The sequence below is a fragment of the Flavobacterium psychrophilum DSM 3660 = ATCC 49418 genome, assembly GCF_002217405.1.
Taxonomy (GTDB): Bacteria; Bacteroidota; Bacteroidia; order Flavobacteriales; family Flavobacteriaceae; genus Flavobacterium; species Flavobacterium psychrophilum.
Window position 1 is genome coordinate 1 of record NZ_MUHE01000027.1, and the last position, 57671, is coordinate 57671.

The 57671-nt window shown below is 31.6% G+C and carries 47 protein-coding genes (1 of these 47 running past the window's edge); 27 read left to right on the plus strand and 20 right to left on the minus strand.

The annotated features are described in order from the left end of the window. Positions 1-35: 35 nt before the first annotated feature. Entirely contained in the window at positions 36-746 is a 711-nt protein-coding gene (locus B0A57_RS07485) for a YebC/PmpR family DNA-binding transcriptional regulator (protein ID WP_011962991.1), read from the minus strand. A gap of 137 nt (positions 747-883) precedes the next feature. Continuing rightward, positions 884-1966: a glycine cleavage system aminomethyltransferase GcvT gene (gcvT, locus tag B0A57_RS07490; protein ID WP_011962992.1), complete on the minus strand. Its 1083-nt coding sequence runs from the start codon at positions 1964-1966 to the stop codon at positions 884-886. A gap of 179 nt (positions 1967-2145) precedes the next feature. Between gcvT and B0A57_RS07495 the strand changes: the two genes are divergently transcribed. From B0A57_RS07495 to B0A57_RS07505, 3 genes are all read left to right on the plus strand, one after another. Then, positions 2146-2994: an NAD(P)H-hydrate dehydratase gene (locus B0A57_RS07495; RefSeq protein WP_034098064.1), complete on the plus strand. Its 849-nt coding sequence runs from the start codon at positions 2146-2148 to the stop codon at positions 2992-2994. 97 nt (positions 2995-3091) lie between these two features. Next, entirely contained in the window at positions 3092-4594 is a 1503-nt protein-coding gene (hutH, locus tag B0A57_RS07500) for a histidine ammonia-lyase (RefSeq protein WP_034098066.1), read from the plus strand. Next, entirely contained in the window at positions 4594-5070 is a 477-nt protein-coding gene (locus B0A57_RS07505) for a GyrI-like domain-containing protein (protein ID WP_034098068.1), read from the plus strand. The genes hutH and B0A57_RS07505 overlap by 1 nt, the downstream gene beginning before the upstream one ends. Here B0A57_RS07505 and B0A57_RS07510 read toward each other — a convergent pair. Beyond that, a complete protein-coding gene (locus B0A57_RS07510; protein ID WP_011962995.1) occupies positions 5062-5730 on the minus strand; it encodes a spermine/spermidine synthase domain-containing protein in 669 nt (222 codons plus the stop codon). The genes B0A57_RS07505 and B0A57_RS07510 overlap by 9 nt on opposite strands. Before the next feature lie 52 nt (positions 5731-5782). On the opposite strand from B0A57_RS07510, the gene B0A57_RS07515 reads away from it, so the two are divergent. After that, on the plus strand, positions 5783-6361 hold the full coding sequence (locus B0A57_RS07515; RefSeq protein ID WP_034098070.1) for a 1-acyl-sn-glycerol-3-phosphate acyltransferase: 579 nt from the start codon (positions 5783-5785) through the stop codon (positions 6359-6361). Positions 6362-6436: 75 nt separating this feature from the next. Here B0A57_RS07515 and B0A57_RS07520 read toward each other — a convergent pair whose 3' ends face one another. Continuing rightward, entirely contained in the window at positions 6437-6916 is a 480-nt protein-coding gene (locus tag B0A57_RS07520; protein WP_011962997.1) for a helix-turn-helix domain-containing protein, read from the minus strand. 303 nt (positions 6917-7219) lie between these two features. Between B0A57_RS07520 and B0A57_RS07525 the strand changes: the two genes are divergently transcribed. From B0A57_RS07525 to B0A57_RS07535, 3 genes are all read left to right on the plus strand, one after another. Further along, a complete protein-coding gene (locus tag B0A57_RS07525; protein ID WP_034098072.1) occupies positions 7220-8377 on the plus strand; it encodes a M14 family metallopeptidase in 1158 nt (385 codons plus the stop codon). A 61-nt stretch (positions 8378-8438) separates the two neighbouring features. Continuing rightward, positions 8439-8918 (plus strand): Lrp/AsnC family transcriptional regulator, encoded by a 480-nt coding sequence (locus tag B0A57_RS07530; RefSeq protein ID WP_011962999.1) that lies wholly within the window; start codon positions 8439-8441, stop codon positions 8916-8918. A gap of 123 nt (positions 8919-9041) precedes the next feature. Further along, positions 9042-9551 (plus strand): DinB family protein, encoded by a 510-nt coding sequence (locus B0A57_RS07535; protein ID WP_011963000.1) that lies wholly within the window; start codon positions 9042-9044, stop codon positions 9549-9551. An 83-nt stretch (positions 9552-9634) separates the two neighbouring features. Here the strand turns inward: B0A57_RS07535 and B0A57_RS07540 are convergent, their stop codons facing one another. The 3 genes from B0A57_RS07540 to B0A57_RS07550 all read right to left on the minus strand — a co-directional run bounded on the left by B0A57_RS07540 (position 9635) and on the right by B0A57_RS07550 (position 14143). Continuing rightward, entirely contained in the window at positions 9635-10363 is a 729-nt protein-coding gene (locus tag B0A57_RS07540) for an LOG family protein (protein WP_011963001.1), read from the minus strand. Between the two features lie 135 nt (positions 10364-10498). Then, a complete protein-coding gene (uvrA, locus tag B0A57_RS07545; RefSeq protein ID WP_038466390.1) occupies positions 10499-13330 on the minus strand; it encodes an excinuclease ABC subunit UvrA in 2832 nt (943 codons plus the stop codon). Between the two features lie 219 nt (positions 13331-13549). Continuing rightward, positions 13550-14143 (minus strand): acyl carrier protein phosphodiesterase, encoded by a 594-nt coding sequence (locus B0A57_RS07550; RefSeq protein ID WP_038466392.1) that lies wholly within the window; start codon positions 14141-14143, stop codon positions 13550-13552. Between the two features lie 132 nt (positions 14144-14275). Between B0A57_RS07550 and glmM the strand changes: the two genes are divergently transcribed. The 3 genes from glmM (at position 14276) to B0A57_RS07565 (ending at position 18504) form a co-directional block, all read left to right on the plus strand. After that, positions 14276-15664, plus strand: coding sequence for a phosphoglucosamine mutase (gene glmM / locus B0A57_RS07555; RefSeq protein WP_011963010.1), 1389 nt, complete (start codon positions 14276-14278; stop codon positions 15662-15664). An 82-nt stretch (positions 15665-15746) separates the two neighbouring features. Then, entirely contained in the window at positions 15747-16715 is a 969-nt protein-coding gene (locus B0A57_RS07560; protein ID WP_038466395.1) for an alpha/beta fold hydrolase, read from the plus strand. 301 nt (positions 16716-17016) lie between these two features. Further along, a complete protein-coding gene (locus tag B0A57_RS07565) occupies positions 17017-18504 on the plus strand; it encodes an aminotransferase class V-fold PLP-dependent enzyme (RefSeq protein ID WP_011963016.1) in 1488 nt (495 codons plus the stop codon). Here the strand turns inward: B0A57_RS07565 and B0A57_RS07570 are convergent. Then, a complete protein-coding gene (locus B0A57_RS07570; protein ID WP_034101703.1) occupies positions 18501-19376 on the minus strand; it encodes a lysophospholipid acyltransferase family protein in 876 nt (291 codons plus the stop codon). The genes B0A57_RS07565 and B0A57_RS07570 overlap by 4 nt on opposite strands. Before the next feature lie 170 nt (positions 19377-19546). Between B0A57_RS07570 and B0A57_RS07575 the strand changes: the two genes are divergently transcribed. The 3 genes from B0A57_RS07575 (at position 19547) to dnaK (ending at position 23477) form a co-directional block, all read left to right on the plus strand. After that, positions 19547-20188, plus strand: a complete 642-nt coding sequence (locus tag B0A57_RS07575; protein ID WP_011963018.1) for a rhomboid family intramembrane serine protease — start codon at positions 19547-19549, stop codon at positions 20186-20188. A 47-nt stretch (positions 20189-20235) separates the two neighbouring features. Then, positions 20236-20931 (plus strand): SIMPL domain-containing protein, encoded by a 696-nt coding sequence (locus B0A57_RS07580; RefSeq protein ID WP_011963019.1) that lies wholly within the window; start codon positions 20236-20238, stop codon positions 20929-20931. A gap of 665 nt (positions 20932-21596) precedes the next feature. Further along, positions 21597-23477 (plus strand): molecular chaperone DnaK, encoded by a 1881-nt coding sequence (gene dnaK / locus B0A57_RS07585; protein WP_011963020.1) that lies wholly within the window; start codon positions 21597-21599, stop codon positions 23475-23477. Positions 23478-23934: 457 nt separating this feature from the next. Here the strand turns inward: dnaK and B0A57_RS07590 are convergent, their stop codons facing one another. The 3 genes from B0A57_RS07590 to B0A57_RS07600 all read right to left on the minus strand — a co-directional run bounded on the left by B0A57_RS07590 (position 23935) and on the right by B0A57_RS07600 (position 28055). Continuing rightward, positions 23935-26238 (minus strand): aminotransferase class III-fold pyridoxal phosphate-dependent enzyme, encoded by a 2304-nt coding sequence (locus B0A57_RS07590; protein WP_038466399.1) that lies wholly within the window; start codon positions 26236-26238, stop codon positions 23935-23937. A 447-nt stretch (positions 26239-26685) separates the two neighbouring features. Continuing rightward, complete coding sequence (locus B0A57_RS07595; RefSeq protein ID WP_038466402.1) at positions 26686-27477, minus strand: hypothetical protein; 792 nt, start codon at positions 27475-27477, stop codon at positions 26686-26688. 56 nt (positions 27478-27533) lie between these two features. Next, complete coding sequence (locus B0A57_RS07600) at positions 27534-28055, minus strand: DUF7935 family protein (protein WP_038466405.1); 522 nt, start codon at positions 28053-28055, stop codon at positions 27534-27536. 162 nt (positions 28056-28217) lie between these two features. Here B0A57_RS07600 and B0A57_RS07605 point away from each other — a divergent pair, with 162 nt between their 5' ends. Next, the gene (locus B0A57_RS07605) at positions 28218-30551 is read left to right on the plus strand and encodes an ATP-dependent helicase (protein WP_011963024.1); all 2334 of its coding nucleotides are present in this window, start codon (positions 28218-28220) and stop codon (positions 30549-30551) included. A gap of 144 nt (positions 30552-30695) precedes the next feature. Here the strand turns inward: B0A57_RS07605 and B0A57_RS07610 are convergent, their stop codons facing one another. Genes B0A57_RS07610 through B0A57_RS07625 form a run of 4 tightly spaced genes read right to left on the minus strand, consistent with a single transcriptional unit; the run spans position 30696 to position 34755 of the window. Beyond that, complete coding sequence (locus B0A57_RS07610; RefSeq protein ID WP_052079095.1) at positions 30696-31565, minus strand: hypothetical protein; 870 nt, start codon at positions 31563-31565, stop codon at positions 30696-30698. A gap of 10 nt (positions 31566-31575) precedes the next feature. Further along, positions 31576-32205, minus strand: coding sequence for a hypothetical protein (locus B0A57_RS07615; protein ID WP_038466408.1), 630 nt, complete (start codon positions 32203-32205; stop codon positions 31576-31578). Beyond that, positions 32206-33390 carry a hypothetical protein gene (locus B0A57_RS07620; protein ID WP_038466411.1) on the minus strand — a complete coding sequence of 395 codons (1185 nt, stop codon included), beginning with the start codon at positions 33388-33390 and terminating at the stop codon, positions 32206-32208. A gap of 3 nt (positions 33391-33393) precedes the next feature. Continuing rightward, positions 33394-34755, minus strand: coding sequence for a phospholipase D-like domain-containing protein (locus B0A57_RS07625; RefSeq protein WP_038466414.1), 1362 nt, complete (start codon positions 34753-34755; stop codon positions 33394-33396). Between the two features lie 180 nt (positions 34756-34935). Between B0A57_RS07625 and B0A57_RS07630 the strand changes: the two genes are divergently transcribed. The 3 genes from B0A57_RS07630 to B0A57_RS07640 all read left to right on the plus strand — a co-directional run bounded on the left by B0A57_RS07630 (position 34936) and on the right by B0A57_RS07640 (position 38848). Continuing rightward, a complete protein-coding gene (locus B0A57_RS07630) occupies positions 34936-35556 on the plus strand; it encodes an L-threonylcarbamoyladenylate synthase (protein ID WP_011963025.1) in 621 nt (206 codons plus the stop codon). Between the two features lie 110 nt (positions 35557-35666). Next, positions 35667-37727, plus strand: a complete 2061-nt coding sequence (locus B0A57_RS07635; RefSeq protein WP_011963026.1) for a S9 family peptidase — start codon at positions 35667-35669, stop codon at positions 37725-37727. 80 nt (positions 37728-37807) lie between these two features. After that, entirely contained in the window at positions 37808-38848 is a 1041-nt protein-coding gene (locus tag B0A57_RS07640; RefSeq protein ID WP_034098105.1) for a PLP-dependent cysteine synthase family protein, read from the plus strand. 92 nt (positions 38849-38940) lie between these two features. Here B0A57_RS07640 and B0A57_RS07645 read toward each other — a convergent pair whose 3' ends face one another. Next, positions 38941-39735, minus strand: a complete 795-nt coding sequence (locus B0A57_RS07645) for an HNH endonuclease (RefSeq protein WP_011963028.1) — start codon at positions 39733-39735, stop codon at positions 38941-38943. Between the two features lie 39 nt (positions 39736-39774). Then, a protein-coding gene (prfB, locus tag B0A57_RS07650; protein ID WP_117386928.1) for a peptide chain release factor 2 occupies positions 39775-40870 on the minus strand; the annotation gives its coding sequence in 2 pieces (ribosomal slippage) (positions 39775-40806 and positions 40808-40870; 1095 coding nt in all). Between the two features lie 165 nt (positions 40871-41035). On the opposite strand from prfB, the gene B0A57_RS07655 reads away from it, so the two are divergent. After that, positions 41036-42061, plus strand: coding sequence for a threonine aldolase family protein (locus B0A57_RS07655; protein WP_034098087.1), 1026 nt, complete (start codon positions 41036-41038; stop codon positions 42059-42061). A 167-nt stretch (positions 42062-42228) separates the two neighbouring features. Here B0A57_RS07655 and B0A57_RS07660 read toward each other — a convergent pair whose 3' ends face one another. Further along, on the minus strand, positions 42229-42549 hold the full coding sequence (locus B0A57_RS07660) for a YbaB/EbfC family nucleoid-associated protein (RefSeq protein ID WP_011963031.1): 321 nt from the start codon (positions 42547-42549) through the stop codon (positions 42229-42231). A gap of 331 nt (positions 42550-42880) precedes the next feature. On the opposite strand from B0A57_RS07660, the gene recJ reads away from it, so the two are divergent. The 6 genes from recJ to B0A57_RS07690 all read left to right on the plus strand — a co-directional run bounded on the left by recJ (position 42881) and on the right by B0A57_RS07690 (position 51582). Further along, positions 42881-44569: a single-stranded-DNA-specific exonuclease RecJ gene (gene recJ / locus B0A57_RS07665; RefSeq protein ID WP_034098089.1), complete on the plus strand. Its 1689-nt coding sequence runs from the start codon at positions 42881-42883 to the stop codon at positions 44567-44569. Positions 44570-44732: 163 nt separating this feature from the next. Further along, complete coding sequence (locus tag B0A57_RS07670; protein WP_038466418.1) at positions 44733-44915, plus strand: hypothetical protein; 183 nt, start codon at positions 44733-44735, stop codon at positions 44913-44915. After that, entirely contained in the window at positions 44915-45472 is a 558-nt protein-coding gene (locus B0A57_RS07675; RefSeq protein ID WP_011963034.1) for a Smr/MutS family protein, read from the plus strand. The genes B0A57_RS07670 and B0A57_RS07675 overlap by 1 nt, the downstream gene beginning before the upstream one ends. A 42-nt stretch (positions 45473-45514) precedes the next feature. After that, complete coding sequence (locus B0A57_RS07680) at positions 45515-45907, plus strand: hypothetical protein (protein WP_011963035.1); 393 nt, start codon at positions 45515-45517, stop codon at positions 45905-45907. Between the two features lie 127 nt (positions 45908-46034). Then, complete coding sequence (locus B0A57_RS07685) at positions 46035-50378, plus strand: CusA/CzcA family heavy metal efflux RND transporter (RefSeq protein WP_034098091.1); 4344 nt, start codon at positions 46035-46037, stop codon at positions 50376-50378. Positions 50379-50451: 73 nt separating this feature from the next. Next, on the plus strand, positions 50452-51582 hold the full coding sequence (locus B0A57_RS07690) for an efflux RND transporter periplasmic adaptor subunit (RefSeq protein ID WP_034098110.1): 1131 nt from the start codon (positions 50452-50454) through the stop codon (positions 51580-51582). A 354-nt stretch (positions 51583-51936) separates the two neighbouring features. Here B0A57_RS07690 and B0A57_RS07695 read toward each other — a convergent pair whose 3' ends face one another. Continuing rightward, positions 51937-52518 carry a dual specificity protein phosphatase family protein gene (locus tag B0A57_RS07695; protein ID WP_011963038.1) on the minus strand — a complete coding sequence of 194 codons (582 nt, stop codon included), beginning with the start codon at positions 52516-52518 and terminating at the stop codon, positions 51937-51939. 226 nt (positions 52519-52744) lie between these two features. Further along, positions 52745-54673 (minus strand): LTA synthase family protein, encoded by a 1929-nt coding sequence (locus B0A57_RS07700; RefSeq protein WP_034098093.1) that lies wholly within the window; start codon positions 54671-54673, stop codon positions 52745-52747. Between the two features lie 303 nt (positions 54674-54976). Between B0A57_RS07700 and B0A57_RS07705 the strand changes: the two genes are divergently transcribed. The 3 genes from B0A57_RS07705 to B0A57_RS07715 all read left to right on the plus strand — a co-directional run. Next, positions 54977-56404 (plus strand): L-serine ammonia-lyase, encoded by a 1428-nt coding sequence (locus tag B0A57_RS07705; RefSeq protein ID WP_011963040.1) that lies wholly within the window; start codon positions 54977-54979, stop codon positions 56402-56404. A 299-nt stretch (positions 56405-56703) separates the two neighbouring features. After that, positions 56704-57522, plus strand: a complete 819-nt coding sequence (panB, locus tag B0A57_RS07710) for a 3-methyl-2-oxobutanoate hydroxymethyltransferase (RefSeq protein WP_011963041.1) — start codon at positions 56704-56706, stop codon at positions 57520-57522. A gap of 46 nt (positions 57523-57568) precedes the next feature. Next, positions 57569-57671: the start of a S41 family peptidase gene (locus tag B0A57_RS07715; protein WP_052079096.1), read on the plus strand. 1175 nt of this gene lie beyond the right edge of the window; 103 of the gene's 1278 nt are visible here — the first part of the coding sequence; its start codon is at positions 57569-57571; the stop codon falls past the right edge of the window.

Sequence of the window (57671 nt, forward strand, 5' to 3'; positions counted from 1 at the left end):
CTTTAAAACTTTATGACTTTGGACTTTAAAAAAAATTATTCTTGCATGGTATGATATACGTTCATTACGTCTTCATCTTCCTCAATTTTTTCGATTAGTTTTTCTACATCGGCAATTTGAGCTTCGGTAAGTTCTTTTGTAATTTGTGGAATACGCTCAAAACCAGAAGATAAAATTTCGATTCCTCTTGTTTCTAATTCTTTTTGAATGGTTCCAAAGCTTCCAAAAGGCGCATAAATTAAGATTCCATCTTCGTCTTCAAAAACTTCTTCGGCACCAAAATCGATTAATTCTAATTCTAATTCTTCAGGATCCATTCCGTTTGCAGGAATTCGGAAATTACAAGTATGATCGAACATGAATTCGACTGAACCTTGTGTTCCCATTGTACCGTTACATTTATTAAAATAGCTTCTAATATTGGCAACCGTTCTGTTATTATTGTCGGATGCGGTTTCTATCAAAATTGCGATTCCGTGTGGTGCATAACCTTCAAAAAGTATTTCTTTGTAGTTTGCTGTATCTTTGTCGGTTGCTTTTTTAATGGCACGTTCTACATTTTCTTTAGGCATATTTACTGCCTTCGAGTTTTGTATAACGGCTCTTAATCTTGAGTTTGCTTCAGGATTTGGTCCTCCTTCCTTTACAGCCATTACAATATCTTTACCAATTCTGGTAAATGCTTTGGCCATTGCCGACCAACGCTTCATTTTTCTTCCTTTTCTAAATTCGAATGCTCTTCCCATTTCTATTTTTCTATTTTAAACTTCTGAAATCGACATTCGTTAATCAACATTCGATATTCAAAAAAATTTATGCAAAAATAACTTTTTAAAACCAAATTCAAAAAACTTTGAACCTTTGTTACTTTGCAATTTTGAACCTATTTTTTATAAAATGGCAATTTTACCACTTTTGCTAAAACATCATTTTTTCTAATTCTGATAAAAATATCGCTATCTACTGTAGAAAACGAAGTTGGTACATAGCCCAAACCTATTCCTATATTCATACTTGGCGACATGGTTCCTGAAGTTACGATTCCTATAACATTTCCTGACGCATCAACAATTTCGTAATCGTGACGAGGAACTGCACGTTCTTGCATTTCAAAAGCAACTAATTTTCTAGCAACACCTTCTTCTTTTTGCTTTTTTAAATTAGCCGAATTTGTAAATTCTTTGTCAAATTTTGTAATCCAACCCAAACCTGCTTCTAGTGGTGATGTGGTATCGTTGATATCGTTTCCGTACAAACAAAATCCCATTTCTAAACGTAAAGTATCACGAGCAGCCAATCCAATTGGTTTGATTCCGAATGGTTTTCCAGCTTCAAAAATTTTATTCCAAATAGCTTCTGCATCTTCATTTTTAAAATAAATCTCAAATCCTCCAGAGCCAGTATAACCAGTTGCTGAAACAGTAACGTCCTTCAGACCTGCAAATTCTCCAATTTGGAAAGAATAATATGGCATGTTTACTAAATCGATAGATGTTAATGATTGCATTGCTTCGGCAGCCTTTGGTCCTTGAATAGCTAATAACGAATAACTATCAGAAAGATTTTGCATATCGACACCTAAATCATTGTGAGAGGATATCCAGTTCCAATCTTTTTCTATGTTAGAAGCATTTACCACTAACATATAATGATTGTCGGCAATTTTATAAATGATTAAATCATCTACAATTCCACCTTCATTATTTGGTAAACAAGAATATTGTGCTTTTCCGTCAACTAATTTTGAAGCATCGTTTGACGTTACTTTTTGTATTAATGCCAAAGCATTTTCGCCTTTTAAGAAAAATTCTCCCATGTGAGAAACATCAAAAACACCAACACCAGTACGAACAATCTCATGTTCTGCGTTTACTCCTTCATATTGCACAGGCATATTGTAGCCTGCAAATGGAACCATTTTTGCTCCTAAACTTTCGTGAATGTTTGTTAATGCTGTATTTTTCATTGTTTTTTGAATGTAAGTTATAAGGTGCTAAAGTATTCATTTTTTATGGAGTGACAAAAAGTGTAAGAATTAATTTTATTATTGTTAGCATATTATATTTGGTTCTCATTTTTCAATCCATTTTATGGCAATTTATATTTTTAAAGTTGTAAATTTATAATCTAAATTAAGTTTTAATTATGAGAAATTTTTGTCAAATTGATACACAAGAAATTATCAAAAGATATAAACCCATCGATAAATATACCCATAAAGGATTGCAAGGTCATGCTTTGATTATTGGAGGGAGTTATGGTAAAATGGGTTCGGTGGTTTTAGCTTCAAAAGCTTGTATAAGATCAGGAGCAGGACTTGTAACTGCTTATATTCCAAAATGTGGTTGCGATATTGTACAAATTTCAGTGCCAGAAGTTATGGTTATTACCGATGATTATTTGGAACACATTGCTTTGATTAATTTTGATTTGAATCTCAAATCAATTGGTATTGGAGTAGGAATGGGACAACATCCAGACACGCAACATGCCTTTTATAATTTTCTAAAGAGCAATAAGTTGCCATTGGTTATTGATGCTGATGCTTTGAATATTCTTTCCCAAAATATCGAATGGTTGTCATTATTACCCAAAAAAGCAATTCTGACACCACATCAAAAAGAATTGGAACGACTAATTGGCAAATGGAGTTCGGAAGAAGAAAAACTAGAAAAGGTTAAAAGACTTTGTTTAGAATATGATCTGATATTTGTTTTAAAAGGAGCACCAACAATGATTGTTAATAATAAATCTACGTACGAAAATACTACAGGAAATCAGGCATTAGCCACTGCGGGTAGTGGAGATGTACTAACAGGCATTATTACGAGTCTTTTAGCACAATCATACGAACCTATTAACGCAGCCATTATTGGCGTTTATTTACACGGATTAACAGCTGATATTGCTTATCCAAAAGTAGGTTATCAATCTTTTATTGCTTCAGATATTATCGAAACGCTAGGTGAAGCTTATTTGCATATTATCAAGTAATTTTTTAATTGGATATTCTCGCCTTAAAATAAATACTAATAAAAAATGTTGCTTTTTAATTATTGTTTGCGGAATTTTGGGGTCTTAAAAATTCAAAATGAACAATACCCATTATATCACCTCCGATGTTATTTCAATTGAAGAAGTAGCACAAATTATTTACGAAAGAAAACAAATTGCGCTTTCTGAAGAAGCCATATTAAATATCGAAAAATGCCGTGCTTATTTAGATACAAAAATGCTAAATAACGACAAACCAATTTATGGTATAAATACTGGTTTTGGTTCGCTTTGTAATGTGATTATTTCTGATGAAAACCTATCTAAACTACAAGAAAATCTTGTTAAATCTCATGCTTGCGGTACCGGAGATGAAGTACCACATGAAATTGTAAAACTCATGTTGTTGCTTAAAATACAATCCTTAAGTTACGGACATTCTGGCGTGCAATTGCAAACGGTTAATCGATTAATCGATTTTTATAATAATGATATTCTTCCTATCATATACACACAAGGTTCACTTGGCGCATCGGGCGATTTAGCACCTTTAGCACATTTATCTTTACCATTATTAGGAGAAGGCGAAGTATATTATGATGGTTTCAGACAACCAAGTCATAAAGTTTTAGAAAAAATGAACTGGAAGCCAATCGTTTTACAGTCTAAAGAAGGTTTAGCATTATTAAACGGTACTCAATTTATGAGTGCTTATGGCGTTTATTCCTTAATAAAAATATCGAAATTATCCTATTTAGCCGATGTTATTGCAGCCATTTCTTTAGAAGGTTTTGATGGAAGAATAGAACCTTTTAACGAATTAATACACATGGTTCGTCCGCACAAAGGACAAATAAATACAGCTCGTCGTTTCAATGATTTATTAGAAGGAAGCCAAATTATCGCCCAAGAGAAAAAGCATGTTCAAGACCCGTATTCTTTCCGTTGTATTCCTCAGGTTCATGGCGCAAGTAAAGATGCTTTTGATTATGCAAAAAAAACATTTAAAACCGAAATTAACTCAGTTACCGATAATCCTAATATTTTTATAGAAAGCGATATAATTATTTCTGGCGGAAATTTTCACGGACAACCATTAGCTTTAGCCTTAGATTTTCTAGGAATTGCTGTGGCAGAATTAGGTAGTATTTCCGAAAGAAGAACCTACCAATTAATATCTGGTTTACGAGATTTACCTCCATTCTTAGTGAGTAATCCAGGATTAAATTCAGGATTTATGATTCCGCAATATACAGCGGCAAGTATCGCCAGTCAGAACAAACAGTTAGCAACACCTGCAAGTATAGATAGTATTGTTTCTAGTAATGGGCAAGAAGATCATGTGAGTATGGGCGCAAATGCAGCTACAAAAACCTTAAAAATTGTCGAAAATTTAGAACGTATTTTAGCTATCGAATTAATGAATGCTTCACAAGCTATTGAGTTTAGAAGACCTTTGCAATCGAGCGATTTTTTAGAAATGTTCCTCAAATCATTTAGAGATGAAGTGCCGTTAGTTACCGAAGATAGAATCTTGCATTATGATATCGAAAAAGCTATTTTATTTTTAAATAGTTTTCAAATTGATGATGTAGCCTAATGCTAGAAAACCCGAAAATTGTTACGTTTCCCAAAAAAAAATTGATTGGAAATAAATTGGAAATGTCTTTTGCAAACGATAAGACTTTTCAGCTTTGGAGCAATTTTATGCCAAGACATGGCGCAATTATAAATAGAATAGGAACATATAAATTTTCGCTTCAAAATTATAGTGATAACTTTCAATCAAATCCTACAATTCCTTTCTATAAATGGGCACTAATAGAAGTTTCAGATTATAATCATATCCCAGAAGGAATGGAAACCTATAGCATAAATGAAGGTTTGTTTGCTGTTTTTAAATACAACGGACCTTCAAACAATGCGTTCCCAATTTTTGAATATATATTTAATACTTGGCTACCTAATTCGTTGTATGAATTAGATAATCGAGAACATTTTGAAATTTTAAATGAAAATTATAATCCTCAAGGCAATGCCGATGAAGAAATTTATATTCCCATAAGGTTAAAGTAAGTTATTTAAAATAAGTAACTCATTATTTCCTTCAAGGTTAGCAATTCGTTCTATTTTTATGTGTTTTAACGCGATTAATTTCACGAAATTTTCATTTCTAATTTCATCTGCATTATTATTTACAATTGTATTAAATACAACATACGAGTTTGCCTTTAAAATTTTTAGGATATTACTTATAAATTCATTTTCAAAAAGAAAAGCAGGCATAATATCATCTTCAAAAATATCGATGATAATTAAATGATAAGTTTCTTTAGTTCCTGTTATAAATTTTTTAGCATCAGTAATCGTAATCTGAAGGTTTTTAATTTTGTCTAACCCAAAATATTTATTAGCAAAAATTATTGTTTTAGGGTCTATTTCAATACCGGTAATTTCTCCTTCATATTGTATTTCATCAATCAAAGTTTTAATAACACTTCCGCCTGCAACACCTAAAACTAAAATGTTTTTGAAAGATTTAATCCTCTCGAAACCAACTTCTTTCAATCCAAAATGTAATACTTTTTGCAAACTTCCATAAGAAAAATTAGTGTTTTTAGAATCCAGCACAAGTTGTCCATTATTCCAAGTTATTTCCAGATTTTTATTAATGCTAGATTTTACTTCTTCTATTTTTATTGGTATTAAATAGCTTAAAAGTCGCTTGAAATTCATAATTTGCGTTTTCAAATAGTAAATATAGTACTATTTTTGATAAAAATTAGAAATGAAAAGAACAATATATAAGTTAATTTTCTTTAAACTCATGGGTTGGAAAATTAAAGGATTCATTGCGCCAGAAATAAAAAAATGTGTAATGATTACAGTTCCTCACACGAGTAACCATGATTTTTATTTGGGTATTTTTACAAGAGGAATTACAGGTTTAGAAATGAATTTTGTAGCCAAAAAAGAATTGTTTAAGTTTCCCTTTGGTACCTATTTTCGCTGGATGGGCGGGGAGCCTCTAGACAGAACTGGCGGACTAAATAAAGTAGATGCAATTGCAAATATTTTTGCCAAAAGAGAAATTTTTCGTCTTGCCATTGCACCCGAAGGAACTCGAAAAAAAGTAGCCGAATGGAAAACGGGTTTTTATTACATTGCCATGAAAGCCAATGTACCAATAATCCCAGTAGTTTTTAATTTTGGAGATAAAGAAGTAAAACTTTGTGAACCATTTTATCCAACAGGAAATATCGAATCAGATATTAAAATACTCGAACAAAATTATATTGGTGTTTTAGGGAAAATTCCAGAAAATAGTTTCGTACCCAATAGCGATTTTACCTATTCGAAATTTTAAAAAACGACTTAAATTTTAGATAAGTAAAAACAATAACATTCTATTTTTTATTGTTTTTTAATGCAATTGCAAAAATTATTCTGGCAAGTAATTTTTGAAACTTCCATTTTTGTAAAAAACAACAATTCTTTCAATTTCAGAATTGTGTTTTGCATTTGACGTATTTCCTGTGTTTGAAAAATTATTTTTTATATTTTCAAACACAGGATTTTTTACATTCTGATCTTCATCAGAAAACAAATTAGGAAAATCTTCGGGCATATTTTCTTCAATATTACTATTTAAAATAGGAGTAGTGTTTTGAATATTTGGCTCTGTTTTAATTTCTAGTTCTGGGAAATTTCCTTTTCCATTCAAAATCCAATACAAATCTACTTCGGGAAAATTCTCATTAATTTTAAGTATCAAATCTAAACTAGGCTTGTTTCTGCCAGAGAGTAGGTGAGACAAACTAGAGCGTTGCACGCCAACTTTATCAGCAAATCCGGAAGCAGACAAGCCGTAATAATCTAGTATAATTTCGAGTCTTTTTATAAAATCATCTATGTTTACCATTGTAAATTCGTATTAAATAAATAACAGATTACAAATGTAAACAATAGTATTTACATATCCTATTTTACATTTGTAAAACAGCATATATTGCTAATTAAAAACTTTAAATAAATATATATAAAAGATTAATAAACAGGTGTTTAACTTGTTTAAATTAAAAATAATATATAGTAATGATAATGCTTTCTTATTAATCTGTTTTAAGCTTAAATATTGTTTACAAAAAGCAATTAATCGATTTGTTTTATTGTTTACAATTGTAAAAAATAAGATGTTTACTTTTGTAAACTATAAATTAATGCTATGAATTTAATTAAAATATTCTCGGAAATAAAACAGCAAAAACTGTTTGGTAGGTACATTACTAATAAACACATCGAACCAATTTTAGAAACTTTTTCGAATGATTTTGAAGTTTCTACAATAGGTTATTCGGTAAATAAAAAGCCAATATATGCTGTTGAAATTGGAACAGGTTCTAGAAAAATATTCATGTGGTCGCAAATGCACGGAAACGAATCGACAACTACAAAAGCACTTTTTGATTTGTTTAGTTTCTTAAAACAAGATTCTGAACAAGCAAATAAGATAAAAAAAGAGTTTACCCTATTGTGTATTCCTATTTTAAATCCTGACGGTGCAGAAGTATATACACGTGAAAATGCAAATAAAATAGATCTAAATCGAGATTCGGTAAATTTATCTCAGCCCGAAAGTCAGTTATTGCGAGAAATGTTTAAATGTTTTAAACCTGATTACTGCTTCAATCTTCATGATCAACGTACTATTTTTGCGGTAAACAATACTCGAAATCCTGCAACAGTTTCTTTCTTAGCACCCGCTTATAATGAGGCTAGAGCCTATAACGACACGCGTGGTAAGGCTATAAATGTTATTGTGGCTATGAATGACGAGTTGCAAAAACACATTCCCAATCAGGTAGGGAGATTCGACGATTCGTTTAATATAAACTGTATTGGAGATATGTTTCAGTCGTTAAACGTGCCAACAATATTGTTTGAAGCAGGGCATTATCAAGGAGATTACGAGCGTGAAGAAACTAGAAAATATATTTTTGTGGCATTATTGTCTGGTTTACAATTTATTTACAATAACAATACAATAGACGATAAAACTATTAATTATCTAAATATTCCTCAAAATAAAGTGTCATTTGTCGATTTTATTTACAGAAATTTTAGTGTTAATTATAAATCCTTAAATATAATTACTACCTTTGCAGCCCAGTTTAAAGAAATTCTTATTAATGACAAAATCGTTTTCGAGGCTTATTTTACTGAGATTGAAGACGAAATGACCTTTTTTGGACACCAAGAATATGATGGAAAAAAAGGAGATTACAGTGATGATTCGAATAATTTTCCCGAAATTGGTAAAAAAGCAAATTTTCGTTTAAATAAAAGCATTAAATTTGTTAATGGTTTAATAAAAACACAATAATTGTCTTGTATTTACAAGATAAATACAAGAATACAAGAATATATAATATAAATAATTAGTTATGAGTAAGTTTCGTTTAGATGAAGTTGATCACCAAATTCTGGATATGTTAATTGACAATACAAGAATTCCATTTACAGATATCGCAAAAAAATTATTAATTTCTGCAGGAACAGTTCACGTTCGTGTAAAAAAATTAGAGGATGCAGGAATTATTCAAGGTTCTTCATTAACATTAGATTATGAGAAATTAGGATATTCTTTTATTGCTTATGTAGGGGTATTTCTTAACAATACTTCGCAAACAAAATTTGTGCTTGAACGAATTAGCGAAATTCCTTATGTTACCGTAGCACACGTTACGACAGGAAAATTTAATATTTTTTGCAAAATTAGAGCAAGAGATACAAAACACGCTAAAGATGTTATTTATATGATAGACGACATAGACGGGGTTTACAGAACTGAAACTATGATTTCTCTCGACGAAAGCATCAACGATAAGAAAAGGTTAATGCATACCATATTTAAAAATATGTAATATAAAGTTCGCTTCGGCGAACTTTTTTTTTATCTTTATTTTATAAAACAGGCACAAAAAACTAAATTAAGAGTCTATTTATACTATAGCACATATTTCAATAAAAAAAAAGATTATCTAGACATGAAAAACTTATTAGAAAAAGATTATCCAGCATATTACGGCACTTATATAAATCACGTAAAAAATGATGATTGTGTATTAGCGATGGAAGAAAATTTAAATGATTTTGTAACTTTTATCGAAAACATTTCGATAGAAAAACACAATTATAAATACCAAGATAATAAATGGAGTATCAAAGATATCGTTCGACATATTATTGATACCGAAAGGATTTTTGCATACAGAGCCTTGCGTTTTGCAAGATTTGACAGCACACCCATTGCTGGTTTCGAAGAAAATGATTATGCCGCAAACGTAAACACAACGACTATCGAAATGCCAGATTTGCTTCAGGAATTTATACTGGTTAGAAAATCGACCATAAAATTATTTGATAGTTTTACACAAGAAATGTTAGTTGCAAAAGGAACTGCATCAGGCAAAGAAATATCAGTTTTAGCAATCGGATTTATTATTTCCGGACATGCAATTCACCATCAAAATGTTATAGCAGAAAGGTATTTGTAGTAATTTTATGCTCTGTATATTTGTTTAATCGTTTAACCGAAATAAACTTTCAATGAAACGATTAAACAATTACATAATTTAGCCTAAAAATTTGGGCTCAAATCGTATTTTTTATAAAATCTATCCAAAGCATCAACCACCTCATCTTCGGTATCTACAATCTGAATAAGTTTCATATCATCTTGCGAAACTGTTTTTTCACGTTCTATCATCACTTGTTGCACCCAATCCATCAATCCAGACCAGAAAGTAGTACCAACTAAAATAATAGGAAATTTTCCAATTTTTTTGGTCTGGATCAAAGTAATAGCTTCAAATAATTCGTCAAGAGTTCCAAAACCACCAGGCATAACCACAAATCCTTGCGAATACTTCACAAACATCACTTTACGAACAAAAAAGTAATCAAAATTAAGGTTTTTATCCTTGTCTATATAAGGATTATAATGCTGCTCGAAAGGCAACACGATATTCAATCCAACCGAAGTACCTTCGCCACGATGCGCCCCTTTGTTTCCAGCTTCCATAATTCCTGGGCCTCCACCAGTAATTACCCCATAACCTGCTTTACTTATTTTATAAGCAATATTTTCTGCTAATATGTAATATTTATCATCTGGTTTTGTTCTGGCCGAACCAAAAATAGACACACAAGGTCCAATTCTCGCCATACTTTCGTAACCATTTACAAACTCCGACATAATCTTAAAAATTGCCCATGAATCGTTAGTACGAATCTCATTCCACGTTTTTTGTTTCAGTTTGTCTTGTATTACCTTGTCTTCGTCGTGGTCAAAATCTTTTAATTTCATTTTATTATTTTTTTAGGAGCTATTTCCTGCTTTTCGCTATATCTTTTCCTTGCTAAAGGAGCAAGAAAAAGGATATCGCTACAATCAGGGCTAGGGCACCCGTGTTCAATTTATATTTTTGTAAAAAACAGCAAGCTAAAGTAATTCTTTTTTAAGAAACCTTGCCGTATAACTTTTTTTATTTTTTGCCACTTCTTCTGGCGTTCCTTTAGCCACCACATTTCCACCAGCTTTTCCGCCTTCAGGACCAATATCTACAATATAATCGGCGAGTTTTATCACATCCATATTGTGTTCGATAATCAAGATGGTATTTCCTTTATCGACTAATTTATTAATCACATCCATTAGCACTCTAATATCTTCAAAATGCAAACCTGTTGTGGGTTCATCTAGAATATAAAAGGTATTTCCCGTATCTTTTTTGCTTAATTCGCCAGCCAGTTTTATACGTTGGGCTTCGCCTCCAGAAAGTGTTGTACTTTGTTGTCCTAGAGTAATATAACCCAAACCAACATCTTGCAAGGTTTTTACTTTTCGGTGTATTTTGGGAATCATTTCAAAAAACGGAACCGCTTCGTCAATGGTCATATTTAAGACATCAGAAATAGATTTTCCTTTAAACCGTATTTCGAGTGTTTCCCTGTTAAAACGCTTCCCTTGACAGTTTTCGCATTCTACATATACATCGGGCAGAAAACTCATTTCTATGGTTCTAACGCCAGAACCTTCACAGGTTTCGCAGCGTCCGCCTTTTACATTAAAACTAAAACGTCCTGCTTTATAACCACGAATCATACTTTCGGAAGTCATGGTAAACAGGTTTCTAATTTCGGTAAAAACTTCGGTATAAGTGGCAGGATTAGAACGTGGTGTTCGTCCAATCGGGCTTTGATCTATATCAATAACTTTATCAATATGTTCTAAACCTTCAATTTTTTTGTAGGGTTTTGGTTTTTTTACACCATTAAAATAAAAGGCATTCAGAATAGGGTAGAGCGTCTCGTTTATTAATGTCGATTTTCCCGAACCTGAAACTCCAGTTATGCAAATCAATTTTCCCAAAGGCAAATCTATCGAAACATTTTTTAAATTATTTCCAGTTGCACCGGTTAATTTTAGAAATTTTCCGTTGCCTTCACGACGTTTTTTCGGAATGTCAAATTTCATTGTTCCGTTCAAATATTGAGCAGTAATGGTATTTCCTTTTAGTATTTCTTTAGGTGTTCCTTTACTTATAATTTCGCCTCCATATTTTCCTGCTTTTGGACCAATATCAATCACATAATCGGCACGTTCTATCATGTCTTTATCATGTTCTACTACAATAACAGAGTTTCCAATATCTCGTAATTGTTCTAACGAATGTATTAGTTTTTCGTTGTCACGTTGGTGCAAACCAATGCTCGGTTCATCTAAAATATATAAAACACCTACCAATTGCGACCCAATTTGAGTTGCCAAACGAATGCGTTGTGCTTCGCCACCAGAAAGGGATTTCGAACTTCGGCTAATGGCTAGATATTCTAAACCCACATTCATCAAAAAGTTTAATCTGTCTTTTATTTCTTTAATAACTTCGGTAGCAATTCGTTTTTGTTTGTCTGACAAATGATTGTCTAAATCGTGAAACCAAGCTGTTAAGTCCGAAATGTCCATATTAGATAAATGGGCAATATTTTGTTCGTTTATTTTAAAATATAATGATTCTTTTTTTAGTCTAGAACCTTGGCAGGTAGGGCAATTTACTTCGTCCATAAATGCTGCTGCCCAACGTTTTAAGGTCGATGAACCTGAATCGTCGTGTTGTGATTTTATAAATGCCGAAATTCCTTCAAATTCTATTTTATATTCTTTGGTAACGCCAGCCGTTTTTGATGTTACTGAGAATTTTTCTTTGCCTCCATTTAGCATCATTTGCATGGCTTCGTCGGAAATGGTTTCGATAGCATCAGTTAATTTAAAATCGAATTTTTCAGCAATAAATTCTAATTGTTTAAAAATCCAAGAACTTTTATATTCGCCAAGTGGCTCAAATCCACCAGCTTTAATAGATAATTTAGGGTTTGGAATTATTTTTTTAATATTTATTTCATTAATTGTTCCCAAACCATTACAATTAGGACAAGCTCCTTTTGGCGAATTGAACGAAAATAAGTTTGGTTCAGGATTCTGGTATGATATTCCAGTGGTTGGGCACATTAAATTTCTAGAAAAAAATCGAACTTGGTTGCTATCTTGGTCTAAAACCATTAATACATTTTCTCCGTAATGCATGGCTGTATTAATGCTTTCTGATATTCTTTTTTGCACATCATCAGTAGTATCTACTACAATCCTGTCGATAACGGTTTCTATATCGTGGGTTTTGTATCGGTCAAGTTTCATACCTGTGGTAATGTCTTTTACTTCGCCATTAATACGAACTTTCAAGAAACCTTGTTTGGCAATTTGTTGAAACAATTCGGCATAATGTCCTTTTCTTGCACGAATAATAGGTGCGAGGATATTGATTCTTTTTCCAGAGAAATCTTTGATGATTAAATCTTTAATTTGCTCATCAGAATAGGAAACCATTTTCTCGTCTGTATTGTAACTGTACGCCTCACCAGCACGAGCAAAAAGCAAACGTAGGAAATCATAAATCTCTGTAATTGTTCCTACCGTAGAACGTGGCGATTTAGAAGTTGTTTTTTGTTCGATGGCAATTACGGGCGATAACCCATCAATTTTATCTACATCAGGACGTTCTAATCCGCCCAGAAATTGTCTGGCATAAGCCGAAAAAGTTTCTATATAACGGCGTTGTCCTTCGGCATAAATGGTATCGAAAGCCAAAGATGATTTTCCTGAACCTGAAAGTCCAGTAATAACCACCAGTTTTTCACGAGGAATAGAAATGTCTATATTTTTGAGATTATGAACGCGAGCGCCAATAACTTCGATGGTATTATCGTTTTCTAACATAGTTGAAGTAAAAAACAAAGGTACAATTTTGATTGATTATTTTGATGAGGGTAGAAGTATATTTAATTTAACCCTTTGGGTGTAATTCGTTTTTTTTATTTTTTAACCACATAGAAACATACCTTTTGTTAATTTAATTAAAGCTGTTTCACTTTATTACAGCAAAACATAGCTTTGTGAACCAAGAATTGGTCTATCTAACGCTTGTTTCTATGTGGTTTATTTTCGTGTTTTATTTTTTATTTTTTCTAAACAAAAAGCGCTCAATTCTTCAAAAAACAAAGTAAATTCTTCTTCAAATTCAACATAAAATTCTTGTAATTCGACAACCGCTTCTTGCATATTGGCTCTGTGTTTTGTACGATAATCCATTTGAAACAAAATCATTTCTATTCCTGCAATGGTTGCATAATTTACTAACCAATTCCTTTGGGTCATATATGGCAAAAGATGTTGTGTTTTCTCTGTTAGAATGTTATAATTATCTTCTAGCGATTTATAAAAATTTGCTGCATAATCTTCTAACTTTTCATCACAATAATGACTCCAATTTTTGGCTAAAAAATGATCGTACAAAATATCCATAATTACGCCAGCATAATGTCCGTATTTTTCATGCAAACGGTGTTTGCTTTTTCGGTACATGGGGTGCGCATCGGTAAAAGTATCAATATGACGATGCAAAATAATGCCGTTTTTTACTTCTTCTGGAAAATTTAAATAATCATTGCCACGAATCCCGTCGGCCATAAAATTGCCAATTTTTAGTAAATCATTATTTCCCGAAAGGAATAAGTGTGCGAGATAGTTCATTTTAAGACGTATTAAAGTTCTAATGATTTGATTTGTAAAGGTTTTGTAAATATATAAAAAAAACACAGCGCCTTTGTATCTTTGTACCTTAGAACCTTTTTATATTTGTATTTAAAACGCAAAAAACAAACAATGACTTTAATAAAATCGATATCAGGAATTCGTGGCACAATAGGCGGAAAAGTTGGAGATAATTTGACCCCAGTTGATGCAGTAAAATTTGCTTCGGCTTACGGAACTTTCTTAAAACAAAGTAGCAATAAAGACAAACTAAAAGTCATTATAGGTCGTGATGCAAGAATTTCAGGACCAATGATTCATAATTTAGTAATGAATACTTTGTTAGGTTTAGGGATAGATGTTATCGATCTAGGTTTATCAACAACACCAACAGTTGAAATTGCAGTTCCTTTAGAAAATGCCGATGGCGGAATTATTCTTACCGCTTCTCACAATCCAAAACAATGGAACGCATTAAAACTATTAAATGCCAAAGGGGAGTTTTTAAGTAGCGATGACGGTGCAAAAATTCTAGAAATTGCAGATGCCGAAGCTTTCGATTTTTCTGATGTAGATACTTTAGGAGAAATAACCGTTAACGATTCTTATATGGATATTCATATAGATGAAGTACTAAATTTGCCTTTGGTAGATGTTGAAGCGGTTGCCAAAAGAAAATATAAAGTAGTGGTTGATGCCGTAAATTCTTCGGGCGGAATCATTATCCCTAATTTGTTAGAACAAATGGGTGTAGAAGTCGTAAAATTATACTGTACCCCAAACGGAGATTTTCCGCACAATCCTGAACCATTAAAAGAACATTTGGGCGATATTTGTAAATTAGTATTAGAAGAAAAAGCTCATTTCGGAATTGTGGTAGATCCTGATGTAGATCGTCTGGCTTTTATATCTAACGATGGCGAAATGTTTGGCGAAGAATATACACTTGTAGCATGTGCCGATTATGTTTTAAGTAAAACACCAGGAAATACAGTCTCAAATATGAGTTCGTCTAGAGCTTTGCGTGACATTACAAACAAACACAACGGAAGCTACCAAGCCAGTGCAGTAGGAGAGGTGAATGTGGTAGAATTAATGAAAAAAACGAATGCTATTATTGGCGGTGAAGGTAACGGCGGAATTATATATCCAGAGTTGCACTATGGTCGTGATAGTTTGGTGGGTGTAGCTTTGTTCTTAACGTATTTAGCCAATCAGGAGAAAACGGTTGCTCAATTGCGTGCCAGTTACCCACAATATTACATGAGCAAGAATAAAATTGAATTGACACCACAAATAAATGTCGATGCCATTCTAACTGCTATGACCGAAAAATATAAGAATGAAAATATTACAACCATAGATGGGGTGAAAATAGATTTTGCAGAAAACTGGGTACATTTGCGAAAATCGAATACAGAACCTATTATTCGTATTTATACCGAAGCAGCAACACAAGAAGAAGCTGATAAATTAGCTTTACGAATTATAGATGAGATTAAAGTAATAGCGGGAATTTAAAAGATAAAATACCTGACTGGTTTCTCAAATCTGTCAGTTGTGCGTCATTTTAGAACGACAGAAAACCGAAAGAAAATTTGAAATGAAAAAAACAAGCTTTTTACTGATTTTGCTTTTAACATCTTTTGTTTGTCAAAGTCAAAAATTTGAAAATATTAATATTCTCAAAATCGACACTACCGAAATTGTTCAAATCGGTGGAATTAAACAATTTATTAGCATAAAAGGAAATAACAAAGAAAATCCAATTCTTTTATTTTTACACGGTGGACCTGGAACTTCTTTAGTAGAAAGTTCAGAAAAATTCACTGAAAAACTAAAAAATGAATTTGTAGTTGTAAATTGGGATCAAAGAGAAACTGGAGAAACAGGAAAAATAAATTCAGTAAATGAAAATTTAACTCCTGAACTTTTTAAAAATGACGCTTATGAATTGATTAAGTACGTTTTAGAAAAATTCAAACATAAAAAATTATACTTAGTTTCGCATTCTTGGGGTTCAGTTCTTGGCTTTGACATTGCAGAAAAACATTCCGAATTATTATATGCTTACATTCCAATAAGTCCAATTGTAGACCAAAATAAAGCATCAAAATTAACTATGGAAATGTTGAACAATTGGGCAATAAAAACTAAAGATAGTAATGCAATAACCGAACTTAACTTGGTAAAAATTCCATTTGAAAATCAAAATGATTTGTTTTATTCTCAAAAATGGTTGTTTATTCATAATGGAGTAGAATTTGCAAGAAAAGAGGATTTCAAAACCAACTATTATAAATGGTTGGCAACTTGGTTTCCAATTTGGAAAAAATCGACAGAAAACAATCTTTTTGAAACTTTACGGAAAATTAATTGCCCAATATATTTTATCGAAGGAAATGGAGATAAACTTAAATCTCATTATATTGTAAAAGATTACTTTGAATTTATAAAAGCACCAAAAAAGAAGATGTTTTGGATGAAAAAATCTGGACACACAGTTTATAATTCAGAACCAGAAAAATTACAGAAAATAATAATCGAAAAGATTAAACCAGAAACATTGTGAAAAAAAACGACCGCACAACAGCTAGTAAGCAATAGTCGGGAATAAGGCTTAACGGGAATATTTTTTTGTATTTGTAATATTGTGATTAATTGAAATATTAAGGATCATTAACCCCGACCATCGCCTACTAGCAAAACGGTATTTTTTTATTCAAGAAGTTCATCAAAATTTACCAAATTTATCTTTAAATATTCCAAAATAAACAGCCCAAAATGTTTTAGTCATTGTTGCAAAACTTTATGAGTTGTCACTTTTCTGAAATATTTAAAAAAATGTATCTTTGAAACTAAATTAAAACATCATGATTGCTACCCAAACCTCGACTGAATTAGAACAATATTTTCAGCAATTTCGTAATAATATTATTGGTATTAACCAAGAATTTGAGTCGCCTTTTGGTACACAAAAAATAATTTACACAGATTGGACCGCCAGTGGTCGTTTGTATCGTCCTATTGAAGAAAAATTAATGAACGAATTTGGTCCTTTTGTAGCCAATACTCATACCGAAACTACTGTTTCAGGTACAGCTATGACTATGGCATATCATGAAGCAAGGCATATCATAAAACGCCATGTAAACGCAAATGGCGATGATGTTTTAATAAATGATGGCACAGGAATGACTGGTGTTATTAATAAATTTCAACGTATTTTAGGGCTTAAAATGCCCGAAAATCTAAAAGAATTTGCAAATATCCCCAACGAAATAAAGCCTGTTGTTTTTATTTCGCACATGGAACACCATTCTAACCAAACCTCTTGGTTAGAAACTATTGCCGATGTGGTTGTAATTCCTTCCTGCGAGCAAGGTTTATTTTGTGTAGATAATTTAAAAAAATTACTAGAACAATATAAAGACAGAAGTTTCAAAATTGCTTCGATTACTTCCTGTTCTAACGTGACGGGAATAAGAACACCTTACCATGAAGTGGCAAAGTTAATGCATCAGAATAAAGGTGTTTGCTTTGTAGATTTTGCTTGCTCAGGACCTTATGTAACTATAGACATGCACCCAACGGATTCAGAAAGTTATCTTGATGCTATTTTCTTTTCTCCACACAAATTTTTGGGAGGACCAGGTACTTCTGGCGTACTCATTTTTAATAAAAATTTATACAAAAATAATATACCAGATTGTCCAGGTGGAGGAACAGTTTCTTGGACAAATCCTTGGGGCGAACACAAGTATATAGACAATATCGAAGATAGAGAAGACGGAGGAACACCAGGTTTTCTTCAGGTTATAAAAACAGCTTTAGCCATTCAGCTAAAAGAGCAAATGGGCGTAGCTACTATTTTGAAGCGAGAGCACGAAATAGTTTCGTTTGTTTTTGAAAGCCTTGGAAATATCGAAAATATAAATATTCTTGCCAGTCAGCATAAGGATAGATTGGGTGTAATCTCTTTTTATATTACCGATTTGCATTTTAATTTAGGCGTAAAAATATTAAATGACAAATTCGGGATTCAAACCCGTGGTGGTTGCAGTTGCGCAGGAACTTACGGGCATCATTTGCTTCATGTAGACCAAAAAATGTCGCACGATTTAGTTTGCCAAATAGACTTAGGCGATTTATTGCAAAAACCAGGTTGGATCAGAATGTCTATACACCCAACAACAACAACTTCAGAGATAGAGTTTGTTTGTAATAGTATAAAATCTTTAGCCGAAAACCACAAACAATGGTCTAGCGATTATCATTACAATGCAAAAAGTAATGAATATGTGCACAAAAAAGCTTTAAATAAGGAGTTAGAAATGGTAAAAAGTTGGTTTAAAATTTAAACCTTTTTTTTGTGTTTCCAACGTTTGTGTGTCCAAAGATAATATTCAGGTTGTTCGTATATTTGTTGTTCTACACGACTCATAAAGTCTTCTGAAATTTTATAATTAGGAACCGATTTTACATCTTCCGTTAGGACTTCGAAACTTGCTTCATAGTAGCCTCGTTTTATTTTCTTAGTTTTTAAGAAGATAACATTCATATCATATTTTTTGGCAAGAATTTCGGCACCAATATGAATAGGCGTCTCGATTCCCATAAAATGATACCAGTATAAGTTATCAGACCATCTTGGTGTTTGGTCACTTGCAAAACCAAAAACACCTAATTTTCCACTAATCGCGTTTTCTTGAATCGTTTTAGAGGTTTCTTTGGTTGTTATTAAGACCGCTTTAAATTTAGACCGAATGTCTTTTACCAACTTGTCAAAGTATTCATTCGAAATTTTTTTATAAATGCCATATCCTGTAAAATTGATATGATAATTCATAGATACAACCCATTCGTAACTCGCATAATGGGCACATAGTATGGCAATACTTTTTTGTTTTTTTTCTAACTCTAAATAAACCTCTAGATTATTAAATTTGAATCTTTTTTCTATTTCAGACTGAGAAATTGTAATTGTTTTTATCATTTCTAAAAACATATCACACATATGGCTGTAAAACTTTTTTTCTATAATAAGCCTCTCTTTTTCAGATAAATGAGGTAAGGCTATTTTTAAATTATTTCGAACTGTTTTTTTTCGATAGCCAATAATATAATATACTAGAAGATAAACAACATCAGAAAAAAAATATAAAACCCTAAACGGAAGTATAGAAATAAGCCAAAGAATTGGGTAAAAGAATAAGTATATAAGTAATTGCATGCTGTTATAAATTTAAGCAAATATACTTCTAAAAGTCACAATGTCATAATATCGAAAGTTATAAAATCGTCTTAAAAGTATTAAAGTATTAAAACGCAAACAAGCTTTGGGTTTTAATACTTTAATACTATAATACTTTTTTAGTACATTTACTTTTTAAATTTATAGATATGAATATTTTTTTGATACTTATAATAGCATCTAATTTAATTTTTAGCTACAAAGGTTTTACCGATATTTCTTTTTTTAGAAAAAACGAATTCCATATTGGTAGTATTCGTGCAGGAGAACAAAGCAGAATGTTTTCATCGGCATTTCTTCACGCAGATTGGGGGCATTTATTTTTTAATATGTTTACCTTATTTATGTTTGCCCCCATTGTCATAAATAATTTAGGAAACATTTTTTTCTTAGTAATTTATTTAAGTAGTTTATTTGCAGGAAGTTTACTTACTTTATATTTTCATAAAAATGATTATGGTTACAGAGCCATTGGAGCATCGGGAGCGGTTACAGGAATTTTATATTCTGCCATCTTGTTACAACCAGAGATGAGTTTGTATCTATATTTTATTCCAATACCAATTCCTGCCTATATCTTTGGAATAGGTTATTTGTTATATTCTATTTACGGAATGAAAGCTAAAAATGATAATATTGGCCACACAGCACATTTTGGTGGAGCAATAGCAGGTTATTTAATCACCATTTGCAAAGAACCTATAATGCTAACAGAAAACACAAATATGGTCATTTTGCTAGCTTTGCCTATAATTTTATTATTTGTCCTAACAAAAATGGGGAAATTATAGTTTGGCACGTCATTTGTTTACTTAATATTAATTAAAAAAAAATAAATATGAAAAATTTAGTAGTAACATTAATAACATTTTTTACCGTGATGACATACGCACAAGATCAAAAAATGAATCAAATTCCTCAAATAACAGTTTCTGGAGAAGGAAAAATTAAAGCAATCCCAGACCAAGGAATTATATCTCTTGGTGTCGAAAATTCAGGTAAAGAAGCTGTTGAGGTAAAAAAAGCAAATGATATTATTATAAATAAAATCCTGAAATTCATAAAAAGCAACAATATCCCTTCTACCGATTTTCAGACCACAAATGTAAGCTTGAATAAGAATTATGATTACGAAAAAAAGAAATACAATTTTCTAGCTAGCCAAACCGTTACCGTTACATTAAAGGATTTAACAAAATATAATGAGTTTATGATGGGAATTACCGAAACTGGCGTAACAAATATACACGGTGTCGAGTTTAAATCATCAAAAATAGAAATATATGAAGCCGAAGCTAGAAAAAAAGCTATCTTAAATGCAAAACAAAAAGCATTAGATTATGTTTCGGTTTTAAACCAAAAAATAGGAAAAGCATTAATAATTTCAGACAACTCACAAGTATTTTATCCGCAACCAATGTATAAAGATGTAAAGAGAGCAATGTTCGAGGACGTATCTGTACCAAGAGAAACATTAGCCATTGGAGAAATAGAAATATCTGCAAATGTACAGGTTACTTTTGTTTTAGATTAAAAACTAAACCGTTTTAAAAGGCACTAAAAAAGTCTTTTTTTAGATAAATATATTAAAAAAGGAGTAGAAATCTTAGGTTTTTCTACTCCTTTTTTAATATATTTAACAGTAATCATAATAGGTTTTAGGTCGATAAATTCAAATTCAAAATAAAAAACCATGCAATTTGAACCTATAGTGGCTCATTTACAGCTTTATTAGACAGAAAATATTTAAACATTTATTTTTTCCGCTTTTAATGATTCAAGATGCTTTTTTTAGATTAAAATTTTCAGCGACTCCACTTTCAATTCCTTCTTTAATTTCGTTCCTGAAAAATAACAGCTAAAACACACATTTGGGACACGAGCGAATAGAAACTAGAAAACGCAGTGTCATTAATAATTTTCAACATATTGAAAATAAAAAAACAACAAAAAATAAACACTCTATATGATAAGATTAGAAAATTAGGAAATTTTAATAAAACACACAACTATAAAAAAAGCAGCTAAGAAATATCCTAGTGGCTTTTTTTAGATGCTTAATGTCATCTTGTCATATCGTTTTGCGCCAATTATTTATAAAACTGACAATTATATAGACACTATTTTATTGGCACAAAACTTGACTATATCAATTCAAGTTATAAAAAACGAATTACACAATAATTAAATATAATAAAAATGGGAAAGATTATCGGAATCGATTTAGGTACAACCAACTCTTGTGTATCTGTAATGGAAGGACAAGAAGCAGTAGTAATTCCTAATGCTGAAGGTAAAAGAACAACACCATCTATCATTGCGTTTGTAGAAGGTGGAGAAATTAAAGTAGGAGATCCTGCTAAAAGACAAGCGGTTACAAACCCAACTAAAACGGTTGCTTCTATTAAACGTTTTATGGGGCATTCTTTTTCTGAAACTACAGACGAAGCAAAAAGAGTTCCATATTCAGTAGTAAAAGGAGATAACAATACACCACGTGTGGATATTGATGGTCGTTTATATACTGCACAAGAATTGTCAGCTATGACACTTCAAAAAATGAAAAAAACAGCTGAAGACTATTTAGGTCAAACAGTTACAGAAGCAGTTATTACTGTTCCTGCTTACTTTAACGATGCACAACGTCAAGCTACAAAAGAAGCTGGAGAAATTGCAGGTCTTAAAGTAATGAGAATTATAAATGAGCCTACTGCTGCGGCATTAGCTTACGGATTAGACAAAAAAGGTATCGATCAAAAAATCGCAGTTTACGATTTAGGTGGAGGTACTTTCGATATTTCTATCCTAGAATTAGGAGATGGTGTGTTTGAAGTATTGTCTACAAATGGAGATACACACTTAGGTGGAGATGATTTTGACCAAACAATCATAGACTGGTTGGCAGATGAGTTTAAAGCTGAAGAAGGAATTGACTTGCGTCTTGACCCAATGTCATTACAAAGAATTAAAGAAGCTGCTGAAAAAGCTAAAATCGAGTTGTCATCTTCTGCTGAAACAGAAATTAACTTGCCTTACGTTACCGCTACTGCTTCTGGACCAAAACACTTAGTTAAAAAATTAACAAGAGCTAAATTTGAGCAATTGTCTGATACTTTAGTAAAACGTTCTATGGAACCAGTTGCTAAAGCATTAAAAGATGCAGGTTTAACTGTAAAAGATATCGACGAAGTTATCCTTGTGGGTGGTTCTACAAGAATGCCAAGAATTGCTGACGAAGTGGAGAAATTCTTTGGTAAAAAAGCCTCTAAAGGAGTTAACCCTGATGAAGTTGTTGCTATTGGAGCAGCTATTCAAGGTGGCGTTCTTTCTGGAGATGTAAAAGATGTATTGTTATTAGACGTTACACCTTTATCTTTAGGTATCGAAACTATGGGTGGAGTGATGACAATCTTAATTGAATCTAACACAACTATTCCAACTAAAAAATCACAAATTTTCTCTACTGCTGCAGATTCTCAACCAACTGTTGAACTTCACGTTCTTCAAGGTGCAAGAGCTATGGCTGTTGATAATAAAACGATTGGTCGTTTCAACCTAGATGGTATTCCACCAGCACCAAGAGGTGTTCCGCAAATTGAAGTAGCTTTTGATATTGATGCCAATGGTATCATCAAAGTTTCTGCAACAGACAAAGGAACTGGTAAATCTCACGATATTCGTATCGAAGCTTCTTCTGGATTAACTTCTGAAGAAATCGAAAGAATGAAAAAAGACGCTGAAGCAAATGCTGGAGCCGACAAAATCGCTAGAGAAAGAGTAGAAAAAATCAATGAAGCAGACAGTTTAATTTTCCAAACTGAAACGCAATTGAAAGAATTAGGAGATAAAATCACTGACGAGCACAAAACTGCAATCGAATATGCCTTGACAGAATTGAGAATGGCACACCAATCTCAAGATTTAGAAGCAATTCAAAAAGGTTTAGACAATGTAAATGCAGCTTGGAAAACAGCTACAGAAGCAATGTACGCTCAAGGAGAACAAGGTCAAGCAGCACAGCCACAAGCTGAAACGCAAGGAGATGATGTTCAAGATGTAGAATTTGAAGAAGTAAAATAATTCTTTTTTCGAATAAATTAATAAACAAAAGGAGTAGAAAGCTTAGGTTTTCTACTCCTTTTTTGATATATTTAGTTGTAATTATATTGGCTTTTATATATTAGTAGAACCGAAATAAATACAATTTAGCAAATATTCTTCGTTATATGATTTAGATATTTCAGAAAATAACGTTTTGATAAAAATTAATGATTTGATAGATTTTATTCCTTTATTTATGATAAATTATTTAAATAAATACTGAACCAATAATACACGTATGGCAGAAAGTCTATTCGTATGTTGAAACATTCTTCTAAAAGAATGTGTAACGTTCGTATTATGAACCGATAAGACAACTCTATGAGATTTTGACTTTTGATAATTTCCTTTCGATGCCGTTTTTATTAACTTTAAATTTATGAAATTAAATACCGACCTCAAAATAAACATTTCAAGTAAACCCTAAAGTTATTAGCTAAATTTTCAACTCACTTAATATAACATCTAATAACTGCACCATTTCGGTTGCATTTTGTTTGCTAAAAGGCATAGGGGGTTTTATTTTTAATACGTTATGTAGAGGTCCATCTGTACTTAAGAGATAGCCTTTTTCTTTCATTTTTTCTACAACAATGTCAATTTCAGTAATTGCAGGCTCCATTGTTGTCCTGTCTTTTACCATTTCGGCACCAATAAATAAGCCATGTCCTCGAACATCACTTATAATAGTGTGTTTTTGCATTAATGTATTTAAGCCATCTATTAAGTAATTTCCTACTTCTTTTGCATGCGCTTGCATTTCTTCCTCTTGAATAACATTTAATACTGCTAAACCAGCGGCCATAGATACTGGATTACCTCCAAAGGTGTTAAAATATTCCAATCCATTATTAAAAGCATCAGCAATTTCGTTAGTTACAATTACTGCTGCTAATGGGTGTCCGTTACCAATTGGTTTTCCTAATACTACAATATCTGGAATAACATCTTGAAGTTCGAAACCCCAAAAAGCATCGCCAACTCTTCCGAAACCTACTTGTACTTCATCGGCTATACAAACACCGCCTGCTTTTCGTACCTGATTATAAACAGTCTTTAAATAATTTTTAGGTAATGGCATTTGACCGCCAACCCCCAATAGTGTTTCGCAAATAAAAACTGCGGGAGCTTTATTTTCTTTATCTAGATTTTCTATAATTCGTTGCACATCGGCGGCATATTTTTGGCCTGCATTTTCATCTCCATATTTAAACTCTCCTCTGTAAAGATCTGGGTTCGTTGCCTTGTGTATCCAAGGCATTTTTCCAGAACCGCCTTTGCTGTCAAATTTATAGGGACTCATTTCCATGGCTACTGTCGAGGTTCCGTGGTAGGCATGGTCTAGTACAATAATATCTTTTTGTTTGGTAAAATGGCGGCTCATGCGTATTGCCAAATCATTTGCTTCACTTCCTGAGTTTACAAAATAGCAAACGCACAATTGGGGAGGTAATGTAGCGGTTAGTTTTTCGGCATATTCTAAAATAGTGTTATTTAAGTATCTTGTGTTCGTGTTAAGGGTTGCAATTTGTTTTTGCATGCTACGCACAACCACCGGATGGCAATGCCCTACATGTGATGGATTGTTAACACAATCTATGTATGTTTTTCCTTTGTCATCATATAAATACTGAAGTGCTCCTTTTACAATTTTTAGGTTTTCTTTGTATCCAATACTTAGATTTTTGCCTAAGTATTTATGACGTTTTTCTAATAAATCGGAATAATTATCATTGCTAATAACGCCTTCAAATCCACAGGTTTTTCTAAAATTATCTTGGGCTTTAATTGGGTTAATTTTAATGAGTTTGTATAATAAATCCCAAGCTGGTTTTTCGGTAATAAAATGATGATCGTTATTTGTATCTAACGACCCGTTAAATGCCGATTGTGTTACGCTGATGCAAAGTCTTCCAGCAATTAAATAATACAAGACATCTAATTCTTGAGTAGTAAGGGCATAAGATTCATGATATCCTTTAACTATTAATGTAGCTGCAGAGAGCGGATCCTCATGCGATAGCATAGCATAGGTGCAGGCTATGGCAAGGTTATTAATTAGGGCGGTGTACACCATATCTCCAAAATCAATTAATCCTGTAACCGTATTATCATCAACCAATACATTGTAATCATTGGCATCGTTGTGAATGTATGCATGACGTAAGGTATGTATTTTAGGAAGAACTTCGGTATCAAATTGCAAGAGAAAATAACTTGCTATTCTTCTTTTTTCATGATTTTTTATATATTTTAATCTATCATTGGCATCACTCGCTCTGCTAATGTCCCACGTATATTGACGATGCATTGCTGTATGAGAAAAATCTTGTAGCGATTTATCCATAGTTCCCAAAAAGTGACCCAATTGTGAGTATAAGATATTTGATTTTTCTAATTTATCTACCCAAAAGTCACCTTCTAAAAAACTAAGAATACGCAAATAATACTTTTTACCTTCATTTTCGACGGCAGTCAACTCATCTCCTTGATTATTGATGCAAAATTGTTGAAAATTATTCGATATACTACTGTTCGATAAATGTTTAATTATTTTTACTTGAGCATCTAAAAAAAGAAAAGGCTGATTTTCGTCGGATACTTTGAGGATAAATTGTTTGTTATTTATATCTGTTAAAAGATAATTTAACTCATCATAACCATTTAACATTTTCGCTGAAACGAATAATCCGTAATGATCTTTGGCTAGCAGTTCTATGTGGGCTTCAGAAAATTTCATTTTTTTATTAGTATTATATATGTTTTAATCGTTTAATTGTATAACAAATAGCCTTTTTAAATTTAAGATTTTATTTTATTTCCAATTATAAGGAATTGGCTAGTTGTAAGTATTGGTCTAGTTATTTTGTTATTAGAAGCTTCTGTTGTGTTTTAAAATAGGGTTGCCTTGTTTTTTGTTAAAATTATTTCAAAAATACAAATTTTAATCTAAATATTGATTGTTTTTTTATAAAATACCTTTATTTTTTCGTAAATAATTAATGTTTCTGTTTGTTAATAGAGAATTCTAATTCACTTATTTTTCTGATAACGTTTGGCAGCTTCTCGTCAGGTGGGGTTAAGTATGCCTTAACTTTCGGGTTATTACTAATGTTTGCAAATACAAAACAAACATTAAATTATGCCTTTTACCCCACTTGCGAGAAACTGCGGTTGGCGGTAGTTTTTATTCATCACCAATTGTTTTTTTTCTCACTTTACACTTAAAATATAAGGAACCTGCCAGATTTAGAGTGTCCATATACTTTCCCCTATTATCATCTTCTTCTGCCCCAATTCTTCCGTAATTTTTTTCTCTGTAATAGTTTTTTGTTTTAAATGTTAAATAACCCAAAATGTTATCATCAATTAAAAAAGTTGGTTGTTTATCTAAAATAAGAGATTGCTCTTGATTTTCTACAAGTATGTTATCTACTAAACTGCTGTTTCTTAAGTCGCCTTTATAAATTGGTTGCTCATGAGTATCTTCCCAATAAGTACTCTTAAATTTATTTTTGGTTAAATCGATTGAAAATGAAAAGCCACCAAAAACCCAAATTCCCATTTTAACTCTTATGGTATCGCCACTCAAATAACAACTGCATTCTGTTGTTAAAGTATCAACTCCCTCTAAATACTTATTGTCTTTTTTATCGTTGATGAATAAATTCATATCATATCTACTTCTATTGTCTTTATATCTTTGATCTTTGATATTTTCATATTCAATAGATTCTTGTTTGTCTTTTTCTGAAATGCCTTTTATAAAAGCTGTTCCGTCTAACATACTTTGTAAACTTCTATTATGTGCCTTAAGTTTTAGTGTGTCAATACGAATTTCATTTTGTGTCATCTTTTCAAACTTGCCAATATTAGGAATAACTCCAATGTTATACTTGTTTTGTCCGTTACAACTTGTAAAACATAAAAAAAAGCTAACTATGACATAGGTGCTTTTAATTCTAAAAATATTTTCCATTCAGTTTTGTCTAATGTTGTTAATCTGTTTACGGTAGCTCAGAAAATTACCGCCAACTAAATAATTTGTCCTACTTCATCTTTCAAAAAAGACAAAGCAATTGTACTTGGAGATTGGCTGTCTAGTAAATCACTTAAAATAGATTCACGCAATTTGTTAGCAGAATCTACTTTGTCGCTCATATTAGTTTTGCGAATGTTTTGTATTGTTGTATTTTTTGCTGTTTGTATGATAGTCCAACATTCGTCAGTTAAATAAATTTGTTGGGTAATATTATGCTCATATTCTTGGTTAATATGTTCGATAATTAAGTTTTCATATTGGTATTTATCCGAAGAAAAAGGCGTAATTCTTATTAATAAATTAGACGGATTAATACGTTCTAAAAATAAGGCCATACGCTCGTAAGCTTGCAAACGCAAAGGCAATGAATCTTTTTGGTTTTCTTTTTGTAGCAACCAGCGGCGTGTGTTTTGCTGGTCTTTAAAATGAGCATTAAACAAATAATAAGCTACTGCTCCTGTAATTAATGAAGGTAATGTGTAAGCAAGTATTTCGAAAATTTTTGAGTTATCCATTTTTATTGATATTGTTATTTATTTTTAATAAGTAAAATTGATATTCTTTTGCAAATAAACTTAAAAAAATAATTGTAATACAACTTTTCTAAGCGTATTTTTGTTCTTCTTGAGAAAATCTTAGAAACTAAGTAACTTACAACCTTCGCCATTTTAAATATTATGCAAAAATACATCAGCCAACTTAACGAAGCACAACAAGCCCCTGTTTTACAAAAAGACGGACCAATGATTGTTATTGCTGGAGCAGGCTCAGGAAAAACACGTGTACTTACAGTAAGAATAGCTAATTTAATGAGTCAAAATGTTGATGCTTTTAATATTCTTGCACTCACATTTACCAATAAAGCAGCACGTGAAATGAAAAAACGTATTGCAGATATTGTAGGAAATGCCGAAGCTAAAAACCTCTGGATGGGAACTTTTCACTCCGTTTTTGCTCGAATTCTTCGTTCGGAGGCAGATAAATTGGGTTACCCTTCAAATTTTACCATTTATGATGCACAAGATTCCGTACGATTGCTAGGAGCGATCATCAAAGAAATGCAATTAGACAAAGATATTTACAAGCCAAAACAAGTCTTTAGTAAAATATCATCTTACAAAAATAGTTTAGTCACGGTAAAAGCCTATTTTAATAATCCAGAATTGCAAGAATCTGATGCGATGGCAAAAAAACCCCGCTTGGGCGAAATTTATCAGCAATATGTAGAAAGGTGTTTTAAAGCAGGTGCCATGGATTTTGATGATTTGTTGCTAAAAACCAACGAATTACTCACACGATTCCCTGAAGTTCTCCTGAAATATCAGGATCGTTTCCGATACATTTTAGTCGATGAGTACCAAGATACAAACCACTCACAGTATTTAATTGTTCGTGCCTTGTCCGATAGATTTCAAAATATTTGTGTCGTGGGCGACGATGCCCAAAGTATTTATGGTTTTCGTGGAGCCAACATTAACAATATTTTAAATTTTCAAAAAGATTACGAAAACGTAAAAATGTTTCGATTGGAACAAAATTATCGTTCGTCAAAAAATATTGTCGAAGCAGCGAATTCTGTTATCGATAAAAATAAAACAAAACTCGACAAAGTCGTCTGGACAGCCAACGATTTTGGTCAAAAAATAAAAGTAAACCGAAGCGTAACCGACAATGATGAAGGTCGTTTTGTAGCAGGAGAAATCTGGACACAAAAAATGACCAACCAAATGACAAACGGTCAGTTTGCTATCTTGTATCGTACCAATGCACAATCTCGTGCTATGGAAGACGCTTTAAGAAAACGTGACATTCCTTACAGAATTTATGGCGGATTATCCTTCTATCAGAGAAAAGAAATAAAAGATGTTTTGTGTTATTTGCGGTTGGTTATTAATCCAAAAGACGAAGAAGCACTCATTCGTGTTATTAATTATCCAGCACGAGGAATAGGAGATACGACCATCGAAAAACTAACCATTGCAGCCAATCATTACAAGCGTTCAATTTTTGAGGTAATGCAAGTTATTGATAAAATAGATTTAAAATTAAATTCTGGAACCAAAGCAAAATTACAAGATTTTGTAACAATGATAAAAAGTTTTCAGGCTATTAATGAAACTCAAGATGCTTTTTACCTTGCCGATCATGTAGCCAAAAAAACAGGATATATTCAAGAACTCAAAAAAGATGGCACGCCAGAGGGTATTGCCCGAATTGAAAATATAGAAGAATTACTAAACGGAATTAAGGATTTTACCGATGGCCAAGTAGAAGTAGATGGTGCTCGTGGTGCATTATCCGAATTTTTAGAAGATGTGGCACTAGCTACCGATCTAGACAAAGACACCTCCGATGATGATCGTGTTGCTCTAATGACCATTCACCTTGCAAAAGGTTTAGAATTTCCCACGGTTTTTGTTGTAGGTATGGAAGAAGATTTGTTTCCAAGCGCCATGAGTATGAGCACCAGAAGCGAACTCGAAGAAGAACGCCGATTGTTTTATGTAGCCTTAACCCGAGCAGAACACCAAGCGTATTTAACCTACGCACAATCTCGTTACCGCTGGGGAAAACTTACAGATAGCGAACCATCACGATTTATCGAAGAAATAAATGGCGAATATTTAGAGTATATCACACCGCCCGAAACAAATTATAGGTACAAACCACAAATAGATCATGATATTTTTGGTGACGTAGATAAATCGAAATTACGATTAGCAAAACCTATAACAGGTACGCCACCCAAATATATTGCAAACAACGAACCCAAATTAGATACAAATATTCGCAAGCTAAAACCTCTTTCGAATAACGCAGGATCTAGCAGCCCTAATTTATTTGACAACAAACTCGTTGCAGGAAATATAGTCATGCACGAACGTTTCGGAAAAGGAGAAATCTTAAACCTAGAAGGCGTTGGTGCCGACAAAAAAGCCGAAATTAAATTTGAAGTAGGCGGAATTAAAAAATTATTGTTGCGTTTTGCAAAGTTAGATGTAATGGGGTAAAAAAAGTTATTAGATAATAGAAAAAAGACTTTTGAAGTTTAAAGTGCATTTCTCTTTTTTGTATTTATTCTAGATTGCAAATCCGTTATATCGTTCACGAGAAGTTTAGCAAATATCCAAGCGAAGTGGATGCATTCAAAAAAATTAACTTAAAAACCTTAATTTATATGTAATATTATAAGATTTACAATTTGAACAAAATACATTTTTATTTTGTTCAAATTTCCCACCACAATCACAAGTTGCAGGTTTAGTATTTCTTTGAAAACTATGAAACTTACCACAAGATTGACATTGAAATCCATTGCTAAATCTTGAATTGGATAAAACTACTTCTGAATGTTTGCAATCTAAACAATTGAGTTCTCCAGTTCCAGCCATTTTAGAAAAAGTTAAATTATTATCCAATTCATTTTTTTCTTCAACCCATGTATTTATTTCTAAAGTGATTGGTGTCCAATTTAACTCTTCTTCAATTAATTTTCTGAAATTTGTTTGTATTTGAATTGGTGTTCTTCGAATATATTCTTCTGCTAAAACGCTTGTATTTTCTTTTAATTCTTTTAAATATTCAATTCTATTATCAGGTTGAATATTTCTAATAATTTCGCCTTTTTCATTTTTAATTTTCCAATTTTCTCCAAGATTTGTCCATATTACGGCAGTCATTCCATAATTCTCAATCCAATCTAAAATGGCTTGTTTGTGTTTAAAATCTTCGGGGAAAAAAGTGTTAGTTTCTTTTATATAAAATCCAATATTTTCAGAACCTTCTCTTTCAGATAAATTCTTTATCGCTTCATTTGTCTCTATATTATTAGACATTGCAAAATAAGTTTTTACATAAGTTCCCTTTTCTGTAATGACTAATGTTAGTCTACCATCTTTAGAAATTCTTGCAAATTCTATTGGTAAAATAGGACCGTCTTCCAGCCAACCAATTTCTGTAACATAGTTTAAATTTCTTGGATCCCATAATAATGAACCCCAACCAAGGATTGCTGTTGTTTGCATGATTTTATATTTATGACACTTTACAAATATGATTGAATTTTGCAATAAAATTTTCTCTTAATTCTACAGATGTAATTTTATCATTTTTTAGTATTAAATTCTTGTAGTTTTCAATTACAGTTTCAATATCCTTTTGAAAAATATCTCTATAAATTATTTTAGAATCTATTGATTTATCAACTCCGTATGCTCTAATTTTCCAACCATTTTTTGTTTGTGTTTCGTGTAAAAGTCCACATCTAACATATTTAAAAAACTCATCACCTCTAATATTTAATTCTATAAAAGGGTTTCTTTTATCAAAAAATGATTTAAAAATTTCTTGATTATTGAGTGCTTTATCATTTTTACCTAAAGCAATTTCATTTTTAAACCAACCATATGGATTAGTACTAAATATCCAACCATTAATAAAACTTTCAATAGTTTCAATAAGTGAACACTGCAAATTGACAACTGCGAAACCCTCACCAGTTTTCAAATCCATATTCAAAATAGCATTAATCGGATTAAGATAACGAGTTCTAATTCTTTCTTCAAAAAAATGAAAGGCTAAACCCCAATTTTCATCTTCTTCATTTTTTAATCTGACTGCTAATTCTTTCCAATCCTTTATTGTTAATTTACCTGCTATATCCATTTATGATTTATTTTCATTGTTTATAATATTTTCAAGAACTTCATTAATTAAAGCATCATCTATAAATGGTTTTAATACATCCCAAAACATAGTATATTCACAAAATTCAATTTTTTCAGAATATTTATGAAGTAGTTTAATTGACCATGGCATGCTAGGATTTCTAGCTAAATAATTAATATTCCATTTGTCTTCATATTTTTTAAATAGTTCAATTGACCAAGGTAGATTTTTATTCAAACTTAAATCATCCCAACTCCATTTATTTATAAATTTTTCTAATAATTTATCTGACCAAGAAAGCAAATTTTTGGAATCATGACTTAATACATACCAATTCAAAAATTCTTCATATTTCTTTAATAATTCATCAGTCCAGTTGATTTTTTCATTTTGACTGAATAAATCCCAATTCAAAAAATTTTTATATTTTTCAATCAAATCAAATGACCAATTTAAATGGATATTATTACTTAAAAACCTAAATAAATCTATTTTATTTCTAAAAATGTATTCAAGATATTCCTCTGTACATGGAAAAAATTTGTTCCTAAATAAATTATTAGCATTCCAAAGATCTCTATAACTTTGAAAAAAGGAAGGTGTAAAAGGTAAACTTTCATTAGAGCTCAAAGTATCCCAATCCCATTTATTCAAGTATCTATCAATAAGTACTTTTGACCAAGGTATTTTTATATTTTTACTTAATTCTTTCCAATCCCATAAATCATAAAACTTGTCAATAAGCTCCATAGACCAAGGCAATGATTCGTTATTGCTTAAGATTTTCCAAACTAATTTTTCTTTAAATTTTTCCAAAATCTCAAAATCCCATTTTATTATAGAATTTCGTTCTAAAATAAAAAACCAATTTTCAGTATCAAAACCATTTTTACCCCATTTTAAGTATTTTTCATATTTTGATATAAAATCAATCGTGAGTGGATTATTAAAACTAATCCAATACCAATCTAATTTATCAATATTTAAATCTACTAATTCATCATTTAAATTATAATTGGCAGAAACTAAATCAACAAATAATTTTGGATTCCTCTCAAAAATCTCCATCACCAATTGCCTATTGTTTTCTGCAATTAGTTTATTAGTTATAGAAATACTTGTGTTTACTTTTTGTACTAAATTATTTTGGTTAATAGGTATTAATTTGTTTTGGTCTTCCATAATTTAGCTTACAAGTTCGAGTGTTAAATTTTGTAATTCTTGCTCCAATTGGGTTTTGGTTTCTTTAAAATAAATATCCCAATTGGTTATATTATTTATCGTTGCAAAGGTTTCGCTTTCTTTTAGTGTGATGATGTCTTTTTCTAATTGTTTTAATTTTTGCTTTAGTTTGTGTAATGCAAAAATCAATTTTTCTTTTTCATTTATGCTATCCGTTTGTGAGACAAAAGATTTTCCTGTTTGTAAATCATTAAGAATTTGGTTTACTTTTTCAATATCATGTTCGTCATACGCTTTTTTAAGTGCAATAAAAATCAATTCGGCTTCGGCTTTTTGCTCTTCGCTTACTTTATCTGGGTGACAAAGTGTAGTGGCTTTTCTAAAATTCTTTTTTAATTCTAGTTTTTCTTCTTCATTTAGTTCAAACTGATGCTTCTCTTTTTCAGTCTCAAATTGGTCACTATAATTGTTATAATCTTCCTCAGCTTCGGCTTCTTTTTTATGATTTTTGTATTTAATTTTACGAAGTTTCAAAACTTCTAAAATTAAACTTCCCAATTCTAAAGTATGTTGGTGCTGAAAATCAGACAAAACTTTTTCTAATTCTATCTTCTCATTATCAAAAGCATTGATTTGGCTTTCTAATAATTTGATTTCTAATCTAATTCCTGCAATTTCTGGATCATTCCAAATAGCAAGTTGCTGATAAGTAAGAATGAATTTTTGAATTATAGAAATTGCAGTTGCAAATTCTTTTCTATTAATGGCTTCTATAATATCATTAATATCATTATTAAATTTATATTCAATAAGTTTTTGAGTTGTTTTTTTTACATCGTCAATATCTTCAAGTAGGATAAAATTCTTAATGATTTCAAGACGTTTTATTATTTTATCTAATGGAAAATCGATCTCAGTATCGGTTTCATTAGGATAATATTTTCTTTTAATTTGATTAAACTCTTTAACAAATTGTTCTGCTAGAGAAGTATCATTTGAGTTAATAACGATGTTTTCAAAATTACTTTCAGCTTTATAACTCCAATTATATGAGCCTGTGATAACTGTATTGTAATCTATTACACAAAACTTGTTGTGCATTAATTCAGTATCGCCATTTCCGATTTTATATACTTTGCCATTTGATTTTTCTAACAATTCAAAATCGATAGAGGAGTTTTCATTTATTTTATCATTTGAAATAATGATTTGAATAGTACATCCATTTTTAGATTTTATCAGAAGTTGTTCAAAGATGGATTTATTTGTAAACCAAGCTACAGCAATATAAATTGATTTGTTTGCTTTACAAATTTCCTCTATAATTCTACTAGCAATATCATCAAAAATAGCTTCTGTTTGCATAAAATATTTTAATTATTTTGAATTACGAATGTAATTATTAAATTCTCAAAAGATAGCGTTCCTCTTAGAATGTTTTAAAAAAAATAAGATGTTCATACTTCATAATTTTTTTAAATAGAATTTTAAAATAAAGTATCTTTGCTAATGGTTTAATTTTACTGTAATAAACTAAAAAAAAATATGAGTCAATTCATCAAAATATATCCAGACAATCCCAACGAAGCGGCTATCAAAAAAGTAGTGGATGTACTAAAAAATGGTGGTCTCATTATTTATCCAACCGATACCGTGTATGGTTTGGGTTGCGATATTACCAATACCAAAGCTTTAGAGCGCATTGCAAAAATAAAAGGCATTAAACTAGAAAAAGCCAATTTCTCCTTTGTTTGTCATGATTTGAGCAATATTTCCGATTACGTAAAACAAATAGATACGGCTACGTTTAAAATCTTAAAACGAGCTTTGCCCGGACCTTATACTTTTATTTTACCTGGAAATAATAATTTACCTAAAGAATTTAAAAAGAAAACGACAGTAGGAATTCGTGTTCCAGACAACAATATTGCATTAGAAATCGTAAAAATGTTAGGAAATCCTATCGTTTCTACTTCCATTCATGATGATGATGAGGTGATAGAATATACCACCGATCCTGAACTTATTTTCGAAAAATGGCAAAACCTTGTCGATTTGGTTATAGATGGTGGTTATGGCGATAATGTTGGTTCTACTATTATCGATTTATCTGGTCATGAACCAGAAGTTATTCGTGAAGGAAAAGGAAGTTTAGATATTTTGTAAAAATAATTCATCAATACAAATAGCTTCGAAATTTAAAATATATAAATTCGCAAATTTGTGGTAAAAAAAAAGTATTTCTACCTTATTTTTGTAATCAAACTCAATTTAAAATGTCTGAAAAAATAATAGCGCCTTTAGCAACTATAAAACCACATACTTTAGAAAAACACAAAGATATTCGCATAGACAATTATTATTGGCTTAACGATCGTGAAAACCCAGAAGTTATTGATTATTTGAACAAAGAAAACGAATATTATAACGAAATGACAGCCCATACAAAGGCATTTCAAACGGAATTATTCGAAGAAATGAAATCTAGAATTAAAGAAGATGACCAATCAGTTCCTTACTTATACAACGGTTATTACTATATTACTCGTTTCGAAAAAGGACAAAATTATCCAATATATTCTCGTAAAAAAGGAAATTTAGAAGCTAAAGAAGAAATATTGTTCGATTGTAACGAAATGGCCAAAGGGCAAACTTATTTTCAATTGGGCGGATTAAGCGTGAGTCCAGATAACAAATGGGCAATTTTTAGTTCAGATCTTGTAGGACGACGCATTTATACTATTGAGATAAAAAACTTAGAAACAAACAAAATTTTATCCGATAAGATAGAAAACACATCAGGATCGGCAGTTTGGGCAAATGACAATTTTACTATTTTTTATTCAACACAAGACTCTGTTACCTTACGTTCTGACAAAATTTTTAAACACAAATTAGGTTCAAATTCCTCTGAAGATGTTTTGGTATATTTCGAAAAAGACGAAACTTATAATGTAGATATTGCCAAATCTAAATCTAAAAAATACCTAGCAATAGAGTCTGGAAGTACGCTAACAACAGAATATCAGATTCTAGAAGCCGATAATCCTGACGGAAAATTTAGAATGTTTCAAAAACGAGTTCGTGGTTTAGAATACAGCATCAATCATTACGGGGATAGTTTTTATATTATGACCAATAAAGACGAAGCTGATAATTTTAAATTGATGAAAACCTTAGAAACAGCAACATCGAAAGAAAATTGGACCGAAGTAATAGCCCATAGAGATGCCGTTTTGTTAGAAGATATCGAAATCTTTAAAGACTATTTAGTTGTCGAAGAACGAGAAAATGGTTTGCACAAAATACGAATTATGCCCTGGAGCGGAAAAGGAGAATATTATTTACCTTTCGATAGCGAAACCTATTCGGCAGCAACAGGTGCTAATGTCGATTTTGATACCGAAATTCTTCGTTATGGGTATCAATCATTAACCACGCCATCGTCGGTTATCGATTTTAATATGAGAACCAAAACCAAAGATATTAAAAAAGAGCAAGAAGTTTTAGGAGGCAAATTCGATAAAAAAAATTATATTGAAAAAAGAGTTTGGGCTACAGCCAATGACGGAACAAAAATTCCTATTTCGATAATTCATCAAGTAGGAGTGAAGCTCGAGGGCAACAATCCGCTATTGCAATATGCTTACGGATCTTACGGATATTCGATGGATTGCACCTTTTCGACCACCAGATTATCACTTCTTGACCGTGGGTTTATTTTTGCCATTGCGCACATTCGTGGCGGAGAAGATTTGGGAAGACCTTGGTATGAAGACGGAAAATTATTAAAAAAGAAAAATACATTTACTGATTTTATAGATTGCTCAAAATATTTAATTTCAGAAAAATATACATCAGCCAAGCATTTATATGCCGAAGGGGGTTCTGCAGGAGGATTATTAATGGGCGCAGTAATAAATATGGCACCACTATTGTATAACGGTATCATAGCACAAGTTCCTTTTGTAGATGTAATTACCACAATGCTAGACGATTCTATCCCGTTAACAACAGGAGAATATGACGAATGGGGAAATCCGAACAAGAAAAAATATTACGATTATATGAAATCTTATTCGCCTTACGACAATATTGTAGCACAAAAATATCCAAATATGTTAGTAACCACAGGACTTCACGACTCGCAAGTACAATATTGGGAACCAGCAAAATGGGTAGCAAAATTAAGAACACTAAAAACAGACAATAATTTGCTTTACCTTGACACAAATATGGATGCAGGTCACGGTGGCGCATCGGGACGCTTCGAATCTCTTAAGGAAGTCGCAAAAGAATTTAGTTTTTTGTTAGATTTGGAAGGAATAAAAAGGTAAATTAAATATTTTTTATATAAATTTGCAAAGTATGCAGTTGTATAGATGTAAAAATGTATGATGCCTCGATTTATAATTATATGAAAGAAGATATAAAAGCTTATAATAACGTTTTAGAATTAATAGGAAATACACCACTTATTAAAATAGATAAAATTACCGAAGGCTTAAAAGGTAATTTTTACGCAAAAGTGGAAGCATTTAATCCAGGACATTCTACGAAAGACAGGATAGCGTTATATATTATCGAAGAAGCCGAAAAACAAGGAATATTAAAACCTGGAGATACTATTATCGAAACTACATCTGGTAATACAGGTTTTAGTTTAGCAATGGTTAGTATTATAAAAGGATATGATTGTATTTTCGCAATAAGTTCTAAATCCTCTGCAGACAAGATAGATATGTTGCGTAGCATGGGAGCAAAAGTATATGTTTGTCCAGCCCATGTGTCTGCTGATGATGAGCGTTCTTATTATAGTGTAGCCAAACGTTTACATGAAGAAATAAAAGGATCAGTATATATTAATCAGTATTTTAATCATTTAAATATTGAAGCACACTATAAATCTACAGGGCCTGAAATTTGGGAGCAAACAAACGGAAAAATTACACACCTAATTGCTTGCACAGGAACAGGAGGCACAATTTCAGGTATTGCAAAATTTTTAAAAGAAAAAAATCCAAACATTAGAATTTTAGGTGTAGATGCTTATGGTTCTGTTATAAAAAAATACCACGAAACCAAAGAGTTTGATAAAGATGAAATTTATCCTTATAGAATAGAAGGTTTGGGTAAAAACTTAATTCCGTCGGCTCTTGATTTTGATTTGATAGACAAGTTTGTTAAAGTTACCGATGAAGAAAGTGCACACATGACAAGAAACATTGCAAAAGTAGAGGGTCTTTTCGTAGGTTACACTTCGGGTGCGGTAGTGCAAGCAATAAAGCAATATGCCGAAGAAGGTGAGTTTGATGAAAAAAGTAATATAATTGCTATTTTTCCAGACCATGGTTCTCGTTATATGAGTAAAGTTTTTAATGAAGAATGGATGGAAGCTCAAGGTTTTTTTGACAGCGTAAATGAAGAAGAAATTCAGCAAATAGAATATATAAAATAATTTTATTGATGCTTTTGCAAAAGCAGATTTTAATATTTTTAGCACAATAGTATATAACAAAAAAGGTCTGAATTTTCAGACCTTTTTTGTTATTATAGCGCAGCAGGAACTTTACCCCAATTGATGCCTCTTTTTATTCTTAAAAGTTGTGTTTCTGTAACTTTAGTGCGTTTTGCTAATTCCCTTAGTGGTATGCCTTCGTTTATACGTTTTTTAAGAATCATAACTTGTTTTTCATCAAGTTTAGTATTGCCTCTATGTCCGCCATTAATTAAAACTTTTTCCTTGGCTTTTATGACAAATGGGCTGCTTCTTTGATGCAAACTACTTTCTTCTCTGGTCATCCATTTTAAATTAGAGTGATGGTTGTTTAGTTTGTCATAATCTATGTGGGCAACGAGATTTTTATCTTCAGGGGCAGGTTCTAAAAAATAAATAGCAACCAATCTGTGTATTAAAGCTGAAAAATTTCGTTTTCTTTTTTGTTCTCTTTTTTTGTAATTTTTTATATAATTAGTATTAATTGTTTTGAGCAATTCTTGGGTTTCTATAATTTTTTGGGCAAGGGTAGTATCTGGTTTTTCGGCTAAATTTATTGCTTCTGTCATAGATGCTATATCTAGTTTTAGGAACTTCATGCTGTTTCTAATAATTGTAAAATAAGCCTGATCTTTTTCTTGAATTGGTAAGATTGTTGTAAAATGAACTGATGGATAGCCTTGTGTTAATGTTTGGGTAATATTATAGTTAGTTCCTTTAAGGATATTAATTTTTTTGATGTTTCCGTGATTTGAAACATGCAATTCGTATTTTTCTGCAAAAGGTGATTTTAGTTCGACTTGTTTCCAGATTTCTTGGTCATAAAATCTTTTTATGTAATTTGTCATATAAAATTTTTTAGTTGACTTTTTTATTTTGCTAAATGATTAGGCTTCTTTTTGGCCCATTTTCATTAAATAGGCTTTTAGGAAGGCATCTATATTTCCGTTCATCACACTATCTACATCGCTAGTTTCGTGACCTGTTCGTACATCTTTTACTAATTTGTATGGTTGCATGACATAGTTTCGGATTTGCGAACCCCATTCTATTTTCATTTTTCCAGCTTCGATATCGTTGCGTTGCTCTTGTTGTTTTTTGAGCTCTATTTCATATAATTGGGAACGCAACATTTGCATTGCTCTATTTCTGTTGTCGTGTTGCGAACGTGTTTCTGAGCACTGAATTTGAATTCCTGTAGGCTTGTGTGTGAGCTGAACTTTTGTTTCTACTTTGTTTACGTTCTGACCACCTGCGCCACTGGAGCGGGCGGTTATAATCTCGATATCGGCAGGATTTATTTCTATTTCTATTGTGTCGTCTACTAGCGGATATACATAAACTGAGGCGAAGGAGGTGTGTCGTTTTGCGTTGCTATCGAACGGTGAGATTCGCACCAATCTGTGTACCCCGTTTTCTCCTTTTAGGTATCCGAAGGAATAATCGCCTTCAATTTCTAATGTTACGGTTTTAATTCCTGCGGCATCTCCTTTTTGAAAATTGAGTTCTTTTATTTTGTAGCCTTGATTTTGGGCCCACATTATATACATACGCATGAGCATTTCTGCCCAGTCGCAACTTTCTGTTCCGCCTGCGCCTGCTGTAATTTGTAAAACGGCACTCAAGGCATCGCCTTCGTCCGAGAGCATGTTTTTTAATTCGATTCCTTCAATATGGGTATTTGTTGCTTCGTATTGCTGGTCTAATTCTTGTTCGGAAAGTTCTCCTTCTTTATAGAAATCGTAGGCTAATTGCAATTCGTCGGTCATTTTGACTGCGGTGTTGTAATCTTCTACCCATTTTTTTTTTGATCGTAGGTTTTTTACAATGATTTGGGCTTCTTTTGCATTGTTCCAAAAGTTGGGGGCAAAGGTTTTTTCTTCTTCGTTTGTAATTTCTATTAGTTTTGCATCAACGTCAAAGATACCTCCTTAACGCACCAAGGCGCTCCACAATACCTTTTATTTGTTCGGTATTTGTCATAAATTTGTTTAATTTTGTATTAATAATAATGCTTCTTTTCTAGCCCCGATAGTAGTGAAAATCCTTTTTCTGGCTCCTTTAGCCAGGAAAAGATTGTAACGGATAGCGGGAATAGCTCCTAAAGAGGATTGATTGATTTGTAAAAATAAGAATTTTATCCGAAATATGGAAATAAATTTAGTTAGCGATACTGTTACCAAGCCTACGCAAGAGATGTTAGGTGTTATGTTTGGTGCTAAAGTGGGTGATGATGTGTATAAGCAAGACCCAACGGTTGTTGCTTTAGAGTGGAAAATTGCCAAGATGTTTGGTATGCAGGCGGCTTTGTTTTTTCCTTCGGGTACTATGGCTAATCAGACTGCTATAAAGTTGCATACTAATCCGGGTGATCAGATTATTTGCGATAAGTGGTCGCATATTTATCATTATGAGGGTGGTGGGGCTTCTTTTAATAGTGGGGTTTCTTGTAGTCTTGTAGATGGAAATCGTGGTATGATTACGGCCAATTTGGTTAAAAATGCCATAAATGATCCTGATTTTTATCATGCGCCACTTACTAGTTTGGTGAGTATTGAGAATACGACTAATAAGGGGGGGGGGGCTTGTTATGATTTAGAGCCGCTTCGGGAAATAAAGCAAGTTTGTGCCGATCATAATTTGAAATATCATCTGGATGGTGCGAGATTATGGAATGCTTTGGTTGCAAAGAGGCAATCGCCAAGTCAGTTTGGCGATTTGTTTGATACTATTTCGGTTTGCTTGTCTAAGGGGTTGGGTGCACCAATTGGTTCTGTTTTGGTTTCTGATGCGAAAACTATTGCTAGAGCACTTAGAATTCGTAAAATTTTTGGTGGTGGTATGCGACAAGCAGGATATTTAGCTGCTGCGGGAATTTATGCTTTAGATAATCATATAGAGCGTTTGGCAGATGACCATCGTAGGGCAAGAGAAATTGCACAGGTTTTGCAAAGTTTACCTTGGATAGCGCATATAGAACCTGTGGAGACTAATATTATAATATTTTCTATTCAAACTTATCTAGATGAGAAAGTGATTATCGAAAAACTAAGGGAAAAAGGAATTTCTATTAGCTCTATGGGCTACGGAAAAATGCGTATTGTGACTCATTTAGATTACCGTGAGGTCATGCACGGTTATGTATTGGAGACTTTTTTTAGATTGAAAGTATAAATATATAATTGCTAATGATAAAAGTGTAACTTGTACTCAGTTGTTTTATTACACGATTTTTTTTAGACTCGAAAAAAACGGGAATTTGTGGTTGCCTTTTTGGGTTTTTTAGCGCATTAGTAGTTAAATTACGAATTATAATAAGATATTATAATTCGTAATTTTTTTTATTTAAACATATCTTCCATACCTGGAATCATGGGCATATCTACTTTTGTAACGGCATCAAGTTCGGTTAGGTTTACTCTTGTAGCTTTCTCGATTGCTTTGTTTATTACAGTTACCAGATAATCTTCTAATTGTTCTTTGTCTTCAAGTAAAGCGTCGCTAACAGAAATGTTTTTTATCGCATTATTTGCCGTTATAGTTACTTTAAGTAATCCGTCAGAACTTTGCTCGTGTATGAGAACGGTGTCTAAACGTTTTTTTGTGTCTTCTATTTTTTGTTGGGTTTCTTTCATTTTACCCATCATTGCCATTAAGTCCATGTTTAATTGTGTTTTATGACTATATATAACTTTTACCAAGTTGTGTTTAAACCACGAATTATACACATTAGTACAAATTTTTTAAAGACCCATAAATAGGAATTTGTGGTAACCGTATTTTTTTTTTAAATACTTGGTATTAGTTAGAAAGAGTCAAATTGTGTTTTTAATTTGCCGCAAATTTAATAATTTAAAGCTAAAGATCGAATAATTTTTAGCTTTAATAAAACTTACTACTTTTTACTTTTTTTTGATTATAAATTATTGAATGTTTTAAGCTAAATTTGTTTTTTATACAACGATAATTGTAAATTATAATACAGAATTAAATATGCGCTGGACAATTAAGCCAAAACCTGCTGAAGAAAAAGTGAAACATCTGGTAGAAGTGCTAAATATTAAAGATTTTGTAGCTTCATTGCTAATTCAACGCGGAATTGAAACATACGACCAAGCCAAAACATTTTTTCGTCCTAGTTTAGATGATTTGCACAATCCATTTTTAATGAAAGATATGGATAAAGCCGTTCGACGAATAGAGAAGGCGATTGCAAATAACGAAAATATCATGGTTTTTGGAGATTATGATGTTGACGGAACAACCGCAGTTTCATTAGTTTCGTCTTACTTAAAATCCTATTACAAAAATGTAGCCACTTATATTCCTGATCGTTACGATGAAGGTTACGGAATCTCATATAAAGGTATCGATTATGCCGATGATAATAATATCACACTTATTATTGCACTAGATTGTGGCATAAAATCGGTAGAGCATGTGGCTTATGCCAAAGCAAAAAACATCGATTTTATTATTTGCGACCACCACCGTCCAGGAGTGTTTTTGCCAGAAGCAGTTGCTGTTTTAGACCCTAAACGACCCGATTGCTTTTATCCTTACGACGAACTTTGTGGTTGCGGGGTTGGCTTTAAATTAATACAAGCTTTGGGTGAAAACCGAAACCAAACCATCACAGATTTTATTCCGTATCTAGACTTGGTTGCCACTGCAATTGCTGCCGATATTGTACCTATAACTGGTGAAAATAGAGTTTTAGCAAAATTTGGCTTAGAAGTAATTAATACAAATCCTAGACCAGGAATTAAGGCTTTAATACAAAATATTAAAAAAGAAACACTCACAATTACCGATGTCGTTTTTATCATTGCACCAAGAATAAATGCTGCGGGACGAATAAAACATGGTAATTATGCTGTTCAATTATTAACAGAATTTAATTTGCCACAAGCAGAAGAATTTGCCACACAAATAGAAATTTTTAATGCTGACAGAAAAGATTTAGACAAACAAATCACCAAAGAAGCATTGCAACAAATAGAAAATAATAAAGAAGAAAATAACTTTACAACTGTTGTTTACCAAGAAGATTGGCACAAAGGAGTTATAGGAATTGTAGCCTCTAGACTCATAGAAACACATTATAAACCAACAATTGTTTTTACAAAAAGCGGCGATAAATTAGCAGCTTCGGCACGTTCTGTTAAAGATTTTGATGTTTATAACGCTCTAGAAGAAAGTGCAGTATTCCTAGAACAGTTTGGCGGGCACATGTATGCCGCAGGGATGACTCTAAAAGAAGAAAATTATAAAAAATTTAAAAATAAATTTGAAGAAGTTGTTAAAAATAGTATTCAGCCAGATTTGCTTATTCCAGAAATTGCTATTGATGCCGAACTTAAATTATCCGATATAAATGAAAAATTAGTCCGTATTTTAAAGCAATTCGAACCCTTTGGTCCAGAAAATATGACTCCTGTTTTTATATCAAAAAATATAAACGATACGGGTTATGCTAAAACTCTTGGTAAAGACGAAGAGCATTTGCGATTGTTTGTAAAACAAAATAATAGTGAAGGATTTGCTGCTATTGGTTTTAATTTAGCCAATAAAAAAGCACTTACAGAAAATCAGAAACCATTTGATGCAGTATATTATATTGATGAAAATATTTGGAATGGAAATGTAACTTTGCAATTAAGACTACGAGATATAAACTAATACTGATGATTTTTTTACCACAGATTTACAGATTGCTAAAAAATAATATTTTCTAATTTTTTTTATGTTATTTGTACAGTGAAACTTCACTTTATTATTTTCAAACTACAAATATACAGTTAAAACCAATTTAGTCCGCAAAGCGGACAGTAAAAAAATAAAAATGAAAAACAGATACATCATACTAATGATTCTCCTAGCGATTGCCTTATTTTGGAATCAAAATACGATAAAACCAAGCCTCTGGATAAAAATTATAGGATTAGTTTTATTCTTTTATGGTATGATGAAATTAAGCGCAAAAACACCCAGTAAAAACCAAGATAACCAAGATAACCAAGAATAATGCTAGCAAAAGGAGATAATATTTCGGTTTTAGACGACGCCATAAATGGTGTTGTTCTTAAAGTGAACGGAAACATAGTAACAATTGAAACCGAAGATGGTTTTGAGCTCGATTATAACGAAAAAGAACTTATTTTGATAGAATCTTCAAACGATTTGATGCATAATATTTCTAAAACTAATTTTTTGGCAGTAGCAAAAGAAAAAGAAATTCCCAAACCAAGGAGTTTTGTAAAGGACAAAAAATCTAAAAAAGAAGAATTTGTTCTCGAGATAGATTTACATATAGAAAAACTAGTTCCCAATAAGCGAGGAATGAGTAACTACGATATTTTAAATATTCAGACCGAAACTGTAAAACGACAAATGGATTTTGCACTTCGCAACCGAATTCCAAAAGTCGTTTTTATACACGGAGTAGGAGAAGGCGTACTAAAATCTGAACTCGATTTTTTATTGGGTCGTTACGAAAATATTACTTTTCAAGACGCAAATTATCAGAAATATGGCGTTGGCGCAACTGAAGTTTATTTTATTCAAAAAAAAAATAATTTGTAATATTTTTATAGAAAAATAAAATAATATCGTAATTTTACAAGCGTGAAAAAAATAATTTCAATATCCTTTTTATTTATATTTCTGTATGCCAACACAGAAATAGGACAATTATTGAAGTTACCCAACTTAATTCACCATTTTATAGAACATCGCCAACACAAAGGCGAGCGCAGTGTTTCATTTATTGATTTTGTAAAAAGTCATTATAATGACAATGTGAAGCATGCCGATACAGACAAACATGACGAACATAAAAACTTACCTTTCAAAACAAGTAATACACACCTAAATACTATAATTGCTTTTGAAAATCAGCCAAATATTTCATTTAGAAAACCAATTAGTATTGTTATAAATAAGACTGTTGGTTTTCATAAACAATTCTACACTTCTAATGTTTTGGCTTGTATTTGGCTTCCACCTAAATTGAGTTAATGATTTTTTTTATATAAATAACTAATTAGCAATGTTTTAAAATATTTCTGGTTAGATATTAAAAATGCTATTTGCTAATTATTTTTAGTGAATGGTACGTTTATAAACTTCATTATTTTCAAAAGTTATGCTGAATAAAATCATAGAATTTTCTATAAAAAACAAACTCATAATTGGGTTGTTTACTCTTTTACTCATGGGTTATGGTAGTTACCAATTTACAAAATTACCAATAGACGCTGTTCCTGATATTACAAACAACCAAGTACAAGTAATCACATCTGTACCATCTTTGGGAGCAACTGATATTGAACGATTAATAACCTTTCCGATCGAACAAGCCAATAGTAACATTCCTGGATTGAAAGAAATTCGCAGTTTCTCTCGTTTCGGATTATCGGTAGTAACTATTGTTTTCGATGATGCAACGGATGTATATTGGGCAAGGCAACAAGTAACAGAAAGACTAAGCACTGTTAAAGATCAAATTCCAAAAGGAATTGGCTCTCCAATATTAGCTCCAGTAACCACAGGTTTAGGAGAAATTTATCAATACGTTGTGAGGGCAAAAAACGGTTATGAAAAAAAATATCAAGAAACAGAATTAAGAACCATTCAGGATTGGATCGTGCGCCGCCAATTATTAGGCGTAAATGGCGTGGCAGAAGTTAGCAGCTTTGGTGGTAAACTAAAACAATATGAAATTGCAATAGACCCAAACAAATTGCAATCTCATAATATTACGATTGCCGATGTTTTTACTGCTTTAGAAAAAAACAATCAAAATACAGGTGGCGCTTATATAGAAAAAGGTCCCACATTATTATACATAAGAAGCGAAGGATTGCTTAGTACAATTGAAAATATAAAAGACACTTCTATAAAAAACACTTATACAGGAAGTCCTTTATTTATTAGAGATGTTGCCGATGTTCGTATTGGAAACGCTATTCGATACGGAGCAATGACTTTTAACAAAAAAGGCGTACAATCTGGCGAAGTTTCTGGAGCGGTTGTCATGATGCTTAAAGGGGCAAATAGTAATGTTGTTATTAAAAATATTAAAGAAAGAATAGCCCAAATTCAAAAAACATTACCCGAAGGTGTTGTCATCGAACCCTTTTTAGATCGAACAAAAATGGTTAATAATGCCATTCATACAGTAAGTAAAAATTTATTAGAAGGCGCCTTAATTGTCATTTTCGTTTTAGTATTATTTCTAGGAAATTTTAGAGCAGGTCTAATTGTAGCTTCTGTTATTCCTTTAGCAATGTTGTTTGCTGTTATAATGATGAATTTATTTGGCGTAAGTGGTAATTTAATGAGTTTAGGAGCCTTAGATTTTGGTTTAATTGTTGATGGTGCAGTTATAATTGTAGAAGCCGTTTTGCATCAATTATCGTATCATAAAACCACAAAATTAAGTGCACAGCAAATGGATAGCGAAGTATCTAACAGTGCTTCAAAGATGATGAATAGTGCAGTTTTTGGTCAAATTATAATTTTGGTAGTTTACATTCCAATTCTAACCCTAGAAGGAATTGAAGGAAAAATGTTTAAACCAATGGCACAAACTGTAGCTTTTGCTTTAATTGGTGCCTTCCTACTTTCATTAACTTATATTCCCATGGTAAGTGCTTTATTTTTAAACAATAATGTATCCAACAAAAAGAATTTCTCTGACCTAATTATGGAAAGGATAATTGAAGTTTATACAAAATATTTAAAAAAAATGATCGAATATCCTAAAACTGTTATTTCATCAGTTATAGCACTATTTGTACTTGCCATTGTTATTTTATCATTTATGGGGGGCGAATTTATTCCATCACTCGAAGAAGGTGATTTTGCTGTAGAAACACGTGTGCTAACAGGAAGTAATCTTCAAACCTCTATAACCGCAGTCTCTCAAGGCGCAAAAATATTATTAGATAAATTTCCAGAAGTTCAAAAAGTAGTAGGAAAAACAGGAAGTTCTGAAGTGCCAACCGATCCGATGTCTGTAGATGCCAGCGATATGATGGTAATTCTAAAAGACAAATCAGATTGGACATCAGCTTCAACATTTAACGAGCTATCAGCAAAAATGGCAAAAGAACTAGAAGCTGTTCCTGGTGTTTCCTATGGTTTTCAATATCCTGTACAAATGCGTTTTAACGAGTTAATGACAGGTGCAAGACAAGATGTAGTATGTAAAATATTTGGCGAAAACCTAGATACATTAGCATTATACGCCAACAAATTAGGGAAAATTGTAAACACTGTCAATGGTACTTCGGCACTTTATGTAGAAAAGGTGACCGGAATGCCTCAAATTGTAATTAATTATAATCGCCCTGCAATTGCACAATACAATTTGAATATTGAAGATATTAACAGAATTGTAAATACTGCTTTTGCTGGGCAAAGCACAGGATTAATATATGAAGATGAAAAAAGATTTGACTTGGTTGTGCGTTTAGCTGGAGAAAAAAAACAAAGTTTTTCTGATGTTCAAAATCTATTAATCCCTACACCAAGTGGCTCGCAAATTCCGCTATCGCAATTGGCAAATGTAACCATTACCGAAGGTCCAAATCAAATACAAAGAGAAGATGCTAAACGCAGAATTGTAATTGGTTTTAATGTTCGTGGTCGTGATGTGCAAAGTATTGTAACAGAATTGCAAGATAAAGTAAACAAAAAATTAAAACTTCCTGTGGGCTATTATACTACTTATGGCGGTGCTTTTGAAAATTTGAATGCAGCCAAACAGCGATTGTTTATCGCAGTTCCCATTTCATTAATACTCATTTTTGTTTTATTATTTTTTGCTTTCAAATCGGTTAAACAAGGATTGTTAATTTATTCTGCTATTCCATTATCTATGATTGGCGGCATATTCTTTTTGGCACTTCGTGGAATGCCATTTAGCATCAGCGCAGGAGTTGGATTTATAGCTTTATTTGGGGTAGCAGTTTTGAATGGTTTGGTTTTAATAGCAGAGTTTAATCGAATCAAAAAGTTGGGCGAAACCAATTTAAAATCAATTGTTATACAAGGCGCAAGAATACGTTTGCGTCCCGTATTAATGACTGCTTTTGTGGCATCGCTAGGTTTTTTGCCAATGGCATTAAGCAGTGGGTCTGGTGCCGAAGTTCAAAAACCATTAGCAACTGTTGTAATAGGCGGTTTGCTAATTGCAACATTCTTAACCTTATTTGTTTTACCAATTTTATATATAATGTTCGAAAAAGGAACTAAATTAGAACCTAAAAATATAAAGAAGATTACTCCAATTATTGTATTGGGATTGTTTTTGTTTTTTCAAAATGCAAATGCTCAAGAAAAAATCACCATAAACAAAGCCATTGAAACCGCATTGCAGAATAATATTAAGATTAAAAGCCAAAAACTAAATTCAGATTATTTGCAAAAAATGACTAAAACAGCTTATGACATTCCAAATACAGGAATTATTAGCGAATATGGTCAGTTTAATAGTAACGTAAATGATCTAAAAATTGGTGTGTCACAAAACATTAAGTTTCCAACAGTTTACAAACGACAAAAACAGCTACTAGTAGCACAAGCTAAAACAGGAGAATATAACGAAGCCTTACAAATAAAAGAGCTAACCAAGCAAGTTAGAACCGTATTTTATGAAATGATTTATCTTAAAGAAAAAGAAAAACTATTGCAAAAAAGCGATAGTATTTATTCTGAATTTTTAAGAAAAATGACACTTCGTTTTGATAAGGGTGAAAGTAATATTTTAGAAAAAGCAACTGCCCAAAACCAATCGGGGCAAATAAAAATACAACTACAAGAAACACAATTCGATTATAAAATACTTCAAACACAATTCAAATATTTATTAAATGATGATAAAGATTTCATGCCATTTTGTGATAAATACAAAATGAATTTCGATGAATTTTTAGATCAAAATACAATCTCAGACCAACCAAGCATAAAACTAAAAGAGCAAGAAATAAATAGCAGTAAAGCCGAAATTGCATTAGAAAAATCAAAAAAAATGCCAGAACTAATTGGCGGGGTATATTGGCAAACATTCAAAACCAATACCACTTTACAAGACAGTTATCATGGTATTTACGGACAATTTGGTGTGGCCTTGCCTTTATTTAATTCGTCCTTCAAAAGCAAAGAAAAGGCATTGGAAATTAATTATCAAATTGCCGAAAATGAGTTAACTAGCGAAAAAATAAACCTACAAACACAATATCAGGAATTACTTCAAAATTATAAAAAAATTAAAGAAACAATTACTTACTATGAAAGCCAAGCATTAAAAAATGTAGGCTTAGTACATAATGCCGCTAATAAAAAACTTATCAATGGCGAGATAAATTATTTAGAATGGGTAATTCTTATTAATCAAAATATCGAAATTCAAAATAATTATATTGAAGCCATAAGAAAACAAAATGAAACCATTATCAATTTAATGAACTTAACATCAAAATAATTTAAAATCACAAATTCACGACATGCGCTTTTGCCAATTGGCCAAGCAATGCCGTAATCAAAATATAAAAGCTATGACTAAAAATATTTTCATTATAATTGCAACCATTACACTATTTACTTCTTGCGGAAACAAAAAATCTGAAGAAGAAGTAAGCAATAAAAAAAAGGTAGAAAACACAACAACACTTACTAATGCACAAATAAAAATTGCAGGAATTCAAACTGGAAAAATAGCGCAAAAAGAAATTTCTGCTACATTAAAACTTAACGGAAAAATAGATGTGCCACCACAAAATTTAGTTTCTATAAGTGTACCAATGGGAGGTTATTTAAAATACACCAATTTACTACAAGGAATGCACGTAAGCAAAGGACAAGTTTTGTGTATTGTTGAAGACCAGCAATACATACAACTACAAGAGGATTACTTATTAGCAAAATCGAAAATTGTGTATGCCAAAGCAGAATTCGAAAGACAAAAAGAACTAAATCGAAGCAAAGCCAGCAGCGACAAAGTATATCAGCAAGCCCAAGCCGAATACAATTCGCTATCAGTAATGGTACAATCCTATGGCGAAAAATTAAAATTTGCAGGAATAAACCCAAATTTAGTTACAACAAAATCTATTTCAAAAAGCATCAATGTGTATTCGCCAATAAGTGGTTTTGTTTCAAAAGTAAACGTAAACATAGGTAAATATGTAAACCCAAGCGATGTTTTATTTGAAATTGTAAATCCAACAGATATACATTTAGCATTAACTGTTTTCGAAAAAGACATAAATAGTTTGGCTATTGGACAATCGCTTGTAGCCTATACCAATACAAATTCAGAGAAAAAATACCCTTGTAAAATTATCTTAATTGGTAAAGATTTTTCAGCAAATAGAAGTACCGAAGTGCACTGTCATTTTATAAATTATGACAAAACACTTTTGCCAGGAATGTATATGAATGCAGAAATAGAAATAAAAAGCCAACAATCAAATGTTTTACCATCAGATGCAATTGTGCGTTACGAAAATAAAAATTATATTTTTATAGCCAAACAAAATAAGCAATTTGAAATGAAAGAAGTGATTATAGGAAATACAGAAAATGAATTTACAGAAATTCTTTCAGATGATTTAAAAACAGTAACTATTGTAACAAAAGGCGCTTATTCATTATTAATGAAAATAAAAAATACCGAAGAAGAGTAAATCATAGAAAAATAAAATAATAAAACAGATTTACTATAATAAAAAAAAGTAATTTTGAACAAAATAACAGTATAAATTATACCATTTAGAATAAAAAAATAGGCTAAAATATTTTAGCCTATTTTTTTATTTTAGCCTATTTTATAATTTTAATGATATAGCAAATTCGATAAAAATATTCGTAAAAGAAAGTGAATTGCAATTTAAGAAGTTCATAAGAAAACTGCCTATTCATAAAAAAAAAGTATTCTATGCTATCAATTCTTAACAATAGGGAATAATTATTGACTAAAATAAGCTGTCTAGTATTTTAAAAATAAACCACAGTACTGAAGATTATTTTGCTAAAAAATATTATTTCAATGAATCTTTTCTTGGTTTGTAATGCATTAAATATTCTCCTTTTGGTTTTCCATCATCAAAAGAACTAAATTTAACTAGGGTTCTTACACCATTTCTGGCATCTTTGTTAGTAAAATTTTCGTATTCAATTCTGTAAATTGCTGAATACAATTCGGCACGACCAATACCGTGATAACAATGAATTAGGACTGGGTAATTAGATTTGTTGTCCATTATTTTTAAAAAAGTCTTTACATTTTCTGGTGTAGGCACTTGGTCAGAACCATTATTAAAATAGTTAACTCCTTTTATTTTTGCAATGGCTTCTTTTTCGGCAGTTAATTCCGTTGGAATTTCTGGATTATTAACTAAATCTGTAGTACCTGGAAACCGCAAATCGACTATAGATTTTATATTGTATTTTTTTACATAACTTTCTATTTCATCTGGCGGTATTACACCTGATTTATATACTTTTCCTTCAGTTATTGTTTCGAAGTTGTGATTTATATTCATATCATACACATATTTTCCTACAAACAGGAGTATGATAATACTTATGGGAATGACTATTTTTTTTACTTTAGAACTCATAATAAATATAGGTTACAGATTAAAATCACGTTTATATTGAAGCTTATATCTTATAAACTATGACGTAAAATTATTGATGCTTAAATTTTTAATTTTTTTACAAATGTATTATAAAATTTAAAAAGGGAAGCTAAAATTATGCTATTTAACTAGAAAACATCAATTGCAAATTAAAAATTAGATCTAAAATATTGTATCAAGTCATTTTAAATTCGCAATTGAAGTGCTAGTTTGCTGTTAGTTTTTTATCGATAATTCTTCGCATATAATCCTGAATGAATGCTTTTGCCGAAGTTTTTATCCTTATTATTTCTTGATTGTTAATCTTTCCTATCAAATTATGTTCTAGGCCCAAATCTTTTTTATCGTATATTCCTACAATTTCTTTCCCATCAAAAGTACAAATATAATTTCCTTGCATAAACTGATATTGTCCACCATTAAAATTACAAGCAAAAGGTGCTATCTTTTTATCTCCAACAAGGCTTCTTCCCCAGCTCCTAAAAGGTTTTTTATATCCTATTATATCTAATAAGGTAGGATAAATATCTATTTGTTGGGCAAAGTCTGTATTTACACCTTTTAGATTGCTATTTGGTTTATAAATTAAAATTGGAACTGCAGAACGATTAATTATTTGATTATAAAAAGGGTAATAAGTCTGGTTGCAATGGTCTGCTGTGATTATAAAAATGGTGTTGTTAAACCAAGGTTGTTTACGCGCAGATTCAAAAAATTTCTTGAATGAAAAATCTGTATAACCAACCACTTTATGCATAGGGATATTCCCTTTAGGAAATGTATTTTTATATTTTTCTGGCAAAACAAATGGCTCGTGTGAAGAAACGGTAAATATTGTACTAAAAAATGGCGTTTTCTTTTTATCTAATTCACCTTTCATAAATTGCAGAAAAGGTTCGTCCCATATTCCCCAAGAACCATCAAATTCGTTGTCGTTATTAAACTCTGTTCGTCCGTAATAATGATCGAAACCTAAAATATTTCCGAAGCCTAAAAAACCCATCGAGCCATTTGCTGCACCATGAAAAAAGGAAGTGTCATACCCCAACTCTTGCAGTGTAGAGACTAACGATTGTATTTTTTGTTTTGGATATGGTGATGATGTAAAGGCATCTCTAAAGGACGGAATTCCAGCAATTACTGATGACATGCCGTGTATAGATTTACTTCCGTTTGCAAAAGCATTGGTAAAAATTAAACTTTGCCCAGCTAATGAATCTAAAAAGGGAGTGTAACTTTTGTAATCTGGAATATTATTGTTTTTATTAAATGCACCCAAATATTCTCTGCCCATACTTTCTGTAATAATTAAAACAATATTTGGCTTTGTTAATGGGTTGTTTTTATATTGTTTTATAGGCTCAATTGTGTTTTTTATTTGTGATTCAGATACTAAATTTATTTTTTTAAATGTATTAGTATTCATCGTTCTTATTAATGCAAATGGTGTATTTAGCACAATATCTGCATGTTGTGGTTTTTCAACATACCTGTTTGCATCAATCATATTAATAGGTCTGGTACTTTTCTTAAAATCGCTTCGAATCCCACCAATAGCTAAAGTTGTAATTATTAATAAACCTATTAAGGAATAGGTAAAATATTTTATTTTGCTAATACTAATAGGTAATTGTTTAATTTTTACTTTTTTATATAAATAAACCCATAAAGCTAATACCATAAAAAACAAGACATAAACATGCCAATAATTTACAATAAAACGAGAAAACATAATCCCTTTATTGGTTTCGTTTCTAGCAATATCTAAAATAGTAATGGTGGTTCTTGCATAGGTAAATCTATAATAAATAAAGTCTAAAAAATTAGTAGCATAGGCAAGAGAATTAAAAATAAAATAAATCCAAAAAAGAAAAATTTGATATTTTTTTGAAGTATTAATCCAAAAGGGCAATATAGAAAATAAGATAAATAGCCCATTTATATACAAAATAGCGGTCGTATCGAAAACCAAACCATGATAAGCTAATGACAAATATTGTGAAACAGAATCTACTTTTAGCAATTTGTAATTGTATAAAAAGAACCCCAATCTAGCGATAGAATAAAATAAAAAAGACAATAATAATCTATAAGACAGTACTTTATATTCTTGAAATCTGAAAAATTTAGACATAAAAAATCACATTATAATTGTTTGTAAAATTATAAAAATATAATAGCAAAGGAAGAATTTTAATACAAAATTAATATTCTAAATTTATCAAACAAAACATATATTTGTGCGGGGCAAACACACCTATTTCAAAAATGAAAATTCGACACAAGGCGAGCGTGGCGAATAGCGAAATAATTGTACGATTTAAGATATTTTAGATGTCGTAAATATTCTGACAAAGGGAAATAAAATGGTGTAATTCATGACAAAAAAAATAGTTTGTTTGTCCTAATATATTTGTAACACAAAAGAATAAAATTTATGGAAGAGTGTATCTCAGTATTTGATATGTTAAAAATTGGCGTTGGCCCATCAAGTTCACACACCCTTGGCCCTTGGCGCGCTGCCGAAAAATTTCTAGAAGAATTAACAAATAATGATATTTTAGAAAAAACAATTCGAGTAAAAGTCGATTTGTATGGTTCTCTTTCGCTAACAGGAACAGGACACGCAACAGATCTGGCAGTAATGTTAGGACTTAGTGGCCAAGATCCCGAATATATTCCTGTGCAAAATATTTCTGGAATTATAAAAAATATTGAAGATAAAAAAGAAATAAACTTAAGCAACAAAAAACTCATTCCTTTTTATTTTTTGCAAGACATTGTTTTTAATAAAAATTTCTTGCCTTTTCATGCCAATGGATTAAGATTTACCGCATTTACTTCCAATGAAAATGAATACCAATCTACCTTCTATTCCATTGGTGGCGGATTTGTGGTTAAAGAAGAAAGAGAAAATGCTAAGAAAAAAACAGAAATAAAACATACATTTCCTTATCCAATAAATCTAGCAGAAGAATTATTACAATATTGTATTTCGAAAAACAAAAAAATATCTGAAATCGTTTACGAAAACGAAAAATCGATGCGTTCCGAAGACCAAATAGACCATGAGTTAATGAGAATCTGGACAACTATGCTAGAATGTATGCACATTGGTTGCCATAGCGAAGGAATTTTGCCTGGCGGATTAAATGTGCGTAGAAGAGCGTTCGATATGCATCAAAACTTAATAGGATTAGCCAATTACTCAAACCCACAAGAATGGTTAGAATCTATCAGAAAAACAGAAGTTAAATTTCGCCAAATCCTAAAATGGGTTTCTTGTTTTGCCCTTGCGGTAAATGAAGTAAATGCTTCTTTAGGCCGAGTAGTAACAGCTCCAACTAACGGAAGTGCGGGGGTAATTCCTGCCGTTTTAATGTATTATTTATGCATCGAAAATCATCAAGCAGGCAAAAAAGAAATAAAACAATTCTTGATGGTTGCTGGCGAAATAGGAAGTATATTCAAAAAAGGCGCAACAATATCGGCTGCAATGGGTGGTTGCCAAGCCGAAATTGGAGTCTCATCTGCTATGGCTGCAGCAGCACTATGCGAACTCATGGGGGGAACTCCAGAACAAGTACTCATGGCTGCCGAAATAGCCATGGAACACCACTTAGGATTAACCTGTGACCCGATTGCTGGTTTGGTACAAATTCCGTGTATAGAAAGAAATACTATGGGCGCCATAAAAGCTATAAATGCTGCCGAATTAGCGCTGGAAACCGACCCTAAAAATGCCAAAGTTCCTTTAGATAAAGTCGTAAACACCATGTGGCAAACTGCAAAAGACATGAATAATAAGTACAAAGAAACCTCTGAAGGTGGATTAGCAATTGCTGTAAATATGGCTGATTGCTAAATTTATGATACTAAATAACAATCGTTTTTCTTATACTAATAATAATCACAGTTATTTTGGGTATTATATCCCAAAAAAATGATTTTGTTCCACCTTTTTTTAAAGATATTTTATACGCTGTAATGGTTTATTTTATAATGTGTTTTATTTTTAAAAATTATAAGCCAAAGAAAACCATAATTCTTGCTTTATTATTTTATTAGCACTATATTTTTCTTCCTATTTACAAGTAAACTAATCGATTTTATTACTTTTACAACCTAATATTTAAAGACAACATTCTAAAAATTATAAATCAAATGTCAGTAGCCAAAAAAGATTACAAACGCATAACCGTAAAATCATTGATAGATATGAAAGCCAATGGTGAAAAAATTTCTATGCTTACAGCCTACGACTATACGATGGCAAAAATTGTAGATACCGCTGGAGTCGATGTTATTTTAGTTGGGGATTCTGCCAGTAATGTAATGGCAGGGCACGAAACCACTTTACCAATTACTTTAGATCAGATGATTTATCACGCATCGAGCGTAGTTCGAGCTATCGAAAGAGCTTTGGTTGTGGTAGATTTGCCTTTTGGAAGCTACCAATCAGATTCAAAAGAAGCCTTACGTTCGTCTATTAGAATTATGAAAGAAAGCGGAGGTCACGCTGTAAAACTAGAAGGCGGAAGAGAAATAAAAGAGTCTATCAAAAAAATTCTAAATGCAGGAATTCCAGTTATGGGACATTTGGGGCTTACACCACAATCTATATACAAATTTGGAACTTATACCGTTCGTGCCAAAGAAGAAGAAGAAGCCGAAAAATTACTAGACGATGCTAAACTATTAGAAAAATTAGGCTGTTTCGCTTTAGTTTTGGAAAAAATTCCAGCACATTTAGCCGAAAAAGTTGCCCAAAGTATTTCTATTCCCGTAATAGGAATTGGCGCTGGCGGTGGTGTAGATGGCCAAGTTTTAGTCATTCATGATATGTTAGGAATGAACAACGAATTTAGCCCCAGATTTTTAAGAAGATACCTAGATTTATATGACCAAATGACCAAAGCTATAGGTAATTATGTTGCCGATGTGAAAAGTAAAGATTTCCCGAATGCTAATGAACAGTATTAATTAGTAGTATATATCCTATAAAAATAAATTTTAATAAAAAGATTACATGAAGAAAAGCACCATTTTTATTCTGCTCTTTACATTAAATATTTCATTTGCACAAAGTACAAAATCTGAAATCACAGATGATAAAAAAATATTTGGTTTAT

Coding starts and splice junctions, on each gene's coding strand:
- B0A57_RS07685 (WP_034098091.1), top strand. CDS start 46,035: ATGCTGAATAAAATCATAGAATTTTCTATAAAAAACAAACTCATAATT.
- B0A57_RS07575 (WP_011963018.1), top strand. CDS start 19,547: ATGAATATTTTTTTGATACTTATAATAGCATCTAATTTAATTTTTAGC.
- B0A57_RS07560 (WP_038466395.1), top strand. CDS start 15,747: ATGAAAAAAACAAGCTTTTTACTGATTTTGCTTTTAACATCTTTTGTT.
- B0A57_RS07595 (WP_038466402.1), bottom strand. CDS start 27,477: ATGGAAAATATTTTTAGAATTAAAAGCACCTATGTCATAGTTAGCTTT.
- B0A57_RS07645 (WP_011963028.1), bottom strand. CDS start 39,735: ATGACAAATTACATAAAAAGATTTTATGACCAAGAAATCTGGAAACAA.
- B0A57_RS07675 (WP_011963034.1), top strand. CDS start 44,915: ATGCTAGCAAAAGGAGATAATATTTCGGTTTTAGACGACGCCATAAAT.
- B0A57_RS07640 (WP_034098105.1), top strand. CDS start 37,808: ATGAAAGAAGATATAAAAGCTTATAATAACGTTTTAGAATTAATAGGA.
- B0A57_RS07660 (WP_011963031.1), bottom strand. CDS start 42,549: ATGGACTTAATGGCAATGATGGGTAAAATGAAAGAAACCCAACAAAAA.
- B0A57_RS07610 (WP_052079095.1), bottom strand. CDS start 31,565: ATGCAAACAACAGCAATCCTTGGTTGGGGTTCATTATTATGGGATCCA.
- B0A57_RS07700 (WP_034098093.1), bottom strand. CDS start 54,673: ATGTCTAAATTTTTCAGATTTCAAGAATATAAAGTACTGTCTTATAGA.
- B0A57_RS07535 (WP_011963000.1), top strand. CDS start 9,042: ATGAAAAACTTATTAGAAAAAGATTATCCAGCATATTACGGCACTTAT.
- hutH (WP_034098066.1), top strand. CDS start 3,092: ATGAACAATACCCATTATATCACCTCCGATGTTATTTCAATTGAAGAA.
- B0A57_RS07690 (WP_034098110.1), top strand. CDS start 50,452: ATGACTAAAAATATTTTCATTATAATTGCAACCATTACACTATTTACT.
- dnaK (WP_011963020.1), top strand. CDS start 21,597: ATGGGAAAGATTATCGGAATCGATTTAGGTACAACCAACTCTTGTGTA.
- recJ (WP_034098089.1), top strand. CDS start 42,881: ATGCGCTGGACAATTAAGCCAAAACCTGCTGAAGAAAAAGTGAAACAT.
- uvrA (WP_038466390.1), bottom strand. CDS start 13,330: ATGTTAGAAAACGATAATACCATCGAAGTTATTGGCGCTCGCGTTCAT.
- B0A57_RS07620 (WP_038466411.1), bottom strand. CDS start 33,390: ATGGAAGACCAAAACAAATTAATACCTATTAACCAAAATAATTTAGTA.
- B0A57_RS07510 (WP_011962995.1), bottom strand. CDS start 5,730: ATGAATTTCAAGCGACTTTTAAGCTATTTAATACCAATAAAAATAGAA.
- B0A57_RS07515 (WP_034098070.1), top strand. CDS start 5,783: ATGAAAAGAACAATATATAAGTTAATTTTCTTTAAACTCATGGGTTGG.
- B0A57_RS07625 (WP_038466414.1), bottom strand. CDS start 34,755: ATGCAAACAGAAGCTATTTTTGATGATATTGCTAGTAGAATTATAGAG.
- gcvT (WP_011962992.1), bottom strand. CDS start 1,966: ATGAAAAATACAGCATTAACAAACATTCACGAAAGTTTAGGAGCAAAA.
- B0A57_RS07550 (WP_038466392.1), bottom strand. CDS start 14,143: ATGAACTATCTCGCACACTTATTCCTTTCGGGAAATAATGATTTACTA.
- B0A57_RS07695 (WP_011963038.1), bottom strand. CDS start 52,518: ATGAGTTCTAAAGTAAAAAAAATAGTCATTCCCATAAGTATTATCATA.
- glmM (WP_011963010.1), top strand. CDS start 14,276: ATGACTTTAATAAAATCGATATCAGGAATTCGTGGCACAATAGGCGGA.
- B0A57_RS07655 (WP_034098087.1), top strand. CDS start 41,036: ATGGAAATAAATTTAGTTAGCGATACTGTTACCAAGCCTACGCAAGAG.
- B0A57_RS07580 (WP_011963019.1), top strand. CDS start 20,236: ATGAAAAATTTAGTAGTAACATTAATAACATTTTTTACCGTGATGACA.
- B0A57_RS07505 (WP_034098068.1), top strand. CDS start 4,594: ATGCTAGAAAACCCGAAAATTGTTACGTTTCCCAAAAAAAAATTGATT.
- B0A57_RS07485 (WP_011962991.1), bottom strand. CDS start 746: ATGGGAAGAGCATTCGAATTTAGAAAAGGAAGAAAAATGAAGCGTTGG.
- B0A57_RS07635 (WP_011963026.1), top strand. CDS start 35,667: ATGTCTGAAAAAATAATAGCGCCTTTAGCAACTATAAAACCACATACT.
- B0A57_RS07495 (WP_034098064.1), top strand. CDS start 2,146: ATGAGAAATTTTTGTCAAATTGATACACAAGAAATTATCAAAAGATAT.
- panB (WP_011963041.1), top strand. CDS start 56,704: ATGTCAGTAGCCAAAAAAGATTACAAACGCATAACCGTAAAATCATTG.
- B0A57_RS07590 (WP_038466399.1), bottom strand. CDS start 26,238: ATGAAATTTTCTGAAGCCCACATAGAACTGCTAGCCAAAGATCATTAC.
- B0A57_RS07600 (WP_038466405.1), bottom strand. CDS start 28,055: ATGGATAACTCAAAAATTTTCGAAATACTTGCTTACACATTACCTTCA.
- B0A57_RS07670 (WP_038466418.1), top strand. CDS start 44,733: ATGAAAAACAGATACATCATACTAATGATTCTCCTAGCGATTGCCTTA.
- B0A57_RS07520 (WP_011962997.1), bottom strand. CDS start 6,916: ATGGTAAACATAGATGATTTTATAAAAAGACTCGAAATTATACTAGAT.
- B0A57_RS07530 (WP_011962999.1), top strand. CDS start 8,439: ATGAGTAAGTTTCGTTTAGATGAAGTTGATCACCAAATTCTGGATATG.
- B0A57_RS07705 (WP_011963040.1), top strand. CDS start 54,977: ATGGAAGAGTGTATCTCAGTATTTGATATGTTAAAAATTGGCGTTGGC.
- B0A57_RS07540 (WP_011963001.1), bottom strand. CDS start 10,363: ATGAAATTAAAAGATTTTGACCACGACGAAGACAAGGTAATACAAGAC.
- B0A57_RS07615 (WP_038466408.1), bottom strand. CDS start 32,205: ATGGATATAGCAGGTAAATTAACAATAAAGGATTGGAAAGAATTAGCA.
- B0A57_RS07570 (WP_034101703.1), bottom strand. CDS start 19,376: ATGCAATTACTTATATACTTATTCTTTTACCCAATTCTTTGGCTTATT.
- B0A57_RS07630 (WP_011963025.1), top strand. CDS start 34,936: ATGAGTCAATTCATCAAAATATATCCAGACAATCCCAACGAAGCGGCT.
- B0A57_RS07525 (WP_034098072.1), top strand. CDS start 7,220: ATGAATTTAATTAAAATATTCTCGGAAATAAAACAGCAAAAACTGTTT.
- B0A57_RS07565 (WP_011963016.1), top strand. CDS start 17,017: ATGATTGCTACCCAAACCTCGACTGAATTAGAACAATATTTTCAGCAA.
- B0A57_RS07605 (WP_011963024.1), top strand. CDS start 28,218: ATGCAAAAATACATCAGCCAACTTAACGAAGCACAACAAGCCCCTGTT.